Below are 53,419 nucleotides of genomic sequence, written 5' to 3' on the forward strand. Positions count from 1 at the left end.
GTGGTGTTTTTTATCTAAGGAGGATAAGAACGAAGATGAATAAGTTGATTAATGTCCTTTTCTGTTAAACTCCTTATGGAAGTAACGGGGCAGGTTAGCTGAAGACGAAACTCTATTTCAGTTAGATAATCGCTGATTCTTATTTGATATAATTTTGTTATAGGTACACCATTATTACATTACAGGGAGGTTTTTGTCTGAAAAGGTTATTAGAAAAAGCATTAGAATACAATGGTCCAATTGAAGGTTTTAAAAAAAGTGGAATTACCATTATTTATCTTTCAAAAGAGATGAAAGAACGAAAAGAAATTGCATTTCCAGATAATGTAGCTCATGCTATCTTGCCTCCTGTAAGTGATGATTTTATTGCAGAAGTTGAAAAAAAGTACAACATTCAACTTCCAAATAGCTATAAAGATTTAGTGAAGGTCTGTAATGGTTTTGTTCTGGCTAAGGGATTCTTATCCTTTGATGGGTTGCCAACAGGGTTATGGAGAGGCTATTCACAAAAGGAAAAATGGCTTCTTGGTCATGATGTTATTCAACAAAATCAACTAGGTCCTAAAAATATCGTTAGACGATTTTTTCTTATTGGTCAAGATTTTACTACGGGTAATTGGATTGGGATTAAAGACGAAAAGTTCTATTTAATAAATAAGCATGGAAAACAACTACAAGAAATTAAATCTTATGATACTTTTATACCTTTATTAGAAGAGTTAAATAATCAATCAGAAGAAATTATTAAATTTGTAAAGGGTCTATATAACCTCAATGATTAATACATTTATCATTCCTATTAAGAACTTCTTAAACTATCGGGGGCATTGATCAAGGAGGATTAATGCTCTTTTTTGTTGAATTCCTTATTGTAGAAAAGGGGCAGGTTAGCTTAAGAAGGTGTTTTTATCAGTATTGGAGAATATGTAAAAGCCTTGTTAAACGCAGTAACTGGAGGATATCAATATGAACCAAAAAGAATTAGATTCGATAATTAAACAGCCACCAAATATAAGATATGAGTATTTTATTAAAAAGGTCGCTGATTATGAGGAAGTCTGGGGTTTATATGACGATGGTTGGGCAACAGCACAGGATGATGATGGTAATATGTTGATTCCTTTCTTTCCTAGAAAAGAATTTGCAGAATACTGTGCCGTTAATGAGTGGAATAACTTCAAAGCTGAACCAATTGACTTAAATGAGTTTATTGAGAACTGGCTTGTTGGTATGAGGAAAGATAGAGTTAAACCATCCATTTTCCCAATCAATGAAGACTCAGTAATGGTGGAGATCGATGTGTTATTAAGAGATTTAAATAGTGAGTTAGAGAATTATTAAGTAAGGTTTGCGTTTCAATATCAAGGGCTGTGGTTTAGCTCTTTTTTTAGTTATTCCACAAACGGGGCAGGTTTGTTTAATAAGAGTTAAGAATTTTAACAAAGAATAGTATCAGGGGTGATTTTTTGAAAAGAAGTTTAATTCTTTTATTAGGATTGATTGTTATGACCACTATTTTATTAGCTTGTTCTAACGGTTCAACCACTAATAACGGTGAAATAGAAAGCGGATATACGCTTGATGACCAAATTGCAGAAGAAAAAAACATATTATCTAAGGATGATGCGGAAGTTCTTGTATATAACCAATTAAATAATGAAGAAAAGAAGAAACTTACCATTGACTATTATAAAAAAGAGGGAACAAAATATTTCATTAGAGTGTATGAAACGGTAAATGGTAACGAAAAAGTTATAAAAAAATATACAGTTGATTTTAATACAGAAGAAGTCCAGCAAATACAGTAACAACTAAGTTGTAACCAGAAAGAACCTGTTTCGCAGTTGATTTCTTATAATAATTCCAGTCTCTCACCTAAAACAATGTAAAGGTTTGTACTTAAATTAACGGGGGCGTTGATCCAAGGAGGATTAATGCCTTTTTGTGTTGAATTCCTTATGGTAGAAACGGGGCAGGTTAGTCAAATTACTTAAGTGATAGTAAGTTCTTTTTAGAAAGGGAGAATGAAAAATTGAATTCCAAATCTTATTTGTTTACATTGATTTCACTTATATTGGCTTTGGTTACATCTAACTTAGATATTCATACTGATAGTAAATCTGTTATTTATGGTTTATCAGCGTTAGGTTTAATTTTAGGAGGATATTTGAGTATAAGAAAACCAAAAGATTATAAAGAATCATAGAGGATTTTCATTAACAATCGGTGTTTTATCAGAAGATTAAAGCTGTCAAAATGACGGTCTTTTCTTATTAGACTAAAGGGGCAGGTTAGTTGAGCAAGATTCCAAGGGGGTATTTAGGAAATGGATATATATAGTTGGTTAGGTATTGTTTCAATTGTATTCATTATTTTATGTTTTTACTTCACTCTTTCATTTATTGAAAACCTTCATATGGATGATAAACGTATTACAAAACAGTCAAAAACCGCAGCGATAATTTGTCTTGGATTAGCGTTACTTATTCTGTTCTATTTATTCTTGGGGCTCTGATTCTAGAGGGATTATGTTAAATTCCTTATTGTAGAAACGGGGCAGGTTAGCTTAGTAAGAATAATGAAATTTCCATAAAAGTTGCAATTAAGAAGATTAGTGGGAGATATGAAAGTAGATAAAAAGAAGGGATACGAGATGACGTATTACTACTATTTAGCATCAGACAAGGAAATGGAATTTGGCAATGCTTCTATTGATTTTACAAAGTCGGCATTTCAAATAATTCCAGGTTTCGATTATCCAATTCAGTTAGAAATTTATAATGGTATTAGAGAAGAGTGGGAATTGCGAGAGCTACTACAATATATCCATAATCACACCGCCCCTTATAAGGTTTGTGTAGTGCAAGTAGCAAATTTAATAAATTCAAATAGAGTGGAGCTAAAAGTAGAGAAGAAATCAAAAATACTATTGCACGAAATTGTTGATGTTAATCAACTCTTATTGGAAGATGGACATTTATTAACAATAGAAAAAGTACCGACTAAATGGAGAAAAAGGTCTATCAGAGGAAAGAATTCAAGAAAATAGAGGAAAATAGATGATGTTAAAAACGATATTTATTATTGTGAAAGGGAGCTTTGTATGAAGAAGTTAAAGAGGTTAAAGAATTTAGGGATTACTTTATTAATTCTGGTTAGTTTAATTGGTAGTATATTTCTTTATATTAGTTTTAAAAAAAATAGTTTAGAAAATGATGTAATAGAATATTTAATAGAAGAAAAGAACCTTAGTAAAGATGATATTATTTATAGAGAAACATTTATTTCCAATCTTAGTGGGGACAAAAATTTTATGGTTAGTATAAAAATAAAAGATGATAATAAAACTTACTTTTACTACAAAACTGATGGGGAAATTATTTTAGAATCTTATACTGAAAATGGCACAGAACATTGAAAATGTAAAAAGGAGAATCTCCCTTTTTACATACGGTTAATTCCGAACATTTCAGCTAACTACCAGCTGACAAACGGAGCAGTTTAGCGGAATAAAGAAAGTTTCTTATGGAAGTATAGGGGGAGCATTCCTTTACTAAATGGAAGTGTAGTTCTAGTTTGTGAAGAAACGTACTTAAACTAACGTGGGCTTTAGTTTAATAAGAAAAGAAAAACCGTCAAAGTTTCTCTGGCGGTTTTTGTGTCAATTGTATTTCTAATAAGGGTGCTAATTGATATGACAAAAGCTCTGTTACTATACGTTTCCTCCTCCAACTTAGAACCCGTTATTGCCAGACTGGCGGTCTTTTCTTTATACAGCTATCTTCTCATCAGGTTTGGATGAAGATCAATTGAAAATGGAAAATAATAAGTATCACAGGTTGACCATCCGTATATGAATGGAAAATTAGAAAAAGGATTTAAAAAGAAAGACAAGCCGTCAGATGGAGGCACGGCTTGTCTTTCTCTTTGTTTTAAAGATTGTCTGCAGGAGAATTGGCATCATACCTCTTTGCTTGTTCATCAGGCACAAAATCAGCATTGAATTCTTTTTCTGACTTGGAAACTACAACAGTTGCCACGCCGTTGCCAATTAGGTTCGTAATTGCACGTGCTTCAGACATGAAACGATCGACACCGATGGCGTATGTAGGTCGTGCAGTTGTGGCATTGGCATCAGACACCACGGTATCTAAGTTTTCTGGAGACACAGTAATGGTGGCTGAACTAGCGAGAAAATATGACTTTACCGATGTCGACGGAACTCAACCTTTGCCATTTGAACGATAATTACCCTCCTGATGATGGGTAGTAAGAATTGATAATCATATATTTCTTAAACAAACGGGAGCAATGGTTAATAAGGAAAGAGCCACTTATTAGTGTTTTCGTAAGAAATTTAAATTACGGGAAGGGAATGATACCTTGAAGATGGAAATATAATGTAGTAGACAGGCTCGTGATTACTTTTTAAAGGGAATGAAGGGGCGATCAGATGTGAATATGATGGCGAAAGTTAAACTCATATTTTATGCAGTAATCGTATTTTCGATTTATCTGTATGCCATTTTCTATTCTTTTAGTGATCATGATGTCGATTTAAATCAGACGTATACTAAACAAGCCGCTGATTCCTCGGATGAAGGTATCAGTAGAAATGTTCAAATAAAATTTATACTTTTGAATCCATCCGGTCATGCACTTGGAGAGACTGATATTTTGATTAAGAAAAACACTAAGAGTCATGAGAAGAAGCCCTTAAAGGTCCAAACTAATAGTAAAGGTGAATATGAGTTGACAATAGAACCTGGTACATATGATGTCTATTTAGAAAAAAATCGCTCTGTACAAAAACAAGTAACGATTCTTTCTAAGGATGATGGTAAATCAATAGTACTGAAGTTTTAAAGAAGCCTTGAGTATGGCTTTTTTTTGCATTTGTTCATTATAAACACTGTTAACTAACATCAAATAAAACGTTTCTTTGAAATTAAGTTTTTTCTCGTCAAAAATAAGGGAGAATTGAGCTATGCGACAGATTATTGCCTTAGGAGGCGGAGGTTTCTCAATGGAACCGGATAATCCGTTATTGGATCGATATATTTTAAAACAGGCTGCTGTAAGTAGGCCGAAAATATGCTTTGTTCCAACTGCCAGCGGGGATGCGGACGGGTATATACAAAGGTTTTATACCTTTTTTAATGAGCAGGAGTGTGAACCAACTCACTTATCATTATTTAAGCCACCTACCAAAAATTTGCAGGATTACATACTCGAACAGGATATTATCTATGTAGGTGGAGGTAATACGAAGAACTTATTAATTCTCTGGAAAGAGTGGGGATTGGATCGAATACTTAAAACTGCTTATGACCAAGGAATCCTATTGTGCGGTATAAGCGCAGGTGCGATTTGCTGGTATGAGGAAGGATTGACCGATTCATTTGGAGATACTCTTGAACCAATAAAGGCATTGGGGATATTAAAGGGGAGTCATTCCCCTCACTATGACGGTGAAATGAATAGAAGACCGACATATCTACAAATGGTTAAAAATGAATTACTAAATCCAGGTACTGCTGCTGATGATGGGGTAGGGCTTCATTATGTAAATGGAGAACTGATTAAAGCAGTGAGCTCCAGACCGAACGCCGCAGCCTATAGAGTTGAAATTTCAGATAATGGCATTGAGGAAAAAATACTGGAACCTTATTATTTAGGAAAGGAAGACTTATAGAAAGAATACTGCGTTGTGATTATTATGATGTTTACATGTTTTTCAATTGAGGGAAGTAGAAAAGTAAGCAAATTTAGATTAAAAGTCTTTTTGATAGTGGCAAATGAATGGGGTGCGGAGGATGAAGATAGCGATTGCTGGAGGTAGCGGTTTTGTTGGGAAGGAACTTGCTGCATTATTAGTCAGGGAAGGTCACGAGGTTTTTATTTTGACCCGTAATAAAAATAAGCTGACAAAGTCAACTGTTAAACCAGTTAAATGGCTTAATGAATCTAGTAAACCAGAAGAGGAATTGGACGGGGTTGAAGCTATTGTTAATCTAGCTGGCACATCCCTGAATTCTGGTCGTTGGACGGAGAAAAGAAAAAAGCAAATTTTAAATAGCCGTATAAATGCAACAAATGAGATCTATAGGATAATAGAAAAACTTGACCATAAACCTCGCATTTTAATCAATGCAAGTGCTATTGGTTATTATGAGCCATCTCTAGAACAAACCTATCATGAGGACTGGGAGCAAGCAGGTGACAATTTTTTAGCGGAAACCGTTGTTCAGTGGGAACAGGGTGCACAAAAGTTGGCGGATTTTGGGATACGAGTCGTATTTGCCCGTTTTGGCCTCATTCTTGGTGCCAAAGAAGGGGCTTTTCCAAAGTTGAATTTGCCCTATAAGCTATTTGTCGGAGGTAATTTAGGTTCAGGCCGACAATGGTATTCGTGGATTCATGTTGAGGACGTAGCAAATGCAATTTTATTCTGTATCCGAAACAACCAAATAAATGGCCCGGTTAATTTTACTGCTCCGAATCCAATGAGAATGAAGGATTTCGGTAAAACCTTGGGTGAGGTACTTAATAAACCGCATTGGACGACCATTCCATCTATTTTCATGAAGACAGCTCTTGGAGAAATGAGTATGCTAATACTGCAAGGGCAAAAGGTGTTACCCAAAAAATTAACCGAAGCAGGATACTCATTTATCTATCCGGATTTAAAATCTGCTCTAAAGCAATTAGTAAAACAAAGGAAGGACTCTCTGAGGTAAAAGCAGAGTCCTTATTTCTTCTAAATTACTTTTCATCATGAAAATTATGCTCATCATGATCATTGTCTGCCGTATGTTCATGATGAAGTTCTTCATGATCATCATGCTGGTTGTTTTGATGATCATGCTCTTGGTTCCATTGTTGACCGAAAAATAGTGGCCGTCTTCTTTCCGTGTATAGGTTTCTTGAAATGCCAATTATTTTCTTGAAACGAATGGCTATAATACTGGTTTGACCTCTATTAGTAGTCAGCAGCAGCAAAAAGTCGCTCTTTAATGCCTTTAGCTCCCCGTAAAATGAACCTTCAACTGTAATAACCTGGACTTGTTCACCAATCAGATCAGAAGCATAATCAAAAAAATCTTTATCACTTTCTTTACTCAATTGTAGTCTCCCCTCTCTTTATAATTAGTTAATGCACGTTAAGATTTTTTGTGTAGACGTTTTGCTCAGGGAAAAGGGAATAATTATAGTTTGGCAATGGGTATAGAAGTTGCAAAGTGATATGATAAACATATAAACCATACTATTCAACCCAGAATAGTTTTTTTGATAAGGGAGCTGGCAACATGGAGGAATATTTAACAAAGCAACAAGAAACTATTTTGCAGCAATTAAAAGACGTAGCAAAAGAGTTTTCTGTAAGAGCACAAAAATATGACGAGGAACGCACATTCCCAGCTGAGAATATTGCCGATTTGAAAAAAATAAAGTATACAACCTTAACCTTGCCACAGGAATTTGGAGGAGCAGGGGAAGGGTTAACGACTTTTTTGCTTGGCCAGGAGATCATCGCCCAGCATTGCGGTTCAACATCACTTGCAATTGGGTGGCATAATATGGTGATCCTAGAGCTCTTAGAAAATCAAACATGGACAGAAGAAAATAAAAAGAAACTATTTAAAGAAATCGCTGATGGAGCTTTGGTTAACCGTGCCGCTTCCGAACCGGCGACAGGGAGCCCAACAAGGGGAGGCAGGCCAGAGACAATTGCTCTTAGAGACGGAGATAAATGGATCCTTAACGGAAGAAAAACGTACACATCACTGGCTCCGGCTTTGGATATTTTTCTTGTCAGTGCCTGGATTCCTGACGAGGAAACGATTGGTTGGTTTAAAGTATACAAAAACCAGAGCGGTGTAAGTATTGAGGAAACTTGGGATATGATTTCCATGCAGGGGACTGGCAGCCATGATTTACTTATGGAAAATGTAGTGCTTCATGAGGAAGATTTTGTGGAAAGAGCATCTGCTAGAAAAGCATCAGGCTGGCTTTTACATATACCTGCATGTTATATCGGCATTGCACTGGGAGCACGTAACTATGCGATTCAGTTTGCAAAAACGTATTCTCCAAACAGTCTAAAGGGCACAATCTCTGAACTGCCGCATATTCAGGCAAAGATTGGACAAATGGAGCTTGAACTGATGCAGTCAAGGAGCTTTTTATATTCTGTTGCTCAAAGATGGGAGCAATATCCTGAAAAACGTGAACAAATGGGCCCTGAATTGGCAGCTGTTAAAACAGCAATAACCAATCAAGCAATCTCGATTGTCGATACGGCCATGCGAATAGTCGGTGCACAAAGCCTGCAACGGAAAAATCCAATGCAAAGATATTATCGTGATGTTCGAGCTGGTCTGCATAATCCTCCTATGGATGATTCAACGTTGACCTTACTTGCTAAAAGTGCATTGGAGAAACAGGTGTAAAAGAAAGATTGACTGGTATGTAATATAGCTAAAGTAAATAATTAAATGAAATTTCATTCAGGAAGAATCCTCATTAAGGTAATGAGGTTCTTTTTTTTACTCCTTTACTTTAAGTTGATTGGGGGTCACTTTTTCCAAGAATAATTTTTGAAGAAGCAAATGAATATCGGTTTATATCCCTTAAACTCATTAAAGGGATATACAAAAAAAGCAAAAGTGCCATCCATAGTTTAATTTCCAATTCAAGTATATTCAAAAAAAGTAAAGTTAACTTTTTAAATGTAATAAATGTATATTTAGTGAAAAATACCACAATTTTCTTGACTATGAAAATATAAGAAGCTATATTGATAATATGTTATGTGAAATAATTCACATAGTTCACATCTTAGAGGAGTGAGTAATTTGAGAAATCTAAAAAAAGTAGCAATGGTAGGAACTGGTTTGGTTGGCTCAAGTGCAGCCTATAGTTTAATTAATCAAGGAATATGCGATGAATTAATTATGATTGACATTAACCATGAAAGAGCAAAGGGCGAAGTTTGGGATTTATTACACTGCATCGACTTTTTGCCAAGCCGAACGAAAATTACTGCGGGTTCCTACTCTGATTGCGAAGATGCAGATATCGTTATCATAACTGCTGGCCCTCCTCCTAAAAAAGGTCAGACACGACTAGATACATTGGAAATCAGTGCAGGGATTATGAAGTCTATTGTTTCGGAAGTAATGGAAAGTGGGTTTGACGGTATCTTTTTGATAGCATCCAATCCAGTTGATATTATGACCTATATGGTATGGAAATTATCTGGTCTTCCGAGAAATAGAGTAATTGGTACTGGAACTTCATTAGACTCTTCAAGATTGAAAAATTATTTATCTGAAATTTTACATGTTGATCCAAGAAGTATTAATGGTTATACAATGGGTGAACATGGAGACTCTCAATTTGCCGCTTGGTCCCACATGACTGTTGGGGGGAAACCACTTCTACAAATTTTAGAAGAAGGAAAAGAAGAAATTGGGGAAATCGATTTAGGTTTATTATTGCAAAAAGTGAAAAGAGTAGGGTTTGAGATACTAGAAAGAAAAGGAACCACCTACTACGGTATCGGATCAGCTCTGGCATCTATCACTAAAGAAATATTTAATGATTCTCATAAAATTGTCGCACTTTCTACTATTCTTGATGGCGAATATGGATATAAAGATATCTGTACTGGAGTGCCTTCTATCATTACAAGAGAAGGTATTAAAGAAGTAGTTGAGTTAAACCTAACTAGCACAGAAAAAGAAAAATTTGATCAATCGAATGAAATACTACGTGAATACATGAGAAGCATTGGCTTTTAACAACAGGAGGAATGACAGATGAAAAAAGAATATATAATGCCTAGAATATTTAATGCTTCAACTGGTATTGCACAAGGTATTTTCGTTACGCTGGGTATCGGACTATTAATAAAAAATATAGGTTCCATTTTGGATTTGGCATGGATGATTGAAATTGGCTCAATAGCTACAGGGTTAATGGCACCAGCAATCGGGGTAGGTATTGCAATTATGTTAGGTGCGAATGGGTTAGTGGTTTTCTCTGCAGCTATAGCAGCAGCATTGGGAGCAGGCGCTATTAGTATTACCGAGGCGGGTATGTTGATTAAATCAGGAGAACCTATTGGTGCTTTAATAACCGCAACATTAGCAACCTTTATTGGAAAAAGATTGAGCGGCAAAACACCGCTTGATATGATGTTAGTTCCATTTGCAACCATATTAATCTCTGGATTTGTTGGAATACAGCTTTCAACAGTAATAGCACCTATTTTAACATCCGTTGGTGCGTTTATTAAAACATCAACAGCCGGTAGTCCTTTGATCGCTTCAATCGTTTTGGCAGTAGTTTGGGGATTATTCCTAGTATCTCCAGCATCCTCCGTCGCATTAGCTATAGCACTTGAATTGTCAGGTATCGCAGGTGGAGCCGCCCTAGCAGGTTGTGCTGCTCACTTTGTTGGATTTTCTGTTATCTCAGCAAAAGAAAATCAGTTGGGAGGTATACTAGCTCAAGGGATTTGTACGCCAAAAGTACAATTGCCCAATATAACAAAGAATCCATATATCCTGCTACCGACATTATTAGCAAGTGCCGTTGCAGGTCCGGTGTCAGCTTTAGTATTTAGTATAGAAGCTCCCAAAGAAATTGCAGGTATGGGTTTAAGTTCATTTGTGGCTCCTATTCAACTATTAACTACAAATAATCTGGGATATATCATTCCAGCGATGTTGATTACTTATATAATATTACCTGCAGGTATTGCATATGGCACTTATTATCTATTAAAGAAAAAAGGTAAGATTAAAGAAAATGATTTAAGCTTACCAGTATAAGAATAAAGAGGGCAGGGTAAATCTAATGATTTACCTTGTTTTACTTTTATAAAGGTTTTTTGACTGTAAAATAAAATTCAAAGTGATATGTTACCTTCATTAAAGGAATATGTTTCAGAATACTAATGCAGTTTTTTGATATGTTCAATTAAGTATAGTATCTTTTGAAGTAGATAAGTGACAATGTACGTGGGTTATTGGAGGGTAAAAGTCTAATAATTTGCTATTATAAGATATGTATGTTATTCTAAAGAAGAATTATTTTTGTTCGTTTTCAGATTGAGAAGCGATTTTGATTTTCGTCTAAGGTTTTTGAGCAAGGATAGTAATACATTGTGTGGAAACACACTAGGAGGCAACAATTATGGAACAAGGTAAAGTGAAATGGTTTAATGCAGATAAAGGTTTTGGATTTATCGAACGTGAAGGCGGAGAAGACGTATTCGTACATTTCTCAGCAATCCAAAGCGAAGGCTTCAAATCTTTAGACGAAGGTCAAAGTGTTACTTTTGAAGTAGAACAAGGACAACGTGGCCCACAAGCTACAAACGTTCAAAAAGCTTAATAACAGCTAATAGATAGACCCTACACATGTAGGGTCTATTTTTATTTCATCATTAGAAAAAAATAAAGCCCTATTCATGAAATCAATAGAGCCTCTGTAACAAACGTATGAAACTAGTAATTTCAAATGGTAGGGTAAGTATGGGACGGTGGTTGAGTACTCACTAATTTAAATAGGGATTATCTGTTATTTTCCAATGATGAATCGGAATATTATGGTAATATGTTAATGGTAAGATAGTGGGATATCAACAAGGGAAATAGTTACTGGATTACGAAATAAAAGAAGAGTTTACAGTAAAAGTATATGGTGAAGAAACAATCACAGAATACAAGGGATCGTTCAAAGGGTTTTAAATCAAGAACCAAATGCCTTTCAAAAGAAACTGTAGGGAATATTGAAATGATCGTTGATGACTTCTTTGAGGAATTCCAATTTATGCTATGGGGGGAACAGCCTGAACATTTAATTGGAAAGTTCCTAATAAGAGCTAAAAAGAAACTCAGTAGAAATTAAGTAAAGTAGTTAAAGCTGCACGAAAATGAATTTATTCATATGTTTAAAAGTCCAAGAGGAGGTATTGAAATGTCTAATGAATCAACATTTCAGAGAGAAGTAAAAGATTTTTGGTATCCAAAATACAATAAAGATGGTTACCCTCATGTTCAACAAGGAATGGTTTTAAATCCTGAGAGGAATGAGGAATTTTCCCCGTTTATTCTAATGGCTGAAGACTGGTTTAAACGTGGAACCTTCTCCGACCATCCCCACAGAGGCTTTCAAACTATAACGTATGTTATTGATGGAAGGCTTGAACATATAGATAATGCTGGAGGGTATAGTATTTTGGATGCTGGTGATGCCCAATACATGAATGCCGGTTGGGCAGCCAGGCATGCGGAAGAGGCTTTTGACGATGATCTTATTCATACCTTACAGCTGTGGCTGAATCTGCCCAAAAGTTTGAAACATACAGAAACAAGTTATCAAAACATCTATGTAGAAGATGCTCCTGTTGTGAACGTTGAAGGGGGATACATTCGAGTTTACTCAGGTGATATTGCAGGGGTAACAGGACCTATGAATAGTCTGGTTCCTATTACGATGACAGAAATCAGCCTCCGTGAAGGGGCTGAATACACACATGTTTTGCCTGAAAATCATAATGCATTCTTGTATATGTTGGCAGGGGAGATGCAGTACGGAGAAAGTAAGACAAAGATAGCTAAAACAGGGACAGCTACCCTATCCTTTAATGAGGAAGGCTCAGATTCTAACTCAAGTGAATTAAAAATAAAAGCATTATCTCGTTCCAAAGTATTGATTTATTCAGGCGTTCCTATCCGGGAAGAAATAGCTCTTGGTGGACCATTTGTAATGAATACACAGGAAGAAATCAGGGAGGCGTTCCGAGATTTTCAGCGCGGATTATTTGGACCACCTGCAGTAAAAAAATAAATCAAATTAGAGAAATAAAATATATTTTAAACAACACCAGATGGAAAATAAACATCTGGTGTTTATTTGTATAGTTTGTGTTTCTTTACTGGAATCTATTGAATAGTACGGGAGTGAATATTCTTGATTTCCATAAGTGGTTCAAATTTCAATTTCAGCGGCATTTTACTGATTCTTTACATTTATATGCAAATGATTTAATTAAAGTAAAAGACATTGAGGAAGCTAATAATAATATAACAATAAAGCAAATGTATGAAACAATAGAACCAATTGAGATTAAAGATTATGTCCATATTAATCATCAATATGTGTTAGATAGAGGATACGATATGTTAAAAGATAATGTATATAATAAATTTTTCAGGTCGTACCAACTCTTTAGGGAGTATGAAAGATTGTTAACTGCTGTCCATGTATTGAAAGTGAGCTACATCCTCATACCAAATAAAGGTCCAGATGGACTTTACGCCATCTGGACCTTTATTATTGTCTTATTGGTCAATCTGCATATTGTAGCTGAAGACGAATCATATTCCATGACATCTTTGGCAGTACAGCTACTAAAGTGCCGTCATTAATATAGGATTGATCGCTTGTATGAGGTTTTACCTGCTCATTTCTTATTGTATTAATTGCTTTAGGGTTTTCATTCTGGAGCACAACATGTTCAATAAGTTGATAACCTTCAAATGAGCGGATATCCACATCGACGAATAATGGATGGTCCAGATTGCGGTTGACGGCAAAAATAACTAATTCTTCATTTTCTTCGTTGTAAACAACAGACTGGTCCAAATAAGGTACATCTGTAAAGTCCTTGCTATCATACTTTGGAGAATCAACAATCGAATGAAGGGCAACTCCTCGTCCATATACGGAAGTATAATAGTATGGATAGAAGATTGTTTGTTTCCAAATGCCGCCTCCTGTCTCCGTCATGATTGGCGCAATGACATTCACTAATTGTGCCATGCAAGCTATTTTTACTCGATCGGAATGTTTTAGCAACGTATTGAGCATGCTGCCTACAAGCAGTGCATCTTCAAACGTATAGATATCCTCCAATAGTGGAGGAGCCGTGGACCAAGGCTCGACTTGCTTGTCCTGGTCATTGGAGTGAAACCATACATTCCATTCATCAAAACTTAAATACATCGTTTTCTTGGAGCGTTTCTTAGCTTTTATATAATCACACGTTGCGATAACTGTTTTAATAAAATTGTCCATATCCAATGTGCGAGCTAAATAGTTTGCCGTATCATTCTCTCCATTCCCATAATATTGATGGAGAGAAATATAATCAGCATATTCATATGTATGATCAAGCGTTTCAGCTTCCCATTCAGGGAATGTTGCCATGCCTGAACCTGAACTTCCGCAGCTGACTAATTCAATGGAGGGATCGACTAGTTTCATCGCTTTTGCCGTTTCAGCAGCTAGGTGTCCGTATTCAAAGGCGGTCTTCATGCCAATTTGCCAAGGACCATCCATTTCATTTCCTAAACACCATACTTTTATCTGATGTGGATCCTGGAACCCGTGCTCTCTTCTTAGGTCGCTCCAATACGTTCCACCCGGATGGTTGCAATACTCGACTAAATTTCGTGCAGCATCAATCCCTCGTGTTCCAAGATTCACTGCCATCATAACTTCGGCATTGACTTTTTTAGCCCATGTGGCAAATTCATTGGTGCCAACCTCATTCGTCTCCAGGGATCTCCAAGCCAGTTCCAATCGCTTAGGTCTTAAATCTTTAGGGCCGACTCCATCTTCCCAGTTATAGGCTGAAACCATATTGCCGCCAGGATAACGAATAATAGGTACCTGTAATTCTTTCACCAGTTCGATTACATCCTGACGAAACCCATACTCATCAGCCGTGGCATTTGAAGGATCATAAATGCCGCCATACACGGCGCGGCCTAATTGTTCGATAAAAGAGCCGTATATCCTCGGGTCAATCTCGGATATTTTAAATGACTTATCGAGGGTCATTTTGGCTTTTTTCATATTTAAAGTCATTTAGCTCACCTCTCCAGTAATCATTTGGTTATTCATTTTTTTATCATTTTTTTGAAACAAATCCATAGATATCCATATCCATCCAAAAGCTGCAGTACTTATAGTGAAAAAGGGAAGAAAGCCTGGGAATTTTAATGAAATATATAACACGGCAAAAAAGTAAACCATGACAGCAATCGTATAGTGAATGCGCCCAAATCCAATAATGATAGCATTCCTGAAAAAGTGTGTAATTTTCCCATCATAATGAGCTAACTGTGGGAAAGACCATATGACTAGATTGATATAGAAGAAAATTAGCAAATAAAACGCCGCATGGAAAATAATATTGACGTTGCTCATACTTTGAATGGCCAGATAATTAAGGTATAGAATCATCCCTGCCATAGCCAGTATCCAGCCTATTGTGTTAGATTTTGCAAATTCCTTGCGATATTCGTGCTTAAATGTATTCCAAATATGAAAATCTGTATTGCCCAGTCTCCATTTTCTGAAAATCTTTAAAGCCGATAGTGTAGCTGGAAAAATCCCGCAAATTATTAGGCCCTTCAGTGTAAACAAAAACCATAATGCATTAATGGCTGCTAACCTCATAATCCAAGTAAAGATTTTGTCTAGAGAATTTACAATGCGTTGGCCACTCATGATAAGGACACCCCTCGTTCACTAGTACATCCGTTCATCCTTTTACACTCCCAGAAGTTAATCCAGCAACAAAATACCGTTGGAAGAAGATAAAGAGAACAATGATTGGGATAATGGTCATAACAGCACCGGCAATTAATGTATCATAGTTGTTTCCATAAGGAGTTAATAAGGTGGCTAATCCAATTGGCAATGTAAACAAATCATTAGAACGGATCACAAGTAATGGCCACAAGAAATTATTCCAACTGTTTAATCCCTGCAGAATCGCCATAGCAGAGAAGGAGGGCAGCATTAATGGAGCCATGATTTTGAAGAATATCCCATATTCTGTACATCCATCAATTCTAGCAGAGTCCATCAATTCGGCAGGTAGGCCAAGTGCATATTGCCTAAAGAAAAATACGGCAGTCGGTGCTACAATCAGCGGCAGCATGACTCCTGTATACGTATTTATTAAATTTATATCAATCATCAGTTGATATAGCGGTAGCATTAAAACTTCAAACGGAATCATAATGATCACCAGTACAAACAGGAAAAGCACATTTCTTCCTTTAAAGTTATAAACAGCGAGTGCGTAACCAACCATCGATGAAAAGAAAAGAGAGAATACAATGGTCAAGGAAGATATCACCAAACTATTTCCATACCATTTCCAATATGCCGGAGATTCAGTGAAAATATGTGTGTAATTTGCTAGAGAGAGCTGGCTCCAGTTAATTGAAAATGATATCCCGTTTCTCATTAATTCGGAAGAAGGGCGAAAAGATGAGATAATCAGGCTTAATAAAGGGAACAATGCAATAAACGCCACAATGATAAAAAATAAATTTACAATCAATTTAATTAAGGTTCTATTCTTATTCATCCTACTCATCACCTCGTTTAAATGCACCTGTTAACAGCAAGTAGAAGATACTTACAACAAAGATGAGAAGCAATAGTATGACGCCAATTGCAGCACCAAAGCCCATGTCATTTTGTTGTATGCCTTGCTGATACAATAATCCAACAAGAGTCAGCCCAATATTACCGGGTGAATTTCCTTGCCAAATAACATAACTTTCTTCAAACACTCGGAAACCTCCGATTATACTTATGGTGGTCACAAAAATAATGATAGGCTTTAGGAATGGTAGAGTAACATGTCTAAATTTCTGATACATATTAGCTCCATCTATTTCAGCAGATTCATATAATTCCTTAGGGATATTCTGCAGTCCAGCCAAAAAGTATAATACATTGACTCCCATCCATCGCCAAGAAGCCATCATCACCATTAAAAACATTCCTGACCAGGCAGTAAATTGCCATTGAACAGGTTCAAAACCAAAGAACCCTATAATTTGGTTCGCAATCGCTTGCTCTGATTCTGAAAAAACTAGCCTGAAAATGACACCCGCCACTATGATGGAGGTTAATGCAGGAATAAAGAGTGCTGAACGGAAGAAGGTTTTAAATCTAACTAACTTAGAATCTAATAATAACGCCAAAAGAATGGGTATCGTAATTAAAATTAACACTGTCAGGAGCATATAAATGGTGGAATTAATTAAAGCCTTGTAAAATGTATCATTAAAGATTCTTGAATAGTTTTGCAATCCTATAAATTCAATATTTCCCGGCAATATTCTCTGAAAGCTCATAGTAATGGCTTGGATTGTTGGGTAAAGGGTAAGGATTGTAAAGGAAACAATGAATGGAAAGACAAAAACATATGGTACGACTTTTTTTGAATTAAAAAATTTCAAAAGCCCGTTTCCTTTTTTTGGAGTCATCAAATGAGCAGGATTGTCTCTCTTTTTCATATTTATATCAAACATATTATGCCCTCCCTACTTATGGAGATAAGAGATGATGGACTGGTTTACCACGTTCATCATCTCGTGTATTTTAATCTTTACTTCCTATTTTCTGCCTGATTGTATCAGCTGACTGTTTTAACGCTTCTTCTGGGGTTTGAGATTTTTCCCTTAGTACTTTATGCATAATATTAGAATCGATTTCTGTTAAAACGTCGGGTGTATACTCAGAAAGCTGAATGCCTGCTACATTATCTTTGACACTTAATAAGACATCAAAAATATCTTTGTGGAAATATTGATAATAAACATTGTCTTCTCTCATTGCAGGATCTTCCCATACATCCCAACGAGGAGGGTCGAATCCTAATTCTTTCCAAAGTTGAATATTTCCTTCTTTGGATAGCTTAGCAAAATATAAAAATTCTTTTGCCAATTCGATATGTTTGGATTGACTGGTAACAGCAGTGCCTGTTCCTCCCATTGTGACGGATTGATAGTCTGAATCAGACCATTTTGGCATAGGACGGATTTGAATTTTACCTTTAAGATCAGGCATGTATGTTGTAAAATCCTTCATATAATACATTGGAATGACTAAGGATGCCTGCCCTCCATCATTCATGAAGCCATAGAATTCCTCGGTGTGGTACTGGCCGCCAGGAGCAAGTTCGGCAATTTTATGTTTGTTAACGAGGTCATTGATAAATTCTAATGTTTCCACATTTTTTTTGTTATCTAATGTTAACTTTCCTTTTTCGTCAAAAAAGTCAGAGCCTTTTTGAGCAACAAAAGGCCATATTCCGTACCAATTGTCTGCGATTGTTGTCATCGGCTTACCAGTCTTTTCTACCACTGTTTTCCCAACTTCTACATAATCATCCCAAGTCTTGATAGAATCAATATCCACGCCAGCCTTATCCATGATTTCTGTATTATAGTAAACGACTGATGCGCCTAAGTGGGTTGGAGCTCCATAAAATTTTCCGTCTTTCGCATAAATATTAACCCTTTCTTCCATAAAACTATCTAACTCAGGTTCAATCAGATCATTAAGAGGCTCTAATTGAACATCGCCTTTTAGGAAATTAGGGAATTTAGCAAGTTCGATATCAGCTATGTCTGGTGCGCCGGAACCTGATTGCAACGCCATCAATAAATTATTATGCATCTGGTCAAATGGATAATTTTCAACAGTTAATTTGATAGCTTTATCAGGGTTTTGTTCATTCCATCTTTCGGCAGCATTGGCATAAAAGGTAGCATGTGTTCCTGCAAAGGTCCAAAAAGTTAACTCGGTGGCATCTTTGATATCAGCACCAGCAGTTTTTACATCGTCAGTATTCGCTGGTGCAGTTTTGTCATCGCCGCTGCATGCTGTCAAAAAAAATACAGAAAACAATAGTAGAGCACTAAAAATTGAGAATAATTTTTTATTCAATTTCTTTTCCCACCTTTACTTTATTCGTCTAATGAACAAACTAAGTATACAGAAATCGGTTAATAGTTATTAATAATCACCCCCTTTTTTTTAATAACCTTCAGAAATTACACTGAAAGCGTATACATTACTTATTTAAGTATAAAAACCCTTTACGTTCATGTCAATGTGAATCGTAGGTTAAAAGGTGAAAACATTATTACAATTAAATAAATTCATTATATACGTACAATAGGAGAGAAGTATAATCTATGAATCAAGCAGGGACGATTAAGATTTCTAAATAAAAAAATTGACAATTGCCGTCTTAAAAAGAAAGGATTCATGGCTTGTCACTTTAACATCTAATTAGGGAGTTGGATATTCTTTTTAGGCCATTTAGCCTAATTCAGATTGGGATGCCTTTTGATAATAAGTTTCACCTCTGATACATTAACAAAAAATGAATCAACAAATCTGTTAATGGAACAGGTATATAAATCCTTTTGTCTCAGCACATCTAATGATCTCATAGTAAGTTCATCGTTATAATGATCTCCCAAAGAGATAGCTAGTACATGGTAAATTTGAATAATAGATAAGTTTTATCAGTATAGTAAAATAATTCTAAAAATTATTTGCATATTAATCTGGTACTCTCATATAATAGAAGATAATAAATTACATAAAATGTGATTTATGATAATTATTTTCAAAGGTAATAAATGATTGGTCGAAGGGTTTTATATCTGATTGAAAATGGAGGGATACGAATGTTTGAAAAACTGCAACGTTTAGGAAAAGCTTTTATGATTCCTATTGCTGTTTTGCCAATAGCCGGGATCATGCTTGGTATTGGGGCAGCTTTTACAAATCCCCTTATGGTAGAAACCTATGGGTTGGAAGGAATCCTAGGAGAAGGGACGATCTTGTTTTATATTTTAAGCACCATGTCTGCAATTGGTAATATTGTTTTTGCCAACTTACCTTTGATATTTGCTGTCGGGATTGCTTCAGGGTTAGCATTACAGGAAAAAGGCGCAGCGGGTTTATCGGCAGCAATCGCTTTTCTTGTCATGCATGTTATCGTTGGTACCATTCTAGGTTTCATGGGCCATACACCAGAGATGACAACGGTAGACTATTTCTTATCACAGGGTCTAGATCCAGTTGAAGCAGCAAAGCAGGCAAACGTATATGGATACGAGCTTGGTATTTTTACAGTTAGAATCGGCGTACTTGGTGGAATTATTGTTGGTATATTAGTAGCCTTTTTAGCGAATAGATATTACAACAAGCAGCTTCCAGAAGCACTTTCGTTTTTCTCTGGAGTAAGATTTATACCGATTATTTCAGTATTTGCAATCAGTGTAGTAGGGGTGATTATTCCATTTATTTGGCCATATGTTCACATTGGAATTTCCACCTTCTCAGAATTCTTTGGACGAACAGGACCAATCGGAATGTTCTTCTATGGATCCCTGATGAGACTTCTCAATATCTTTGGACTTCATCATGCGATTTATCCATTATTCTGGTACACCTCACTTGGTGGAGAATTAGAGGTTGCAGGGAAAATCGTACAAGGTGGACAAAGTATTTTCTTCGCACAATTGGCTGATCCGACTGTTACGAAATTCTCGGCTGAAGCAACGAAGTATTTCACGGGTGGATACTTACCAATGATGTTCGGTCTTCCAGCAGCCGCTCTTGCTATGTATCATACAGCTAACAGTAAAAACAAGAAAATTGTGGGTGGTATTCTATTTTCAGCTGCCTTAACATCCTTCTTAACAGGGATTACTGAACCAATCGAATTTACATTCCTTTTTGTAGCACCATTACTTTATGGTATTCATGCCATTCTAGAGGGAATTTCCTATGCTGCTTTATATACTTTAGATGTATCGGTAGGGGTTACTTTCTCAAGGGGTATCATTGATTTTACATTATTCGGTCTATTACAGGGTAATGATAAAACGAATTACATTTGGATTCTCATTCTCGGAATTCCAACAGCACTCATCTACTACTTTGTATTTAAAACACTTATTCTAAAATTGAATTTAAAAACTCCAGGTCGTGGGGAGGAATCTGAGAATAAGTTATATACGAAGAAAGATGCTTTGCTAAAAGACATTGATATCGAGGATGTAATCACAGCCTTAGGTGGAAGAGAAAATCTAGTGGATGTCGATGCATGTATAACTAGATTAAGAGTAACCGTCAAGGATATCGATAAGGTTGCAGAAGACTCCGTTTGGAAAGATGAACTGAAGGCAAAGGGAATCTTTAAGAAAGGCAAGGGTGTTCAAGTCGTTTATGGAGCCCTCGCAGAGATCTTAAAGAATGAGATAAACAACGTTAAATAATCCTAAAAGGTTAATAGGTGGAGCCGTAGCGGTATTATGTTTTTTCGTTCCGCTAATGCTAAGCTACCTCCACTATCTAAGTTTCGTTAAATGTATTTGCTCCATGAGAATCGTGTTCAGATTATAAATCATCAAGGTAGAAAAACAGAAATAGTAGGTGAATAAAAAATGTTAGAACAAATTAAAAAGGGTCTTGTTGTTTCATGTCAGGCCCAAGAGAGTGAGCCTCTTCATAGCTCATTTATCATGTCAAAACTTGCTCTGGCTGCCAAGCAAGGTGGAGCGGCGGGTATTCGGGCAGAATCGAAGCCAGATATTATTGCCATTAAAAAAGAAGTAGATTTACCTGTCGTAGGAATTGTAAAACGAAATTATCCAAATAGTGAAGTCTTTATCACAGCAACAAAACAAGAAGTCGATGAACTAATTGAGACAGGCTGTGAAATGATTGCGATGGACGCAACACTAAGAGAACGTCCAAATAGAGAAACATTAGCTGATCTAGTTTCATATGTAAAAGAGCATTATCCAGTGGTTCAGTTGATGGCAGATATCTCCTCGTTGGAAGATGCGATGAATGCGGAACGATTGGGCTTTGATTGTGTATCCACAACCCTTTATGGCTATACAAATGAGACAAAAGGATGTAAATTATATGAGAATGATTTTGAATTTATCAAAACAGTCTTAAAAAATGTCTCAATCCCTGTAATAGCTGAAGGAAATGTTATCACTCCTGAAATGGCGGGAAGGGTACTTGACCTGGGGGCTTACTCCGTTGTAGTCGGAGGAGCAATTACTCGGCCGCAGCAAATAACAAGTCGCTTTGTTGAAAAAATAAAGAGGGGTTGCTGATCAAAATAAAGGCGGAAGGAGTCATCTATGGTTACGCTCTTGAAGGAAATTCAGTCGAAATATTCTTCATTCTCCGATAAAGAAAAAGGCTTAGCTGATTATTTGCTTTCTTCGCCATCAGAAGCTTCCAAGTGCACGATTAAAGAAATAGCAGAAAAAACGAATGTATCCGTTGCTACGATTACACGATTCTGTAGAAAAGTATCCTGTAAAAATTTCGTGGAATTAAAAATGAACTTAGCAAGAGAAACGCACCATGAAGAAGCAGAAGATATGGATTCCAAAATTAGAAGTCAGTATATGGATGTAATCCGCGATATACAGGGTCTTAACAGTCGCAAATCGATAATGAAAGCACTTAAATTAGTTACAAATGCTAAGCGAATCTTTATCTATGGTCTAGGAAGTTCGGGACTTGCCGCACAGGAATTAAATTACCGATTGAGTAGGATGGGTTTTGCCAGTGAAGCTGTAACTGACCCACACTTAATGATTATTAGAAGTACCTTATTAAAAAAAGGGGATTTGTTATTAGCCATTTCACGTTCTGGACAAACCTGGGAGTTAATTTCATCCGTTAATGAAGCAAAGAAAAAAGATGTTAAATTAATTTCTCTGACAGCTTATGACAATACATATCTAACAAAATTATCGGATGAAGTGCTATGGACCGTCCATCCCGTTCGAAATGCCTATCTATCGACCGGACTTGATTTAAGCGCGCTTTACCTCATCGATTTAATTAGTATGCATTTCCTGGAAGATCCAACTAGGAAAAAAATCTATCAAGAGACTATATCCGCAGTATCATCTCAGATTCATATAAATAGTTGAAATTGAGAAGTTTAATATACTCCTCCTAAGAGAGTTGATTTGTTTAAAATCAGCCTACCTTAGGAGGAGTATTTTTTTGTAAAAAGATATTCCTATTATTGATCTGTCTTTTCAAAACGTTAAGTATGTACAATATATTAAGTACGGTCGTGATATCGAGCTAATATTTCATGTTCCTAAAAATATTGAAGATGCTAATTGTAAATATTAGGATACTCGTGCTTAGGTTTATATTGGTGAGTTCATTCAACAAATTATAAATTAAGAATACCATGGAAAGGTAATAGGTCATTCATTGGCATTCTAGAGTGTAATAATTGAAGATAAAAAATACATACTATATTACCTCTGTATGATGAATATTAGAGAAAGGAGGTAGAATACGTTACTCGGAAAACCGAGTATTTATCTAACATTAAAATGTACATTAAGGTAAGGTTATTACAACATATCAATAATATCAGGTTCGTCATCATTATATGATTTAGGCTCTTGAATAAACATCTTCTTGGCTAAGTTACCTATTGTATTGGTTGCAAAAGCATCTACAGTTCCTCCAATAATTCCACCTGCTACAGGAACCATTTTACTTAAATTAATGACTCCTTTTTCTCCAAACTTTGTTAGTAAACGAAATCCTACAGCTTGATTAATTTTTTTAATAACCTCAAAAGGTATTTTTTTTATACCCGTTACTGCAAGCTTCCTACCAATTTGAATACCCGTATTTTTAAGAATGTCTTTAGCTCCGTTTCCTGCTAAACATACATAAACAAAAGTTTTAACCTGATCATCTTTTAGATCATATCCACCCATATGTGCAATAGCTGCTACCATTCTCATTTGTACGAATATAACACTAGTTATATTTGCAGGGACAGCAACTGGCAAAGTAATAAGTCCTCCTACTCCTGTTAAGAAGCCACTTGTGGCACTTTTAGTATTTTGCCAATTAATTAAACTTTGAACTTTTTGATCAAGTGTGCCACTTTTTTGTAAATAACTTTCAGCTAACTCTATGGCTGTATCCATTCCAGCTATTCCGCCATTAATTGCTTTATCATAAGACCAATCTAAGGCATTCATTATAGCATCGTGGGTTAATCTTTTTTTCTCGTCCACTATATATTCACCTTACCTCTCAGTATTATACTAATATTATAAGTTATTTATCTGACTGTGCTAATTGTTTAATCGATATTATTGTTATCAAAACTAGTTTTTTCAGCACTTGCGGATAACCGTCCATATTTCTAATAGAATCCTTTAATAATTCTGTGGCTTCATACCATTTTCTTTACTATTGGAAGCGAAGTAATCTGTCCAGCTTTCATATTCGGAAATTTTGTACAACCTACTAATAATTTCTTCATTTAAATACCTCCGTTGATAAAAATAATTATATAAAAGTACTTCTCTATTTTTGTCTCTTCTTGTGTGGAGTATATAAAGATAAATTCGGTCGAGGATCTAGATAATCTATCTTTAACAACAGATTAGTACTGGAAATAATACAGAACTCAGAAAAACGCTTTTTAAGAGTATATAGACCCTCGGCTGCATAAGATGTACAAGCACTCTTTCTAATTTAGACTGAAAAAGGTGAGAGGAAACAGTCCTTGTACTTAACCATTACATCCCAACCACCTTTCCCAAGAATTTTAGATGTTTTTATAGGTTTGTAGGATATTTCAATCAGTAGGTAAGCGTTATAATGAATTTTGTAAGCGCTTTAATTTATATGATAAAGGGGGAAAAGACGATGAAAAAATTAGGTTTAGTCCTAATGGGGTTACTGACGGTGCTAGCTTTAGCTGCGTGTAGCGATGATGATGAAAAAGCAGGTCAATCCACGAAGGACGGGGCAATTGAGCTTACGCTTTGGACTGACTGGACTGAGGATCGGCCGGAAAATACTCTTTACAAAGACATTATTTCTAAATTCAATAAAGAACACGATGATATTCAGGTTAAGGTAGAGGCCATACCACATGACCAATATGAAACTAAATTAAGAACACAAGCAGCTGGAAACCAATTACCTGACATGATGCGTGTATGGCCCGGGGCGAGAACAGAGCCTCTAGCTGAAGGCGGAGCGATTCTTCCATTAAACCCAATCGTTGAGAACTGGGATGGAGTCATTCCTGATGCCATTCTACAAGACTATGCGTTAGATGATAATTATTACGCAATCCCTTCAAACATCAGTATTACAGGATTAATTTACTATCATAAGGATATTCTTCAAGATGCAGGGTTTGATGAGTTTCCAAAAACATATGAGGATTTAAAAAAACTTGTAAAAGCACTTAATGATAAAGGAACGACTCCAATCTCTTTAGGTAACAAAGCAATTTGGCCATTGCAATCTGTTTACATCTCTACAATTGCTGATCGCTTTACTGGGAGTGATTTCTTAGAGAATACATTAAACGGAGATGGCAGCTTTGAGGATCCTCAATTTATCAATGCCTTATCTGTGATCGACGAATTAACAAAATTAAAGGCATTTAATGAGGATATGAATACTCTTGATGAAGCTCAATCGCGAAATGAATTCATTAAAGGAACTGCAGCGCTCCACTTTGCTGGTTCATGGGCACTTGGGCCAATCTTAGACAGTGTAGAAAATATTGATAACATTGGTGTAGCTCCATTCCCTACATTTGAAGGTGGTAAAGGGGATCCTGCCAAGATTGCTGGTGCTGCTGGCGGGGGGATTGCCGTTAACAGCAAGTTAAGTAAAGAAGAGCAAGAGGCTGCTTTCACATTCTTAAAATACTACTATGGTGATGAATTATACCAAGGCTTAATCAAAGCGAATATTATCGTTCCGGCTACTGTTGAAATGGATGACAGCATTCCACAAATATTCCAGGATGCTAATAGCTTTGCTCAAGGTGGATTAGTGCCAGTATATGATGCAACCTTAACTCCTGAACTTACAGATATTATTAACAATGGCTTGCAATCTATTACCTTAGGTGACAAAACACCTGAACAATTAGCGGAAGAGATGCAGAAAGAAAATAAAAGTAAATAATCGTCTATAAGTTCTTTCACAGGTTACTTCATGCAAGTAACCTGTGAATGTTTAGGGGGGAAGAAAATGAAATTAACTAATAAGACTAAAGGGGCGTTTATTCTAGGTATAATGCCTGCTTTCTTACTATATATTGTTTTTGCCATTTATCCGATTCTCCAATCCTTCTATTATTCACTCATGGATTGGAACGGATTCAATGAAATGACCTTCGTAGGGTTAGATAATTTTAAAAAGCTATTTGCGGATTCTCTATTTTGGAACTCTGTCAAAAATAATATATACGTAGTCTTAGTCTCTGTGCTGGGTCAAGTTCCACTTGCTTTATTTTTTGCCCTTTTATTAAACCGTAAACTGAAGGGTGCAAAATTATTTAGAACAATTGGGTTTCTGCCAGTTGTTTTATCAACCGTTGTAATCTCCTTAACCTGGAGTTTGATTTTCAATTCCCGTAATGGATTAATCAATGAATTTTTACGATCAATTGGGTTAGATTCACTCGCACAAAATTGGCTGGGAGATACAAAGTGGGCAATGGCATCTGTCTTAGTAGTTGTTGTTTGGCAGTTTGTTGGTCTATACTTAATTATTTTTCTGGCCGCATTACAAAATATACCTACTGAAGTATTAGAAGCCGCTAAAATGGATGGTGCATCGGAATGGGCAACAACCTGGAAGATTACGATTCCAATGATTTGGGAGACCATTCTAGTGGCGATTACGCTTTGTATTGCAGGCAGTTTGAAAACATTTGATTTAATCTATGTCATGACACATGGTGGTCCAGCACATTCAACGGATGTTATGGCGCTCTATATGTTTAATGAAACATTTTCGAAATTACAGTATGGTTATGGTAGTGCAGTATCCGTATTTATTTTCTTCTTTAGTCTAATTTTAATTGCGATTGTAAACAAAGTATTAGGAAAGAAAATGATTTAGGAGGTGGGTATAGATGGCGAAAACAAACGAAATACCTAAGAAAAGAAGCTTTAAAAAACTAAGCATCTATATAGCATTAATCATATTTGCAATCATTAATGCATATCCAATTATTTGGATGGCAATCAACTCCTTTAAATCTGAAAAGGAGTTTGCAACAAACCAATTTGGGTTTCCTAAGAAATTTATAGTAGAAAACTATACGGCTGCTTGGGACATTGCTAACTTGGGTGTCCTGTTTAAGAATAGTATTTTTATTACTGTAACAGCGACTGTATTAACCGTTTTTATCGGGGCGTTAGCATCTTATTTCTTATCTCGATTTGATTTCAAGATGAGCAAGTGGTTATATGGATTTTTCATCTTTGGATTATTAATACCAATCCATGCCACATTAGTACCCATGTTTATTCTAATGAAAAATTTAGGACTATTGAATACACCCATCACCTTACTCTTTCCGTATATCGCTTTTCATTTACCCATTACGATCTTTATTCTCACAAGCTTTATGAAGGGATTTCCTAAGGATATCGAAGAATCTGCCATCATGGACGGATGCGGCGTTTTTAGAATATTCTGGTCCATCATTCTCCCTATGTCACGTCCGGCAATCGCTACAACGGTGATTCTTAATTTCATCTACAACTGGAATGAATTTTCATTTGCGTTAGTTTTAATTAATGACCCAGAGCTTCAAACATTGCCGCTTGGTTTAGCAAACTTTGCAGGTCAATTTACAACCGACTATGGTGCACAAATGGCTGGTTTAACGATGTCTTTGATTCCAATTGTCATTTTTTACATGATTTTTGAAAAGAATATTGTTAAAGGTATGACAGCTGGTGCGGTAAAAGGGTAGATGAAAATGATTCGAAATTGGGGCTTAAAAAAGAAGTTTATGATTATATTCCTTGTTTTCATAACACTTCCAACAGTATGCTATGGAATACTCATTTACTACCAAACAACGGAAGTACTTAAAAGTAAGTTGGAAGAGGATATCATAGAAATGCTGGAAAAAGATGAACAAAGCCTTTTGTCCATTATGCGCGATGTTGAAAGTATGTCTTCCTATATGATTTACAGCGAGGACTTCCGAGCATTTTTTAAAAATACGGATGAAATTCCTCTTGCGGATAAAAGTAGTATGGACGGGATAAAAGGCTATTTTACTTTTCAATTGATGTCAAATGAGTATATATCCTCCATCTTGTTAAAAGGAGGAAATGGCGAGGAGCTGGCATTTGGTGAACCTGTTTTCGGAAACGAGGATAAGTTAGATCAGGCTGCTATAGATGGAAAAGGATCTTCAATTTGGAGTGATACCTATGGGGTTACCAGTGGATGGGACGGAAAAAAATATGTTATCAGCCTTTCTAGAGTCATTAACGACTTAAATAAGATTAATCAACCAATTGGCATCGTAAGAATCCGTCTCGATCAGGAAAAAATCAAGAAAAATTTAGAAGTGAAACAAGGAAATTACCTGGTCATGTCAAAGTCAGGTGAAGTTATTCTTCATTCTAATCAAGAGTTACTAGGAAAAAAATACAATGATCCTGCCTTTATCGATTGGGTCAATCATAGTGAAAACCTAGCTTATGATTTTACAAAAAACAATCATACCTACAAAGCTGTTAAAAAAAAGCTGAGTGGGACAAATTGGACATCTATCGTGATTGTAAATGAGGAGCACCTGGTCAAGGAACTATATACCGTTCGAAATTCGATTCGTAATATGATTTTTCTTCTTCTCGTATGTGGAATCATCGCTTTTTATGGATTTTATCGCTCTAATATAAAAAGAGTAATTGAATTAACTGGCCAAACACACCAGCTTGAGAAAGGGGACTTCTCTGCGAATGTGGGCGTTTCAACAAATGATGAAATTGGTCAACTGGGGAAGCAATTTAATAAAATGGTCAAAACAATCCAAAGACATATTGATACAGAATACAAACTGACTATTAAACAAAAGGAATCTGAATTAAAGTCACTCCAGAATCAAATTGATCCACATTTTCTTTACAATACATTGGACATGATTCGATGGACCGCACGCCTTGAAAATGCGATGGAAACAGGTCAGCAAATTGAACAGCTTTCAAAAGTGTTCCGTATGAATTTAAATAATGGTAAAATGTGGGTTACAATAGAGGAGGAAATAGCCTATATTGAATCCTATTTAGAAATACAGAAAAGCCGCTTAGGAGAACGTCTGTCTTTTTACATTTTTATTGATGAACAAATCAAACGCTCTTACATAATGAAGCAATTAATGCAGCCACTAGTTGAAAATTGCATCCAGCACGGTTTTAAAGAATTACCCAGACAAGGAATCATTACCATTCGCTGTTATCAGGCGGAAAATCAGTTATGGATAGATGTGATTGATAATGGTAGGGGGTTCGAAGAAGGTACGCAAGATACAGGTTATGCAATGAAAAACCTAAAGGAACGTTTAGAGATTGCGTTTGGAGAACCTTATGGTTTGCTGGTGTTAGAAGCTGAATCCGGAGCATTGGTAAGGCTAATCCTGCCACTACTTTGGCAGCCCATAAACGTGGAGAAATCAGGTGAACACTCGTGACTTTTAAAATGTTAATAGTGGATGATGAACCTATTATTTCCCGTGGTCTGCGTTTAACGATTCCCTGGGAGACCATCGACGTCGAAGTAGTAGACACAGCACATGATGGTGAAGATGCCATCGAGAAGGTCATACAATATGGCGAAATTGATATTGTTATTACAGATATAAGGATGCCAAAAATGGATGGTTTGCAGCTGGCGCGTTTTCTGTATGAAAATTACCCTCAGATTCGGACGATTATTCTTAGTGGATTTGAAGAATTTGAGTATGCCCAGCAAGCTATAAAATTGGGTGTAGATAATTATTTTCTTAAACCGGTTGATATTAATGAGCTCATGGAAAATGTTAAAGAGATAACGAACGAAATGAATCAAAAGCGGCAGCAAAAAAAAGAACGGGACAAAATAGGATTGAAAAATGCAATTCTCCAACAAGTAACAAATTTACAGAGGTCTGCACCTGCTAAATCAGACCATTACAACAGCTTCATGATTTATCCATTTATTAGTATGCATAAAAATTATATGCGAAAAATGTATAGTTTTTCAGAAGGTGAATATGAAGCGTTTTTAGGTGGATGGGAGAAAAGCATTGAGAGGAAACTGCGAGAATATGGACTTACCTCTTATTCGTTCTTTACGGAAAAAAATATATTAGTCACCTGTGTTCATAATGAAGATGGTCGGAAAGTGACGTCGGATATCCGGCAAAGCTTGATTCGAACTGATGGATTTACTCTACAATTTGTTTGGAATGATGAGTGGATTCCTGTTGAAGATTTCAAGGATGTACTAACAGAACTACTAAATAAAGGAAGTTATTTGGCTTTCACAGAGAGTAATAGCCTCGTAGTTTCAGATCAATTGAGACGGGATACCGTTCAATCGTATCCTACTAAACTTGAAGAGCAATTAATAGATGCTATTATCCAGATGAAGGATTTGGACCTACATACTTTTACAAATGAATTATTCGGATACTTTACAACACATGAATTTTTCCTGGATGAAGCTGTTCAGGTTTGCAGAGAGCTAATTAATAAAATTTTGGATCACTATAAGTCTCTGAGTGGGAAACAGGTAAGGAAATGGGATCTTTATTACAGCGACAGCATAAATGTTCATGAATATAACTCATACGAATTATTGAAAGAACTTTTTTATCTGGACCTTTCCTCCATTCGTAAATATCAATCTGAACTGAAGAATTTTGACAAACAGGATTTGTTAATCAATCACGCGAAGGAATACATACATGAATACTACAGAACGAATATTAGAGTTCATGAAGTAGCGGAGGTCCTTAATATAACCCCCAATTATTTCAGTTCTCTATTCAAGCAGAAAACAAGCGTTAATTTCAATGAATACGTTAACCAATTAAGAGTGGATGAAGCAAAGATCTTACTTGCGGAGACTCCTTTTAAGGTAAACGAAATATCCGAACAAGTAGGATTCCATGAATATAAGTATTTCGTGGGAGTGTTTAAAAAACTGACAGGAATGACTGCGACGGACTATCGGAAATTTAGAAACCTGCAAGATAGAAAAACTGGGGAGAGATAATAATAGATGGAAAAAATAACGTTGAAGCTACCAAAGGACTTTATTTTAGGAGCATCATCTTCTGCATGGCAAACTGAAGGCTGGACCGACAAAAAAGAGTTTCAGGATTCATACTTAGACCTATGGTATAAAAAGAATAAGAATGTTTGGCATAACGGATATGGACCTGCTTCTGCAACTGATTTCTACAATCGCTATAAAGAAGATATCAGTTATATGAAGGAAATTGGTCTTACCCATTTTAGAACATCAATCAATTGGTCTCGTTTTTTAGTGGATTATGAGAATGCTGTTGTGGATGAAGAATACGCAAGCTTTGTCGGAAACGTTATTGATGAATTAATTAGAAATGGCGTAGAGCCAATGATCTGTCTGGAGCACTATGAATTGCCTGCTTATTTATTTGAAAAATACGGCGGCTGGGGTTCAAAGCATGTGGTTGAATTATTTGTAAAGTATGCGGAGAAGGTATTTGAACGTTATGGGAATCGTGTGAAACACTGGTTCGTATTTAATGAGCCAGTTGTAGTCCAAACACGCATATACTTAGATGCGATTCGGTGGCCATATGAACAGAACACAAAAAAATGGATGCAGTGGAACTATAATAAAGGGCTTGCTACTGCTAAAGTAGTGAAGTTATTTAAGGAAATGGGATTAAAGAATCAAACAGGAGCCAAAATTGGGACCATCCTTAACCCAGAAGTTACCTATGCTCGTTCATCCTCTGAACACGACCAAAAAGCAGCTAGAATGTATGACCTGTTCTTCAATCGTGTATTCTTAGATCCAGCCATTAAGGGTGAGTATCCACAGGAATTATTTGAGTTAATGGAAAAACATAATATTACTTTTGAACACACCTCTGAAGAGTTGCAGCTCATTAAGGAAAATACGATTGATTATGTAGGTATTAATCTATATTTCCCACACCGTGTCAAAGCACGCACAACTGCATGGAATGCAGAAACACCTTTCCACCCTGAATACTATTATGAAAAACACGAGCTAGTAGGTAAGAAAATGAACCCGTATCGAGGCTGGGAAATCTACCCGCAAATTATGTTTGATATGGCGGTCAGATTAAAAGAAGAGTACGGAAACATTGAATGGTTTATTGCTGAAAATGGAATGGGTGTAGAAAATGAAGGCAGATTTAAGAATGAAGAACAAATCATTCAGGATGATTACCGAATTGAGTTTATAAGCGAGCACTTAAAATGGCTCTTAAAGGCAATCGAAGAAGGAGCCAACTGTAAAGGCTATATGCTATGGGCATTCACCGACAATGTATCACCAATGAACGCATTCAAAAACCGCTATGGTTTAGTTGAAATTAATTTAGACGATAACCGAAATCGAGCACTTAAGAAATCCGCTTACTGGTATAAACAAGTAATTGAAACAAAAGAATTTGAAGCGGAGAATGATGATTTTTATAGGTGAGTTGGGATGAGTATTTCAGAATGTAACTAACCTCCAAGCCTGTGAAATCAAATTGATTCAGTAGGATTAATGGATACTCAGATGATAGCCAGCTATATGGACAGTCTTATTTTAAGCTGCTAAAAAGGCTATATTTTTAAAAAATATATAAAATAAGTCTGTGAAAGATACATTTAGATGATATATATATGGTAATGTATTATCTTGTTTTGAGCATAATAGGGAAATAGACTATGGTGTAAAGTATACGTTATATTAATTGAAAAATTTAATTAAGGAACGGTGAAGATTTTTTTGGACAGCATTTGGACCTCAATTGTAATTTTGTTAATACTTATCGTGGCAAATGGTATATTTGCTATGACCGAAATTTCAATTGTTACATCTAAGAAGAATAGACTAGAAAAATTGCGTGATGAAGGAAATTCCAGTGCTAGTTATGCTTTGAAATTAGCGGATGACCCAAATCAATTATTGTCGACTATTCAAATCGGAATCACTTTAATTGGGGTAATTACAGGTGCATTTGGTGGTGCAACCATTGCAAGCCAGCTAGCTGTTTATATTGAACAAATTGATGTTCTTGCTTCTTTCAGTAATGAGCTAAGTCTTATCGTTGTTGTAGGACTTTCGACTTACTTATCATTAATTATTGGTGAGTTAGTTCCAAAACGAATTGGTATGGGAAATCCAGAAAAAGTAGCATGTGCAGTAGCAAAACCAATGTATTATTTTTCAAAAGTTGGACGCCCAATTATTTGGTTTTTAAGCAAGTCTACTGATTTTGCATTAAAATTATTAAGAATAAAACCCACAAACCAACCGAATGTAACCGAAGAAGAAATAACCCAATTAATTGAACAAGGTGTTCATAGTGGGATTGTTGAAGAAATAGAACAGGATATGGTAGAACAAATTTTCTATTTAGGGGACAAACGACTGAGTGATATTTTAACACCTCGTACGCAGCTTGTTTATATTGATTTAGATGATTCGTTTGAAGAGAATATGAAAAAAATTAATGAAAGTCATTACTCCAAATTTCCCGTTGGCAATGGAAGTTTAGATGATTTTCAAGGAATCATTCATAAAAAAGATCTTTTATCAAGAATTGTGGCAGGAGAGAATTTTTCTTTAGCGGATTCTGTCAAGGATACCCTCGTCCTGCCAGAACAAATGAAAGTATTTCGGGCATTGGAAACATTGAAAAAATCCGGCCAGCATGAAGCCGTTATTATTGATGAGTATGGCGGAATTGAGGGCTTTGTCACTCTACATGATATTATGGAAAATATTATTGGAGAAATGCCTGAAAAGGATAATGAAGAAGAGCCGCAAATTATAGAGAGAGATGGAAACTCATGGTTGGCAGATGGTCTTGTTTCGATTGATACGTTTATTAGGTATTTTGATTTGGAAGACTTTACGATTCTTAACCAAAGTAAAAACTTCCACACGTTAGGTGGATTTATTATAAATAAAATTGGATATATACCAAAAATCAAAGACACCATTCAAGTAGATGACTTACAACTTGAAGTAGTGGACATGGATCGTGCCCGAGTAGATAAAGTGTTAATCACAAGACTAGAAAGAGACTCAACAGAAGAATGATATAAGATGACCTAATTAATGGTCATCTTTTTTATGTGGAATATGTATTAATCAAACTCTCATAAATTGAAGGAGTTAAATCTAAAGAAACGTTAAAAGTCCTAGGAATCATTTTCGATTCTCTAAGGCTTTTTTAATTTTGTGTAATTTTATTGGCAATGAAACAAAGAAAAGGTGAAGGAGCTAAAAATGGTTCCTATTTAGATGATACACGATCCGATAAGAACCTGTGAGCTGCCTTATCTCTTTTATGTGACAATCTAAAAGGCTTTCTACAAGGGATCACTGAAACTTATTTTTGTGAAATTCGTAAATATATATAGAGTAAAGTAATAAAAAGTGTCGCATGGAGGGGATAGAAATGGCAGAGAAATATATATCCGTTGTAGGTGTTTGTCATTATTTTGGAGCGGATATTTTCAAGGTTGGTCAGAAGATAATCTTAAGAAAAGACTTTGATAATAAGCATGATGATGAAGCAATTCAAGCCGAGCTCGATACAATTGGCAAGGTTGGTTATGTGGCTAATAGTTATCAGACAGTTGCAAAAGGAACCCGCAGTGCCGGCAGAATCTATGATACATTCGAGGACGTATGCATGGGACAAGTGGCTTTCATTGTAAAGGATACAATCATCGTAGAGTGCTTAAATCAGATCTGCCTGAAAGAATGGCATTAATTTTGAAGTGTTAAACGTAAGTGAAGTAGAGATACGCCGTCCTTAAAGTGAAAGTCTTATTTTAGTAGAGGCTGTGGGTGGCTCTCGCAAGATTTTGATTAAGTTGGAAGTAGAAACTAAAACGGAAAAGGCAGGATATTCATATGGAGTTGCTGACTTTATGTGAAATAATTGTTATAATTTAACAAAAAACCACCGTAGGCGGAGAAAGCTATGGAGACTGGAGTCTATACTTGTGAAGAATTTTTTTCTATCTACTTCTTTACTTATGACGGTAGTTTTAGTCTTGTTTCTACCTCTCATGGTTATTTATGCTTTGATTATTCATTTTACAGGCCAGTATTATGAGAATTTAATCTATTTAATTCTGTTTCTTTTTCTGTTGTGTCTTATAGATATGGGAGTGGGGACTATTATTGATAGCTTTCTTCACGCCGTAACGGACATTTATAAGGATATCTTTGTCAATAAGTTGATTGCGAGTATCTTAACTTTCGCTGGTAGTTATATAGTTATTAGCGCACTTGATTACTTTTTTACAGTCATCAATCTTTCTACAACTGTGAAAATAATTATCATAGCTATTCATCTTGTTGCTTCGCTGCTGTTTGATAAAATTGACCAAAGTGTGGATGGAAAGAATGAAACGGATGAAACCGATAGTGATATTTATCAAATAGATCCAATGATAGAAAACGAAATCGCTTCTTTGTTAAAATCTGAAATCAATTGGGTTGAATGTGTCAAGATAATCAAGGACAAGCATCCGGATGTTCCTAAAGAAAGAATTGTAGCTGTAACCCGAAAGTTACATATGGATAATAAAAATTCTTCTTTTTAAAAGTAAAGAAGTAGAAGAGCTGCCCTTAGTGGGCGGCTTTTTTAGTAGAGACACTTTTAACAATATTTTCAGTTTATCTGCTCTAGTATGCTATTAAATCACCTTTTAAAGTGGATTAGGAGGGTTTATCTTTAATAACATTTGTTCGTTACCAGTAATTTTTATTACACCAATCTCTTCTAATTGGATTAGATTAATGATTGCTATAGCTATTACTGGGGTTACGGTATTATGGTTATATTTAAAGAGTACTCTAGTGAATCTGCAAAAAGAGGTGTAGATAGAAAAATGTATTGTTTTAGGTGCCTATATGCAATATACTACCTTTGTGAATTAACATACAAATGAAAAAAACAATGCACATGATCATTAGCCAATCACAGGCTGATGATTGGTTAAGAGTTTGTTGAATAGGCATTGTTTCGCTTAAAGATTTGTCATTCACAAAAGTATAACGGTAAGTAAGATAGGTGACTATTATGAGCAGAAGTGTAAGACAATATATTGGAATTATTGCGGCTATTATCATTTACTATATCATCCATGAGGGAGCGCACCTCCTAGTAGCTTTTTATTACGGGGTTTTTAAGCAAATCAATTTCATGGGGCTCGGGGTTCAGGTGGATGTATATCATACCCTGATGACAGATATTCAGATGGGAATTTTCTGTCTGGCGGGTGCGATTGCAACTCTTGTTTTCAGTTGGCTTCTTATTATATTTTGTAAACCAATCTGTTCAGTAAAATCAAAGGTTTTCCGGACCATCGCATGGTATACCTCACTAGTCATGCTACTGCTTGATCCGCTATATTTGAGCGTACTTTGTGGATTTTTTGGTGGGGGCGATATGAATGGTATCTCACTGTTTTGGCAGGAATGGTTTGTGAGGGCTCTTTTTGCAGGAATTGGGATTGTCCATGCGTTGGTGATATTCCGGTACTTGCTACCTAAGTATACAAAGTCCTTTTCTGATTAAGATTATTAGCAATTGCAAAGGAACTAAACAAGATACAGGTGGAAAGCCTTGTGTATACCGTGAATATGTTTTGATTAGCAAGAAATTTAATAAAATGATATGAACCAAACGACTTATTTGATGCTGAGCCGAAGAACTTGTGGGAAATTCACTCTTTCTCTTTATTCGGAAGTAGAAATGCAAGCAATGAAATGATAAAAAGGAGAATGGCAAAAGATGCTGTTTCTCCTTTTATTTTTGTAAATGAACAAATAGGTTGGGAAATGTTTGGAGCAACAAGAAATCCAGTTTTAAAATAAAATGTAGCAGAATTAAAAAGGCTTATCAACGGGCAGTTGACAAAGAAACTGATTAATTAAAGCATACTCTAATTATTAAAAAGTCGGCAAAATTGAATGGAGTATTTGATAATTCTACAATTTTAGGTATACCTTAAGATAACCCAGAGATTACTCCTAAAGAGGAATATCGTTATGAAGTTTGCGTTGTTAAAAATAAAGATTTTAATGTGGTAAAACCAGCTCATGTTGGTAAATTTCCTGGTGGGAAATACGCTGTTTTCTCGCTTGATCATACAAAAGAGGCAGTCAGTTAATTTTTGGGGCAATATTTTTTCGGAGATAGAAAGAAATAATCTATCCATTAGAGAACAACTAATTATAGAAAGATATACTTCACAAATGATTGATAATCATTTGTGTGAAATATTAGTTCCTTTACGGTAACGGAGCAGGAGCAGGGACATTTCCTGAATTGCAGAATTCCAAACCTTATCTGATTTGTGATAAGATAAACATCATTTATTTGGGTTTTTCTACACGATAATCCAATATTCAAAGTAATATAATGAAAAATGAGCTATTGACTAAATATAAAATACAGCCTAGCTTCATTGTAGGGTGCAGGATTTTTGTTGCTCAAGAATGAACAATTGAAAAGCTCGTTAAGGGGTGATCACTATGCAAAACGCAAAAATATTAATCATTGAGGATGCAGAGACGCTTCGTAGAGAATTAACCGCATTTTTAAAAAATTATGGTTATGAAGTGGAAGCACCGGATGATTTTCAAAATGTCATGAACTATGCAAGTCAGGATGATGTTCATTTAATTTTATTGGATATTAATTTGCCTGTGTACGACGGTTATTATATTTGTCGCGAAATCCGTAAATACTCTCAGGTACCCATTATTATTGTGACAAGTAGAGACACGGAAGTTGACGAATTGATGAGCATGAATATAGGCGCAGATGATTTCATTACGAAGCCGTATAACACGCAAATTTTGTTGGCACGCATTGAAAATATTTTAAGAAGGACATATGCAAAACAAGAAAGTGCTGTAATGACTTACAAGGATTTGAAGCTGCATTTGGCTAATGGGACAATTTCCTATCAAGGCAAGAAAGAGGAACTAACAAAAAATGAATTAAAAATCTTACATTGTTTAATGAAAAATAATGGAATTATTGTTTCTAGAGAACAGCTGATGGAGGATCTATGGTCATCTGATTTATTTGTGGATGACAATACGCTATCTGTTAACATTACTCGACTTCGTAAAAAGATAGAAGCAATCGGTATGGAAAACCCGATTGAAACGAGACGAGGATTGGGGTATATCATGTCATGACATTGTGGGCATTTTTAAAGGAAAGAGTCGTTTTTATTACGGTTAATGTTTTTCTTTTTATGACGGTAGCATTATTTTTAGCTTTTATTTCTATACAAAAGGGTGTTATTGCTATAGTCGGGTTAGGCTGGTTTGGTCCGCTGCTTACATCTTATTTTCTTGAATTTATGAAGAAAAAACCTTTTTATGATGGGGTAATAGAAAATGTTGAAAATCTTGATCAAAAATATTTGCTATCTGAAATTATGGATGAGCCTGATTTTTTAGAAGGAAAGATTTTATATGACATTTTACGGACGAGTGACAAGCAGGTGCATGAATATGTCAACCACTACAAGACTATGCAATCGGAATACCAAGAGTATGTTGAAGCGTGGGTCCATGAAATTAAGACACCGATTGCATCTAGTAAGCTAATAATTGAGAATTATCAAGGTGGTCCGATTGTTGGCTTAACTGAGGAATTAACGAAGATTGAGGATTATATTGAACAGGCCTTGTATTATGCGAGAAGCAGCAGTGCCAGCAAGGATTATATTGTGAAGGAATTTCGTTTAAAAGAATGTGTTTCCAAAGTAATTAAGCGAAATGCAAAAGCGTTTATTCATAAAAAGATTCAGCTTAAGTTATCAGAGATAGATGATGTGGTCTATAGTGACGAAAAGTGGGTTGAGTTCATAGTGAATCAAGTAATCATTAACAGTATTAATTATTGTTATAAAGAAAATAGTTTCATCTCTATTTATACGACTAATCATGAGCATAATCTTATACTTCATATTGTTGATAATGGCATTGGTATTGATGAAAAGGATGTCGGAAGAGTATTTGAAAAAGGATTTACAGGAGAAAATGGACGCATATACAGAAAGTCAACAGGCATTGGTCTATATCTTTGCAAAATGTTGGTAGATAAGCTGCATTTAGGGATTACGATCAAATCACAGAAGGATGTAGGAACCGAGGTAAATATCATTTTCCCGAAAAGTAAATTGGTTTTATTAGAGTCTTGAGAGAAAGGCTCTTTTTTATTACGAAAATAAGATTATTACTGATTTGTGGTATGAATTTGTATGGTGGTTTTAGCCATCAATCTCCAGTGCAAGTTGACATGTAATTCGCCACTCTCACCGAAAAGTTAAGATCAATTATCTCCATCCGTCGTTTTCCTTTCCATAGACGAAGGATTCAAATCTACACGGTACTAAACTGGTAGCTTTCAAAAATGTAAGGTTTATGCAACCAACTTCAATATTTGTATTGCTGTAGGGGGGATATACTAAAAGCATAAAAGAGAGGAGAAGGTTGTTATGAATACAGTTTTGGAAGTAAAAGATATAGAGAAATACTATGGTAATAAAGGAAATGTGTCAAAAGCCATTAATCATATAAGTTTTGATGTAAAACAAGGGGAATTTGTTGGGATTATGGGTCCTTCAGGCAGCGGGAAAACGACACTGTTGAATTGCATTTCTACAATTGATCATGTAACAACGGGTCATATTCATATAAATGGTCAGGATATTACGACATTAAAGGCTGGAAAGCTTGAGAAGTTCCGCCGGGATGAGCTAGGATTTATCTTTCAGGATTTTAATTTGCTCGATACATTAACAGCGTTTGAAAATATCGCTATCGCTTTAACCATACAAGGTCGTAAGCCGGCTGATATTACAAAGCTAGTAAATGAAGTTGCCGATAAATTAGAGATTACGGCGGTATTAAATAAGTTCCCATATCAACTGTCGGGTGGACAAAAACAACGTGTTGCTTCAGCCCGAGCAATTGTAACGAACCCGTCATTAATTCTCGCTGATGAGCCGACAGGAGCACTTGACTCAAAATCTGCCCGATTACTGCTAGATTTATTTGAGAAATTAAATAAGGAGTTGCAGGCTACAATTTTAATGGTCACACATGATGCGTTTACAGCAAGCTATGCACATCGAATCTTGTTTATTAAAGATGGGGAGATTTTTAATGAACTGGTGAGAGGTGATGATACGAGGAAAGAATTTTTCGGCCGTATCATTGAGGTGGTAACACTTCTCGGAGGTGACACGAATAATGTTATTTAAATTATCTGCTCGCAATGTGAAGAGAAGCTTCAAGGATTATGCAATTTATTTCTTAACATTAACATTTGCAGTTTGTATATTTTATAGCTTTAATTCGATTTCAGCTTCGGCTGCTATGTCTAGTTTAAGTGCCAGTCAGTCGGAAATGATTCAATCGATAACACAATTAATTTCAATAGTATCTGTTTTTGTTTCGATTGTGTTAGGGTTTCTGATTTTATTCGCAAACAATTTCTTAATCAGACGACGAAAAAAAGAGCTCGGAATTTATATGACGCTAGGTATGAGTAAATATAGTATATCGTTAATAGTTGTAATGGAAACACTTTTTATAGGTGTTTTATCGTTAATGGCCGGATTACTACTGGGAATATTTATATCTCAAGGATTGTCCGTTCTAGTGGTTTCGTTATTTAAGGCAGATATGACAAAGTTCGAAGTTGTCTTTTCCAGTGAAGCGATGTTTAAAACAATGAGCTATTTTGGGATTATCTTTCTGTTCGTTATGATCTTTAATAGTTTAGTGATTTCGAAGTATAAGCTCATCGACTTACTAACAGCCGCTAGAAAAAATGAAAGTCTGAAAATCCGAAAAATATCAACATCAATCGCGTTCTTTGTTTTATCCTTCATTACTCTTGGGATCGCTTATACTGTTATTTTAAAATATGGTTTAACAGAAAGTTTGACTGTCACGTGGACCTGCGTTGGACTGGGGTCACTTGGAACGTTTTTGTTTTTTATGTCTCTTTCTGGATTTGTTCTTAATATGCTGCAAAGAAATAAAACTATATATTTTAAAGGCTTAAATATGTTTGTTCTACGCCAAATAAGCAGCAAGGTAAATACAACCTTTGTATCCATGACTATCATTTGCTTAATGCTCTTTTTCACAATTGGTGTTTTATCAACAGGATTTAGCATAAAGGCGGCGGGAGAAAAACAGCTTGTAAATCAAGTGCCGTATGATGCAACATTCTACCTGTATGGAAAAGAAGATACGCAAATAAAGAATATAGATCAAGCGATTGAAATATTGGGTATGGACTTGGATGAGATGGGTGAAAATAGTTCCTTTGAATTATATGAAGCGGATTCTACGTATAACGAATTATTGCGTCCTTTTGCAAATGCAGAGTTAGAACAATACTTTGATATGGCAATCTCTCGTAAAAAAATCTTATTGATGAAAGAATCTGATTATGTAAAGCTTTTGCAAATGCAAGACGTTGAACCGAAAACGTTTAATAAAGGAGAAGTACTCCTCATATCAGATGATGAGACTTATTTTGATGCAGTGAATGCCTATATTAAAGAAAATCAGTCCATTCAATTGAACGGTATGGATTATACAATTGTTAATCGTCAAGTAGAGTATGTACAATATATAAATGATTATCCAGGAAGAGTTGCATTTACCGTGATTGTTCCAGATCAAGCTATTGAAGGTATGACACCTAATATGTCACTGTCTAATGTTAATTACAGTAGTAATAGTCAAGTGAATGAAGACGAGCTTTATCATTTAACTCAAAATGAAGAAGTTTATTCTAAATATGGTTTTTATGTCAACGTAATGACTAAGCAGATGTTGTATGACCAAAGTATTGGATCGTCTACAATGATTGTCTTTATGGGTATTTATCTTGGGATTGTGTTCCTCATTTCAAGTGCAGCTGTACTGGCGCTTCAGCAGTTATCTGAAGCGAGTGATAATATGGAGCGCTATAGCATGCTAAGAAAAATAGGTGTAACAAGTAAGGAAATTAACAAGGCGATATTCGGTCAGGTATTTATTTACTTCATGATGCCATTGTCTTTAGCAATCATCCATTCGATTTTCGGAATTAAAGTGGTCAATCAGGAACTTCTGATGATGGGTCAACCTTCCGTTTTCATACCGGCTTTGTTTACGGCGTTAATTATGATTATTGTATATGGCGGTTATTTCATAGCAACATATTCAGGGTACAAGCGCATTGTGAAAAATTAAAAGAGAAGCTGTGTCAAAAAAGAGTTGTTTTGGCACAGCTTTTTTACTGTTTAAATTAGGGCTTGTAGGTGTTTTTAAATGCAAAATTTACTGTTTCAGAACGAATATCTGAATTTATGGGGAATCATACTAGTAAAAGGAATAATGGTTCGAGAATATTAGTAGTGTAATTGAATAAGTGAAAAACATCTGTGAAGCATCTTAGGAAATGGGAATATAGAAGAATGATTCTTATCAAGTAATCGATGAAAAAATCCGAGAATGAGCGATATACTCTATGGTAGGATTAGTGGTTTATTTACATTTTGTATCACTTTTGAAGTGGATACATAATTAGTGGTTTACTATGTTTTGTTCATTGACTTGGTGATACCACACACTAGATTATGTATCACGCAACACTTTGATCCAATCATTAACTATGAAGTTTGTCCATGAGGTTGAAAATGGTAAAGCTATCTTAAACGGACATTATGGAAACCTGATTCCACATTTTTGTTGGGTATTAACTAACCCTTATTTATTCAACTGAATAATAGGGATAAAATTTACTTTGCTTCAGTGTTTGTGGTAATACCGTTCCATTTTAGAGAACTAATTAAATGATAGAAAGTGATTGTAAAATATTCTCAAATTAATTATACTATCAATATACAAAATATTGTATATTGTATTATTTTGAGGTGTTGTAAATGTGGGAAAAATTATATTCTAAAAATGGCTTGGCAGCGAAAATAATCGCGCAAGAGTTGATACAGCTTGAATCAGGTAAAAAGATACCGCGTGTAACTGACTATAGTGAGAAATTGCAATTTGGAAGGGGAACAGTCCAGAGTGCACTTAGTTTATTAGAAGAAATGAAAGCGATTAAGCTAGAGGCGAGGGGGCATCTAGGTACCTATTTAATCCAAAAAGATCAAGATTTATTGAGTGAAATTGCAGGGATTTCTCCTTTGATTGGTTCCATGCCCTTGCCGTATTCAAGAAAATATGAAGGGTTGGCAACTGGTATTGTTGAGACCTTTAAATCAGAGGGAAAAAAACTATTTTTGACGTATATGCGCGGGGGAGAAAACCGTATTGAGAAAGTTCGTACAAAACGCAGTGATTTTGCCATTGTTTCCAATATGACGGCTGAAAAAGTTCTTTCAGAATATCCTGCCCTTAAAATATTTAAAAAATTAGGAAAAAACAGCTATGTGTCTTCGCATAAGGTATTCCTAGCCGATTCATCAGAGGAAACTGTGCGGGAAGGAATGAAGATAGGCGTAGATTTGGATTCAGTTGACCAGAAAATTCTTACATTCGCTGAATTTGAAGGGAAAAGAGTCGAATACGTTTATATCAATTATATGCAATTGTTTGACATGCTGCTTTCAAAACAAATTGATGCGGCTGTATGGAATATGGATGACAGAAGAATGAGCCAATCCTTTAAAATGATTGATTTTCAATCTTCTGAAGCTAAAAAAATATCAGAGGAAACCTCTGAAGCAGTAATCATCATTGAAGGTGACAGGGAGGAAGAGATTTCTGCTAAATGGAATCAGGTAGAAATCAAAATAATATTGGACATTCAGCAAAGTGTGGAATCAGGGAAACGGTTGCCAAATTATTGATTAGATATAGATGAAGGAATTAGATTAACGGTCAATGAAACACACAGGAAAATTAAAGGAAAGAATGTGAATGCTATGTTAGAAAACGGTATAACGTATATGCATGAACATACAACCATTGATCTATCCGAATTAAAATGTAACGAAGACTGCCAATTGGATGTCTTTTCAGAAACAGTTAAGGAATATAGGAAGTTATATGAAAAAGGAGTTCGAAATATAGTAGATGTAACAAACTTCGGAATGGGCAGAAATATACCGTTTGTTCAGAAGGTGTCTGAGGAATCGGGGATCAACATTATTTATTCAACAGGTTTTTATCAAGAAAAATTTTACCCTATCCAAGTGTTCAGAGAAACAAAGGAACAGCTGGCTGAGAGGATGTTCAAAGAAATAAAGGAAGGGATTAAAGGAACCGGGGTCAAAGCAGCCATAATCGGAGAAATCGGAACAAGCTATAACCAATGGACTGAGGCCGAACGGAAAGTATTTGAAGCCGTAGTTATTGTACATAAAGAAACGAATAAACCAATTACAACCCACACTTCGTTGGGAACTTTAGGACATGAACAGGTTTCTTTTTTTAAGGAGCGAGGAGTGGATTTGAACCGTGTTATTATCGGACATGTCGATTTGACGGGGGATTTTGACTATATTTTTAAAATCGTTAAAGAAGGCGCCTATATTGAATTCGATACGATTGGAAAAGAAAATTATATGCCTGACCAAGTCCGCGCAGACATTCTGAAAAAAATCCAGGATCGCGGCTATATTGATAGAGTGTTATTGTCCATGGATATTACACGGAAATCACATCTTGAATATAAGGGCGGTTTAGGGTATGCATTCCTGCTTGATGATTTTGTTCCTCGATTGAAGAAAAGCGGTTTAACTGATGAATCGATTGAAAAAATGCTGATAAAGAATCCACAGACGTTCATGAAAGGATGAGCCAGGACATGCAAACATATCCTTTAAGCAGTATCTCATTGGAAGAAGCTCAGCAATTACAGTTCCGATTGGTTGATACTATTACTAAACATTTTCAGGGTGAAGAGTTATTGTCCCTCGGCGATTTAGGTGTAGTGAAGGAAATCAATAAACCGCGATACACCAAAAAGGTAGAAGAGACATTGGCGGAGTTTTTTGGGGTGGAAAAGGCCATGCTGGTGCGTGGAGCTGGGACAGGTGCACTGCGCTATGGTTTTATGAGTTTTTTGAAACCCGGTGATCAAATTCTCGTCCATGACGCACCTATTTATCCAACAAGCAAAACAACAATGGAATTTATGGGTGTAAGGCCCTTGTTTGTTGATTTCCATAATCATGCACAAATACAGGGAGCTATCCATTTAAATCCAAATTTAAAGGGTGTACTTATCCAGCATACTCGGCAACAGGTGGATGACCGGTATGATTTGTCGGACGTGATAGAAACTATACGTTTAATCGATCCAGGCTTAACGATTATTACAGATGATAACTACGCGGCGATGAAGGTGGAAAGGATAGGGGTTCAAGCCGGAGCAGACTTATCTACCTTCTCATTGTTTAAGCTTTTGGGTCCTGAAGGTGTAGGTTTAATCCTGGGAAAAGCTGATTTAATTAGTAAGATTGAGAGATTTAATTATTCTGGGGGAAGCCAAGTACAGGGATATGAAGCGATGGAAGCCATGCGAGGTCTGATCTATGCACCTGTCATGCTTGCGGTACAAGCAAACGTTAATGAACAGCTAATCAACAGATTAAATAATGGCGAGGTAGCTGGTGTAAAAAAGGCATACTTGGCCAGTGCGCAATCGAAGGTATTATTGGTGGAATTCTCAGAAGGGATTGCCGCGAATGTGTTGGAACATGCGAATGAATTAGGAGCGGCACCCAATCCTGTTGGCGCTGAATCAAAATATGAATTTGCACCGATGTTTTACCGTGTATCAGGAACCTTCCTGGAAAAAGATTTATCTCTTTCTAAAAAAATGATACGTATAAATCCTATGAGAAGTGGCCCTGAAACGATTATCAGGATACTGGAAACATCCATACAGCGAGCAAATGGGAATCGCTAAGGCTTCACTTTTAGGGGGATAAGTAAATGGAACGTAGAGTGATCATATTAATACTGGATAGTCTCGGAGTTGGATATATGGATGATACTAGGAGCTATCATCCGCAGGACGTCGGTGCCAATACCTTTTATCATATACTGGATGAGGTACCGTCACTTCAGATTCCAACCTTTGAGAAACTAGGAATAAATCAAATTTTGCATCATCCAAATTTAAAAGATATCGAACCCATTGCTAGTTTCGGTGTTTGTAATTTGAAGCATCAAGGGGCCGATAGTTTTGAGGGACATAATGAAATCATGGGCACCAAACCGAAGAAAACGTATCTCGCCCCTTTCATCGAGAATATCGAGGAAGTGAAGCAAGCATTGGAAAAAGAGGGGTATAAGGTGAAAATCCCTGTCCCTGAAATGCCTTACTTATTAGTGAATGATTTGGTGATTGTTGCAGATAACATTGAAACTGATTACGGACAAATCTATAACGTTAGTGCGCCACTAGATTATATTCCTTTTGATGAAGTACTGAAAATTGGTCTTTGCGTAAGAAATAATGTGAAGGTGAATCGTGTCATTGCATTGGGAGGAGAGAATGTATCTCTGGAGCATTTGCAGAGTTCTGTAGAAAGAAGAGAAGATGGATTGGTTGGAGTTAATTCTCCAAAGTCTAATGTCTATAAACAAGGATACCAGGTCCGTCACTTAGGATACGGAATTTCTCCTGAATTCCAATTGCCTACACTTGCCATAATGGCAGGTCTGAATGTTTCATTGGTAGGGAAAATGCAGGATGTTATTTATTGTGAGGGAGCAAGGAAGTATCCCGGAGTTGATACAGATCAGGTCATGAAGAATATACTGCAGGAAATGGATGATGTCCCTAATGGGGTGATTGCGGCAACTGTACAGGAGACGGACTTGGCCGGACATGCGCAAAACGCGGTTAGATATGCTGATCGAATCGGAGTAGTAGAAGCCTATTTACCAGCATTGTTAAATAAGATGAATAATCAAGACTTATTAATTATGAGTGCTGATCACGGGAATGATCCTACGATTGGACATAATCAGCATACGAGAGAAAAGACCTATTTATTGGCTTATCACAAAGGGCTGAAGCCAGCCAGGCTTGGGGAGAGACAAACATTATCTGATATAGCTGCGACTGCCGCAGATTATCTTGGTTTATCCGCTACTGAAAATGGAACATCTTTTCTCCCACTGATGGAGCAAGGAAGAAGGAGTGAGTAAGAATGTTCTTGGAAGCAACACAGAAATACAATCCACAGTTGTTAGATGCTGCATTAGAACTTCATCAAAAAGGCTGTATATCACCGAATACATATGTATTGGATCTTGATATGGTAAATAAAAATAGCCGAATTTTATCCTCGGAAGCAAAAAAACAGAATATTGAACTATTTTTTATGACCAAACAGTTCGGACGGAATCCATTGATAGCCAAGACAATTGTAAATGCCGGCATCAAAAAGGCTGTTGCTGTCGACCCTTGGGAGGCCATCGCACTGAGTAAGCAAGGGATTGATATTGGTCATGTAGGGCATCTCGTGCAAATTCCTAAAAACATGATTCCTCAAATTTTGAAGATTAATCCCGACTTTATTACCGTATTCAGTTATGACAATGCAAAAAACATTAGCGATGCAGCAAAGAAAATGAATAAGCTGCAAAATATATTTATACGTATTGCGGACAACGATGATTATATATATAAAGGTCAAGAAGGCGGCTTCTCGTTAGAAGAACTGCAGATGCAGGTTGAAATGCTCGAAGATTTAAAAGGTATAAAAATTGCGGGACTAACCAGTTTTCCGTGCATACTGATTCACCATGATCAAGCGATTACAACACAGAATGTACAATCGATGCATAAAGCGAAATCTTTCTTATTGGAAAGGGGCTATGCAGACCTTGAAATGAATATGCCAAGTGCTACATCAACCGAGACATTGCCGTTGTTGAAAAGTCAGGGAGCTACTCAAGGGGAACCAGGTCACGCCTTAACCGGTACCACACCGCTTCACGCTAGGAAAGATTTACCAGAGAAGCCAGCAATGGTATATGTTTCTGAAGTATCCCATCTATGTGAGGATAATGCGTGTGTCTTTGGTGGAGGCTTTTATCCTCGTTCACGAATGGAAAATGCTCTGGTTGGAACTAGAGTGGACAATCTTAAAAAAGTCCCGGTTATCCAAAACGATCCGACAAATATTGATTATTATGGAAAACTCGACACCAAAGAAGTGAATGTAGGAGATACAGTCCTATATTCATTCCGTACTCAAGTTTTTGTTACCAATGCCCAGGTAGCGGTAATAAGGAATCTAACAACAAATCCTGAACTAGTAGGAATTTATGATTCTATGGGAAAAGTAATTAGCAACGATTGAAAGAGAGTTCCTTTTCAAGGCACCGCTGATAAGAAAGCGCTTTATTATCAGTATGCTTAACCATTAGCTGAAAAACTATAGAAAAAGATACGGGTGTTTTGGAACGCTAATTTATAAAGAGTTAGATTTCAGTGTTTTGAGTGACGGTTTAAAAAGCTATTAAAGGGAGAGTGGATATATGGACTTGCATCAATATACTGATAGATTAAAAATTCTTTTGGAACATAATGTTATTACTACAGAATCTATGTATGCTGGACTTGCCGCATTTGAAGGAATGCTTAAACTATTGAACACAACAGAAATAGAACAAGGGGAGCTGCTGTTTACCCATTTACCAATGGCCTTGTCCAGGATTGCGAAGGGAGAAGAGGTAGAAGGACCGGATCAAGAAATAATGGAGGAAGTCAAGGGTTCACATCAATATCCGACAGCAAAGGAGCAGGTAAAATTAATTGAATATCGATGGGGAAGCCGGTTACCCGAAGGAGAAAAAGATTATCTTTATATGCATTATGCAGCTGTACTAAATCTTAATGGAAACGGAGTGGAGTAGGATGAAAATAGTAATAGGTGGACAAGTTGAAAAGAAACAGATTGAAGGATTGATCAAGAAAATTGATCCTTCTATAGAAACCGTCGTGAAATCTGACCTAGAAGCAGCAATGCTGATGAAAACCGACCAGGTAGATTACTATTTTGGCGCATGCCACACAGGAGGAGGTGGTGCATTAGCAATGGCCATCGCATTGGTTGGTAGGGATAAATGTGAAACGGTATCCATGCCCGGCAAGAAACCAAATGAAGACCATATCATTGAAGCAGTTAAAAATGGGAAGAAGGCGTTCGGCTTTACCGGTGACCATGTGGAGACAGCAGTACCAATGATTTTAAAAGCAATTTTATCAAACTAATAAGATAATAGGGGGAAAAGGGATGGAAACGTTATTCGTTGTCCTGATTGGTGCTGTAGCAGCCGTCTTATCGAATAGAAATATTGCGGTATTCAATGACGGTTTGCGTCCGATTGTGTCTGAGCATATTGAAGGAAGATTAAAACGCAGGGAGTTAGGATTAACGGCGTTTGCAATGAGCTTTGGTTTGGTTATTGGATTCGGTATCCCTTTTACTATATCAGCCAGTATCATATTGATACATAGTATTTTACTGGGTACAGATATTATTGGTCTAATGACCCCGAAAAATAAGTGGGGTACCCCGGTGGCAGCGGCGATTGGCGCTGTTTACGGATGGGCGTTGCTTGCCGGACTTGAAGGGTTTGTGAAACTGTTCAATCATTTACCGGTCAATTTCTTGGAACCGCTTGGGGAAGTGGGCACACCTGTGGTAGTAACATTTATGGCTTTCCCCGCGCTTGCAGTTGCAATGCAGTTTGGTATGAAAAAAGGTATTTTAACATTTATCGTATCTGCTTTAGTTAGACAATTGGCAGTTTGGATAAATACCAGCGGTTTCCTTAAAATTGGTGATAATGTAGTGACACTAAACCAAGAAGGAATGGCTCTTATTGCGGGAATGATTTTCTTATTCACATATGCAATCAAGGAAAAATCAGAAGACGGTTTCTCTATTGATCTAGCATCTATCTTCAGTGATAAAGTGAAATCCATAAAGAAAAACGTAGTTTTCTTCATGGTGATTGGAGGCTTAATTGCAGGTGCTACAAATCTATTATTAATGGCTGGTGACCCAATTTCATTAAATCTACTGGCAGAAGGCAAACAAACAGATGCAGGAATAGCCGCAGCAGCAAGGGCAATAGGGTTTATCCCATTGGTGGCAAGTACAGCCATAGCAACAGGTGTATATAGCCCGGTTGGATTCACGCTCATCTTTGTTGTAGGTTTATTCTCGCCGAATGTATGGCTGGCAGTTATTATCGGGGCAGCTGTCATTTTTGGTGAAGTGATGCTGCTTAGCTATATTGCGAGATTCCTGGATAAATACCCTGGCGTAAGAAATTCCGGTGAAAATATCCGGAATTCCATGACGAAGTTGCTTGAAGTTGCCTTATTAATCGGTGGTGCAAATGCAGCCAATACGATTGCTCCTGGATTTGGCTTCTACTTTATTGCCGGCTTCTATCTATTGAACGAAGTTGCCGGAAGACCTATCGTCCGTATGGCTGTCGGTCCGTTAGGAGCAATTGCAGTCGGTATTATTGCTAATATTTTGGTAGCTTTGGGGATTATGACTGTTGGTTAAGGAATGGTAAATAAATATTGAAGTTGGTAAGTTTATTGTCCGTTTTTTGATTGATTAAAAGTTGTATGAACCGAACTAGTAAAGAGTTTTTGGGGAGGCTTTTCATAAGTTCACTGACTTGTGGGATGCTTCTTTTTTCATTTCTGGGACGTGGAGATATACATTTTTCGTGAACTGGTCTTCGGTATGTCCTAATCGTCCCCAGTTTAATATGTGATTGAACCCATAGTTAATCAATGGCGTATGGGGAGGGTGTTTATAATTTACACTGATCAACGAAGTAAATTACTTTGTATGTATGATTTTAAAAAATTCTAGGACAAATCGACTCTCGCTTTTATTTAGAATACACAGAAAAACTAGCACTTGAGAGGCGTAGTTACCTCAATGATACATAAAAGTTTAAAATAGCCCGCCCGTGACACGGGTGGGCTATTACAGTATCAGATGTGTTAAAAGAAACCTCGGCCTTATCTTTGATATTGATTCAGCCATTTTAATGTTTCTTCTATTATTTCATCCTGCTGTTCTTTTGCTGAAATCGTGGATTTTCCGTCTCCATCTTGCGTTCCATACATTCCGAATTGGGCATGGTTTCCGCCTTTAACCTCATATAAAGTTGCCTCAGACGAAAGCAAATGTTTTGTATCAGCTATTTTATCAGTTGTCGTTAACCCATCAAACTCGGCATACAGGGAGAGGATGGGAAGGTCAGTTTCTGAAAAATTATTGGAATCGCTCGGATAGGAACCCAATAAGATTAAACCTCTTACATCTTCGAGATGATCGTATGCATAAGATGCTGCGGCTACGCCGCCAAGTGAATGCCCGCCTACATACCAATTCGTTATATCGCTGAACTCATCTATAATTAAATCCGCCTGATTAATATCGAGTAGGGCAAAGTTCAAGTTGACTTTTGGGACAATTATCAAATAACCTTTATCCGCTAAACCCTGGGCATAGTAGCTATATGCTTCAGGCTCTACTTTTGCACCAGGATAAAGAATGATCCCGCTTTTTGGTTTTTCTATTGGTTCGAACACAAGCCAGTTTTCTTCCGTCTGATTGCCATTTAGATTTACGTATGATGTAACTTCTTCTGATGCTTTGTACGTTTGTTGGGACCAAAAATAGAATCCGGTAAGACCCAACACAAAAATAATCAATAGTATACTTAAGCTAATTGTAATAATTTTCTTCATAAAATGCCTTCTTCTCTTTCATAAATGATATACAATTTCAATTTTAGCATAAAGAGCTTCCGTACTATGTATAAATTCTTTCCAAACCATAAAGTAGGTAATTCGGTTTCTTAATTAAGTAAGAATTGAAATCTACACCGTTCGCTGAATCGACGCGCAAGGTAAACGCTAGTTTTTTACCAATTTTGAAGACGTGCCGGAGCAAGCAATCACTAAGTTGTTCAACACCATCATGGTAAACAGGGGGATGCGCTTGTTTTTGTAGAAAAGAAGTTACCATAGTTAAAACAGCTATATGAAGGTGAAATATTTGAGGCCTTCCCGCTTTGGTTTTGAAGGAGCATCCGAATGTCATTGCCATCGCCGAGAAGCTACGCTTGGAGGAACTACCATGATTTAGTAGAATGAAAGAAAATAAACCGGGTGGGGTAATGTTGCCGACGGTCTCTTTTGGAGGGGAATGACATGGTTGAAGTAAAAACAGTGAATCTTGATGGAGAGGACGTCCATATTTTCAATAGTGCGATTTATATATTGGAAACTTCATCGGGATTTTCATTGGAGCTCGACATCATCGTGAGCGAGGTAGCCTTAAAGAAATATAGCAACCGCGAGAGCATTATCGCTAAAATCGAGCTGAGCGATAACCGAGTAATCAGCTCATTTATGTACATAAAATCAATTCCTGGTCGTCTCCCACAGTTGAACTTGAATTGCGTGATTGATGATCCCTTTGAGTACCGGTGCATTGACCATTTCGATGAGAACCAGATTGATTTTCCGGACATTGAGAAGGGGATTTCACTTGCCGACATCAGGAAAATCGAGATGCCTGATGAAAAGATCACCCTTAAGCTCACGTTGCCAATTGACCAGGTCGAATGGCTTCGTGGAAAAACATCAAAAGAGCTCAAACAGATATTTAAAGCTATTATCTATGACCAGATGAATTAAATATATCTACATATTTTAAAGAAAATACACGGAAACTTTTTGGTTTTTGATATCAGAATCATTAAAGGTATTGTTAAGTAGGTAAAAGTTAATTGGAAAAGCAAGTAAAAATCTCTAAATGCTAAAATTCAATTCATGAGATCTTCAAAAGTTATATGGAGAAGATAGGAGATTTTTTATACTAGAATTGGTATGTATATTTCTAATGGTGCTAGGAATATCACTCTTTCCGTTTCAAACAGTAAAATGATAATTATGTCTTTCTAAGATAAAATGAAAATAAAAGGGATTTAAGGATCTTGAGTTGTTTATATAGCTATAAGCAAGGGATCTAACACCATATGAGGAACCTTTATTCCTTTGTATGATAGATTTATTCATGGAAGTTTAATGTTTTTTATATAGGAAGAAAAATAAATTAATATTACCATATATTACTTATTGAAATATAGATAAATACATAATAGAATAATAAAGCAGTCAACGAGAGGGTTTGAAATTAGTCAATTAGAAGCTCGAGGATTGCAGGTACGGGTCTTTCGTGTCTTACCATCTATAAACATGCGGGTGTGGCGGAATTGGCAGACGCACCAGACTTAGGATCTGGCGCCTTACGGCGTGGGGGTTCGACTCCCTTCACCCGCACTTATATGCGGAAGTAGTTCAGTGGTAGAACACCACCTTGCCAAGGTGGGGGTCGCGGGTTCG

51 protein-coding genes, 1 tRNA gene and 2 pseudogenes are annotated in these 53,419 nt (G+C 36.3%); 45 read left to right on the forward strand and 9 right to left on the reverse strand.

The features are described 5' to 3' along the window. Nucleotides 1–290: 290 nt before the first annotated feature. From AC4D4B_RS17205 to AC4D4B_RS17230, 6 genes are all read left to right on the forward strand, one after another. Nucleotides 291–782 (forward strand): SMI1/KNR4 family protein, encoded by a 492-nt coding sequence (locus tag AC4D4B_RS17205; RefSeq protein ID WP_491000605.1) that lies wholly within the window; start codon nt 291–293, stop codon nt 780–782. 184 nt (nt 783–966) lie between these two features. After that, on the forward strand, nt 967–1,341 hold the full coding sequence (locus tag AC4D4B_RS17210; protein ID WP_491000606.1) for a DUF2750 domain-containing protein: 375 nt from the start codon (nt 967–969) through the stop codon (nt 1,339–1,341). 125 nt (nt 1,342–1,466) lie between these two features. Continuing rightward, on the forward strand, nt 1,467–1,808 hold the full coding sequence (locus AC4D4B_RS17215; protein ID WP_491000607.1) for a hypothetical protein: 342 nt from the start codon (nt 1,467–1,469) through the stop codon (nt 1,806–1,808). 518 nt (nt 1,809–2,326) lie between these two features. Continuing rightward, a complete protein-coding gene (locus AC4D4B_RS17220) occupies nt 2,327–2,515 on the forward strand; it encodes a hypothetical protein (protein WP_491000608.1) in 189 nt (62 codons plus the stop codon). An 81-nt stretch (nt 2,516–2,596) separates the two neighbouring features. Continuing rightward, complete coding sequence (locus AC4D4B_RS17225) at nt 2,597–3,049, forward strand: hypothetical protein (protein WP_491000609.1); 453 nt, start codon at nt 2,597–2,599, stop codon at nt 3,047–3,049. Nucleotides 3,050–3,103: 54 nt separating this feature from the next. Further along, nucleotides 3,104–3,418, forward strand: coding sequence for a hypothetical protein (locus AC4D4B_RS17230; RefSeq protein WP_491000610.1), 315 nt, complete (start codon nt 3,104–3,106; stop codon nt 3,416–3,418). Between the two features lie 514 nt (nt 3,419–3,932). On the opposite strand, the pseudogene AC4D4B_RS17235 reads toward AC4D4B_RS17230, so the two are convergent. Then, nucleotides 3,933–4,100, reverse strand: a pseudogene (locus tag AC4D4B_RS17235) (glutamate/aspartate:proton symporter GltP); the annotation flags it as partial. Here AC4D4B_RS17235 and AC4D4B_RS17240 point away from each other — a divergent pair. The 4 genes from AC4D4B_RS17240 to AC4D4B_RS17255 all read left to right on the forward strand — a co-directional run bounded on the left by AC4D4B_RS17240 (nt 4,081) and on the right by AC4D4B_RS17255 (nt 6,740). After that, a complete protein-coding gene (locus AC4D4B_RS17240; RefSeq protein WP_490994769.1) occupies nt 4,081–4,248 on the forward strand; it encodes a hypothetical protein in 168 nt (55 codons plus the stop codon). The pseudogene AC4D4B_RS17235 and the gene AC4D4B_RS17240 overlap by 20 nt on opposite strands. 189 nt (nt 4,249–4,437) lie before the next feature. Next, the gene (locus tag AC4D4B_RS17245; protein WP_491000611.1) at nt 4,438–4,866 is read left to right on the forward strand and encodes a hypothetical protein; all 429 of its coding nucleotides are present in this window, start codon (nt 4,438–4,440) and stop codon (nt 4,864–4,866) included. A 121-nt stretch (nt 4,867–4,987) separates the two neighbouring features. Further along, complete coding sequence (locus tag AC4D4B_RS17250; RefSeq protein ID WP_490994678.1) at nt 4,988–5,695, forward strand: Type 1 glutamine amidotransferase-like domain-containing protein; 708 nt, start codon at nt 4,988–4,990, stop codon at nt 5,693–5,695. Between the two features lie 121 nt (nt 5,696–5,816). Then, the gene (locus AC4D4B_RS17255; RefSeq protein ID WP_490994677.1) at nt 5,817–6,740 is read left to right on the forward strand and encodes a TIGR01777 family oxidoreductase; all 924 of its coding nucleotides are present in this window, start codon (nt 5,817–5,819) and stop codon (nt 6,738–6,740) included. Between the two features lie 25 nt (nt 6,741–6,765). Here the strand turns inward: AC4D4B_RS17255 and AC4D4B_RS17260 are convergent, their stop codons facing one another. Then, a complete protein-coding gene (locus AC4D4B_RS17260) occupies nt 6,766–7,125 on the reverse strand; it encodes a hypothetical protein (RefSeq protein WP_491000612.1) in 360 nt (119 codons plus the stop codon). A 185-nt stretch (nt 7,126–7,310) separates the two neighbouring features. Between AC4D4B_RS17260 and AC4D4B_RS17265 the strand changes: the two genes are divergently transcribed. The 7 genes from AC4D4B_RS17265 (at nt 7,311) to AC4D4B_RS17295 (ending at nt 13,445) form a co-directional block, all read left to right on the forward strand. After that, nucleotides 7,311–8,453, forward strand: coding sequence for an acyl-CoA dehydrogenase family protein (locus AC4D4B_RS17265; protein WP_490994675.1), 1,143 nt, complete (start codon nt 7,311–7,313; stop codon nt 8,451–8,453). 405 nt (nt 8,454–8,858) lie between these two features. Beyond that, nucleotides 8,859–9,806: an L-lactate dehydrogenase gene (locus tag AC4D4B_RS17270; protein WP_491000613.1), complete on the forward strand. Its 948-nt coding sequence runs from the start codon at nt 8,859–8,861 to the stop codon at nt 9,804–9,806. Nucleotides 9,807–9,824: 18 nt separating this feature from the next. Next, complete coding sequence (locus tag AC4D4B_RS17275; protein ID WP_140461383.1) at nt 9,825–10,841, forward strand: PTS sugar transporter subunit IIC; 1,017 nt, start codon at nt 9,825–9,827, stop codon at nt 10,839–10,841. A 364-nt stretch (nt 10,842–11,205) separates the two neighbouring features. Further along, entirely contained in the window at nt 11,206–11,406 is a 201-nt protein-coding gene (locus tag AC4D4B_RS17280; protein WP_050614125.1) for a cold-shock protein, read from the forward strand. Between the two features lie 309 nt (nt 11,407–11,715). Further along, nucleotides 11,716–11,922, forward strand: coding sequence for a hypothetical protein (locus AC4D4B_RS17285; RefSeq protein WP_491000614.1), 207 nt, complete (start codon nt 11,716–11,718; stop codon nt 11,920–11,922). A 69-nt stretch (nt 11,923–11,991) separates the two neighbouring features. Continuing rightward, entirely contained in the window at nt 11,992–12,864 is an 873-nt protein-coding gene (locus AC4D4B_RS17290; protein WP_491000615.1) for a pirin family protein, read from the forward strand. Between the two features lie 77 nt (nt 12,865–12,941). Next, nucleotides 12,942–13,445, forward strand: a complete 504-nt coding sequence (locus AC4D4B_RS17295) for a hypothetical protein (protein WP_491000616.1) — start codon at nt 12,942–12,944, stop codon at nt 13,443–13,445. Here AC4D4B_RS17295 and arfA read toward each other — a convergent pair. The 5 genes from arfA to AC4D4B_RS17320 all read right to left on the reverse strand — a co-directional run bounded on the left by arfA (nt 13,366) and on the right by AC4D4B_RS17320 (nt 18,780). After that, nucleotides 13,366–14,889 (reverse strand): arabinosylfuranosidase ArfA, encoded by a 1,524-nt coding sequence (gene arfA / locus AC4D4B_RS17300; protein ID WP_491000617.1) that lies wholly within the window; start codon nt 14,887–14,889, stop codon nt 13,366–13,368. The two genes, AC4D4B_RS17295 and arfA, sit on opposite strands and share 80 nt — an antisense overlap. After that, nucleotides 14,890–15,534: a YesL family protein gene (locus AC4D4B_RS17305; protein WP_491000618.1), complete on the reverse strand. Its 645-nt coding sequence runs from the start codon at nt 15,532–15,534 to the stop codon at nt 14,890–14,892. Nucleotides 15,535–15,568: 34 nt separating this feature from the next. After that, the gene (locus AC4D4B_RS17310; RefSeq protein ID WP_490994670.1) at nt 15,569–16,414 is read right to left on the reverse strand and encodes a carbohydrate ABC transporter permease; all 846 of its coding nucleotides are present in this window, start codon (nt 16,412–16,414) and stop codon (nt 15,569–15,571) included. Next, entirely contained in the window at nt 16,407–17,360 is a 954-nt protein-coding gene (locus AC4D4B_RS17315; RefSeq protein WP_490994669.1) for a carbohydrate ABC transporter permease, read from the reverse strand. The genes AC4D4B_RS17310 and AC4D4B_RS17315 overlap by 8 nt, the downstream gene beginning before the upstream one ends. 70 nt (nt 17,361–17,430) lie before the next feature. Beyond that, nucleotides 17,431–18,780, reverse strand: coding sequence for an ABC transporter substrate-binding protein (locus AC4D4B_RS17320; protein ID WP_490994668.1), 1,350 nt, complete (start codon nt 18,778–18,780; stop codon nt 17,431–17,433). Nucleotides 18,781–19,532: 752 nt separating this feature from the next. Between AC4D4B_RS17320 and AC4D4B_RS17325 the strand changes: the two genes are divergently transcribed. The 3 genes from AC4D4B_RS17325 (at nt 19,533) to AC4D4B_RS17335 (ending at nt 22,820) form a co-directional block, all read left to right on the forward strand. Further along, nucleotides 19,533–21,131 (forward strand): PTS transporter subunit EIIC, encoded by a 1,599-nt coding sequence (locus tag AC4D4B_RS17325; protein ID WP_491000619.1) that lies wholly within the window; start codon nt 19,533–19,535, stop codon nt 21,129–21,131. Between the two features lie 168 nt (nt 21,132–21,299). Beyond that, nucleotides 21,300–21,986, forward strand: a complete 687-nt coding sequence (locus AC4D4B_RS17330; protein ID WP_491000620.1) for an N-acetylmannosamine-6-phosphate 2-epimerase — start codon at nt 21,300–21,302, stop codon at nt 21,984–21,986. Between the two features lie 39 nt (nt 21,987–22,025). Further along, nucleotides 22,026–22,820 carry a MurR/RpiR family transcriptional regulator gene (locus tag AC4D4B_RS17335; protein WP_491000621.1) on the forward strand — a complete coding sequence of 265 codons (795 nt, stop codon included), beginning with the start codon at nt 22,026–22,028 and terminating at the stop codon, nt 22,818–22,820. A gap of 441 nt (nt 22,821–23,261) precedes the next feature. Here AC4D4B_RS17335 and AC4D4B_RS17340 read toward each other — a convergent pair whose 3' ends face one another. After that, a complete protein-coding gene (locus AC4D4B_RS17340) occupies nt 23,262–23,942 on the reverse strand; it encodes an EcsC family protein (protein WP_491000622.1) in 681 nt (226 codons plus the stop codon). A 640-nt stretch (nt 23,943–24,582) separates the two neighbouring features. On the opposite strand from AC4D4B_RS17340, the gene AC4D4B_RS17345 reads away from it, so the two are divergent. From AC4D4B_RS17345 to AC4D4B_RS17455, 23 genes and pseudogenes are all read left to right on the forward strand, one after another. Further along, on the forward strand, nt 24,583–25,866 hold the full coding sequence (locus tag AC4D4B_RS17345) for an extracellular solute-binding protein (protein WP_491000623.1): 1,284 nt from the start codon (nt 24,583–24,585) through the stop codon (nt 25,864–25,866). Nucleotides 25,867–25,932: 66 nt separating this feature from the next. Beyond that, nucleotides 25,933–26,808 (forward strand): carbohydrate ABC transporter permease, encoded by an 876-nt coding sequence (locus AC4D4B_RS17350; RefSeq protein ID WP_491000624.1) that lies wholly within the window; start codon nt 25,933–25,935, stop codon nt 26,806–26,808. Nucleotides 26,809–26,821: 13 nt separating this feature from the next. Next, nucleotides 26,822–27,670 carry a carbohydrate ABC transporter permease gene (locus tag AC4D4B_RS17355; RefSeq protein ID WP_491000625.1) on the forward strand — a complete coding sequence of 283 codons (849 nt, stop codon included), beginning with the start codon at nt 26,822–26,824 and terminating at the stop codon, nt 27,668–27,670. A 6-nt stretch (nt 27,671–27,676) separates the two neighbouring features. After that, nucleotides 27,677–29,401 (forward strand): cache domain-containing sensor histidine kinase, encoded by a 1,725-nt coding sequence (locus AC4D4B_RS17360; RefSeq protein ID WP_491000626.1) that lies wholly within the window; start codon nt 27,677–27,679, stop codon nt 29,399–29,401. After that, complete coding sequence (locus tag AC4D4B_RS17365) at nt 29,398–30,969, forward strand: response regulator transcription factor (RefSeq protein WP_491000627.1); 1,572 nt, start codon at nt 29,398–29,400, stop codon at nt 30,967–30,969. Before AC4D4B_RS17360 ends, AC4D4B_RS17365 begins: the two co-directional genes overlap by 4 nt. Before the next feature lie 6 nt (nt 30,970–30,975). Continuing rightward, nucleotides 30,976–32,415: a glycoside hydrolase family 1 protein gene (locus tag AC4D4B_RS17370; protein WP_491000628.1), complete on the forward strand. Its 1,440-nt coding sequence runs from the start codon at nt 30,976–30,978 to the stop codon at nt 32,413–32,415. A gap of 294 nt (nt 32,416–32,709) precedes the next feature. After that, on the forward strand, nt 32,710–34,029 hold the full coding sequence (locus tag AC4D4B_RS17375) for a hemolysin family protein (protein ID WP_491000629.1): 1,320 nt from the start codon (nt 32,710–32,712) through the stop codon (nt 34,027–34,029). A 361-nt stretch (nt 34,030–34,390) separates the two neighbouring features. Continuing rightward, nucleotides 34,391–34,708 (forward strand): HIRAN domain-containing protein, encoded by a 318-nt coding sequence (locus AC4D4B_RS17380; protein ID WP_491000630.1) that lies wholly within the window; start codon nt 34,391–34,393, stop codon nt 34,706–34,708. A 268-nt stretch (nt 34,709–34,976) separates the two neighbouring features. After that, nucleotides 34,977–35,549, forward strand: a complete 573-nt coding sequence (locus AC4D4B_RS17385) for a hypothetical protein (protein WP_491000631.1) — start codon at nt 34,977–34,979, stop codon at nt 35,547–35,549. Between the two features lie 479 nt (nt 35,550–36,028). Continuing rightward, nucleotides 36,029–36,526, forward strand: a complete 498-nt coding sequence (locus AC4D4B_RS17390; RefSeq protein WP_148629657.1) for a hypothetical protein — start codon at nt 36,029–36,031, stop codon at nt 36,524–36,526. A gap of 376 nt (nt 36,527–36,902) precedes the next feature. After that, nucleotides 36,903–37,251 (forward strand): annotated as a pseudogene (locus AC4D4B_RS17395) (GyrI-like domain-containing protein); the annotation flags it as partial. Between the two features lie 234 nt (nt 37,252–37,485). Continuing rightward, entirely contained in the window at nt 37,486–38,160 is a 675-nt protein-coding gene (locus AC4D4B_RS17400) for a response regulator transcription factor (protein WP_066104114.1), read from the forward strand. 59 nt (nt 38,161–38,219) lie between these two features. Further along, nucleotides 38,220–39,173, forward strand: coding sequence for a sensor histidine kinase (locus tag AC4D4B_RS17405; RefSeq protein ID WP_262365961.1), 954 nt, complete (start codon nt 38,220–38,222; stop codon nt 39,171–39,173). Between the two features lie 297 nt (nt 39,174–39,470). Then, nucleotides 39,471–40,238: an ABC transporter ATP-binding protein gene (locus tag AC4D4B_RS17410; RefSeq protein ID WP_148629658.1), complete on the forward strand. Its 768-nt coding sequence runs from the start codon at nt 39,471–39,473 to the stop codon at nt 40,236–40,238. After that, a complete protein-coding gene (locus AC4D4B_RS17415; protein WP_491000632.1) occupies nt 40,228–42,231 on the forward strand; it encodes an FtsX-like permease family protein in 2,004 nt (667 codons plus the stop codon). The genes AC4D4B_RS17410 and AC4D4B_RS17415 overlap by 11 nt, the downstream gene beginning before the upstream one ends. A gap of 692 nt (nt 42,232–42,923) precedes the next feature. Then, a complete protein-coding gene (yhfZ, locus tag AC4D4B_RS17420) occupies nt 42,924–43,850 on the forward strand; it encodes a GntR family transcriptional regulator YhfZ (RefSeq protein ID WP_491000633.1) in 927 nt (308 codons plus the stop codon). A gap of 75 nt (nt 43,851–43,925) precedes the next feature. Further along, nucleotides 43,926–44,801 (forward strand): phosphotriesterase family protein, encoded by an 876-nt coding sequence (locus AC4D4B_RS17425; protein ID WP_491000642.1) that lies wholly within the window; start codon nt 43,926–43,928, stop codon nt 44,799–44,801. A gap of 8 nt (nt 44,802–44,809) precedes the next feature. After that, nucleotides 44,810–45,916: an aminotransferase class V-fold PLP-dependent enzyme gene (locus tag AC4D4B_RS17430; protein ID WP_491000634.1), complete on the forward strand. Its 1,107-nt coding sequence runs from the start codon at nt 44,810–44,812 to the stop codon at nt 45,914–45,916. A 26-nt stretch (nt 45,917–45,942) separates the two neighbouring features. Next, entirely contained in the window at nt 45,943–47,166 is a 1,224-nt protein-coding gene (locus AC4D4B_RS17435; protein ID WP_491000635.1) for a phosphopentomutase, read from the forward strand. A gap of 2 nt (nt 47,167–47,168) precedes the next feature. After that, a complete protein-coding gene (locus AC4D4B_RS17440; RefSeq protein ID WP_491000636.1) occupies nt 47,169–48,326 on the forward strand; it encodes a YhfX family PLP-dependent enzyme in 1,158 nt (385 codons plus the stop codon). A 178-nt stretch (nt 48,327–48,504) separates the two neighbouring features. Further along, on the forward strand, nt 48,505–48,882 hold the full coding sequence (locus AC4D4B_RS17445) for a PRD domain-containing protein (protein WP_491000637.1): 378 nt from the start codon (nt 48,505–48,507) through the stop codon (nt 48,880–48,882). A 1-nt stretch (nt 48,883) separates the two neighbouring features. Further along, nucleotides 48,884–49,240, forward strand: a complete 357-nt coding sequence (locus AC4D4B_RS17450) for a DUF2620 domain-containing protein (RefSeq protein ID WP_491000638.1) — start codon at nt 48,884–48,886, stop codon at nt 49,238–49,240. 22 nt (nt 49,241–49,262) lie between these two features. Next, nucleotides 49,263–50,552, forward strand: coding sequence for a YhfT family protein (locus tag AC4D4B_RS17455; protein WP_491000639.1), 1,290 nt, complete (start codon nt 49,263–49,265; stop codon nt 50,550–50,552). Nucleotides 50,553–51,022: 470 nt separating this feature from the next. On the opposite strand, the gene AC4D4B_RS17460 is transcribed toward AC4D4B_RS17455, so the two are convergent. Next, nucleotides 51,023–51,757, reverse strand: a complete 735-nt coding sequence (locus AC4D4B_RS17460) for an alpha/beta fold hydrolase (RefSeq protein WP_491000640.1) — start codon at nt 51,755–51,757, stop codon at nt 51,023–51,025. 450 nt (nt 51,758–52,207) lie between these two features. Here AC4D4B_RS17460 and AC4D4B_RS17465 point away from each other — a divergent pair, with 450 nt between their 5' ends. Next, nucleotides 52,208–52,711 carry a hypothetical protein gene (locus tag AC4D4B_RS17465; protein WP_491000641.1) on the forward strand — a complete coding sequence of 168 codons (504 nt, stop codon included), beginning with the start codon at nt 52,208–52,210 and terminating at the stop codon, nt 52,709–52,711. A gap of 563 nt (nt 52,712–53,274) precedes the next feature. Further along, nucleotides 53,275–53,356, forward strand: a tRNA-Leu gene (locus AC4D4B_RS17470). Nucleotides 53,357–53,419 lie beyond the last annotated feature (63 nt).

It is taken from the genome of Pradoshia sp. Z6_59, from assembly GCF_058267515.1.

Excerpts from the sequence above, each read along its gene's own strand:
- AC4D4B_RS17405 (WP_262365961.1), top strand. The coding sequence starts at position 38,220 with ATGACGGTAGCATTATTTTTAGCTTTTATTTCTATACAAAAGGGTGTT.
- AC4D4B_RS17370 (WP_491000628.1), top strand. The coding sequence starts at position 30,976 with ATGGAAAAAATAACGTTGAAGCTACCAAAGGACTTTATTTTAGGAGCA.
- AC4D4B_RS17250 (WP_490994678.1), top strand. The coding sequence starts at position 4,988 with ATGCGACAGATTATTGCCTTAGGAGGCGGAGGTTTCTCAATGGAACCG.
- AC4D4B_RS17435 (WP_491000635.1), top strand. The coding sequence starts at position 45,943 with ATGGAACGTAGAGTGATCATATTAATACTGGATAGTCTCGGAGTTGGA.
- AC4D4B_RS17290 (WP_491000615.1), top strand. The coding sequence starts at position 11,992 with ATGTCTAATGAATCAACATTTCAGAGAGAAGTAAAAGATTTTTGGTAT.
- AC4D4B_RS17325 (WP_491000619.1), top strand. The coding sequence starts at position 19,533 with ATGTTTGAAAAACTGCAACGTTTAGGAAAAGCTTTTATGATTCCTATT.
- AC4D4B_RS17350 (WP_491000624.1), top strand. The coding sequence starts at position 25,933 with ATGAAATTAACTAATAAGACTAAAGGGGCGTTTATTCTAGGTATAATG.
- AC4D4B_RS17205 (WP_491000605.1), top strand. The coding sequence starts at position 291 with ATGAAAGAACGAAAAGAAATTGCATTTCCAGATAATGTAGCTCATGCT.
- AC4D4B_RS17355 (WP_491000625.1), top strand. The coding sequence starts at position 26,822 with ATGGCGAAAACAAACGAAATACCTAAGAAAAGAAGCTTTAAAAAACTA.
- AC4D4B_RS17450 (WP_491000638.1), top strand. The coding sequence starts at position 48,884 with ATGAAAATAGTAATAGGTGGACAAGTTGAAAAGAAACAGATTGAAGGA.
- AC4D4B_RS17310 (WP_490994670.1), bottom strand. The coding sequence starts at position 16,414 with ATGAGTAGGATGAATAAGAATAGAACCTTAATTAAATTGATTGTAAAT.
- AC4D4B_RS17345 (WP_491000623.1), top strand. The coding sequence starts at position 24,583 with ATGAAAAAATTAGGTTTAGTCCTAATGGGGTTACTGACGGTGCTAGCT.
- AC4D4B_RS17210 (WP_491000606.1), top strand. The coding sequence starts at position 967 with ATGAACCAAAAAGAATTAGATTCGATAATTAAACAGCCACCAAATATA.
- AC4D4B_RS17255 (WP_490994677.1), top strand. The coding sequence starts at position 5,817 with ATGAAGATAGCGATTGCTGGAGGTAGCGGTTTTGTTGGGAAGGAACTT.
- yhfZ (WP_491000633.1), top strand. The coding sequence starts at position 42,924 with ATGTGGGAAAAATTATATTCTAAAAATGGCTTGGCAGCGAAAATAATC.
- AC4D4B_RS17445 (WP_491000637.1), top strand. The coding sequence starts at position 48,505 with ATGGACTTGCATCAATATACTGATAGATTAAAAATTCTTTTGGAACAT.
- AC4D4B_RS17315 (WP_490994669.1), bottom strand. The coding sequence starts at position 17,360 with ATGTTTGATATAAATATGAAAAAGAGAGACAATCCTGCTCATTTGATG.
- AC4D4B_RS17400 (WP_066104114.1), top strand. The coding sequence starts at position 37,486 with ATGCAAAACGCAAAAATATTAATCATTGAGGATGCAGAGACGCTTCGT.
- AC4D4B_RS17430 (WP_491000634.1), top strand. The coding sequence starts at position 44,810 with ATGCAAACATATCCTTTAAGCAGTATCTCATTGGAAGAAGCTCAGCAA.
- arfA (WP_491000617.1), bottom strand. The coding sequence starts at position 14,889 with ATGACTTTAAATATGAAAAAAGCCAAAATGACCCTCGATAAGTCATTT.
- AC4D4B_RS17440 (WP_491000636.1), top strand. The coding sequence starts at position 47,169 with ATGTTCTTGGAAGCAACACAGAAATACAATCCACAGTTGTTAGATGCT.
- AC4D4B_RS17415 (WP_491000632.1), top strand. The coding sequence starts at position 40,228 with ATGTTATTTAAATTATCTGCTCGCAATGTGAAGAGAAGCTTCAAGGAT.
- AC4D4B_RS17460 (WP_491000640.1), bottom strand. The coding sequence starts at position 51,757 with ATGAAGAAAATTATTACAATTAGCTTAAGTATACTATTGATTATTTTT.
- AC4D4B_RS17265 (WP_490994675.1), top strand. The coding sequence starts at position 7,311 with ATGGAGGAATATTTAACAAAGCAACAAGAAACTATTTTGCAGCAATTA.
- AC4D4B_RS17455 (WP_491000639.1), top strand. The coding sequence starts at position 49,263 with ATGGAAACGTTATTCGTTGTCCTGATTGGTGCTGTAGCAGCCGTCTTA.
- AC4D4B_RS17275 (WP_140461383.1), top strand. The coding sequence starts at position 9,825 with ATGAAAAAAGAATATATAATGCCTAGAATATTTAATGCTTCAACTGGT.
- AC4D4B_RS17245 (WP_491000611.1), top strand. The coding sequence starts at position 4,438 with ATGAAGGGGCGATCAGATGTGAATATGATGGCGAAAGTTAAACTCATA.
- AC4D4B_RS17380 (WP_491000630.1), top strand. The coding sequence starts at position 34,391 with ATGGCAGAGAAATATATATCCGTTGTAGGTGTTTGTCATTATTTTGGA.
- AC4D4B_RS17305 (WP_491000618.1), bottom strand. The coding sequence starts at position 15,534 with ATGAGTGGCCAACGCATTGTAAATTCTCTAGACAAAATCTTTACTTGG.
- AC4D4B_RS17280 (WP_050614125.1), top strand. The coding sequence starts at position 11,206 with ATGGAACAAGGTAAAGTGAAATGGTTTAATGCAGATAAAGGTTTTGGA.
- AC4D4B_RS17360 (WP_491000626.1), top strand. The coding sequence starts at position 27,677 with ATGATTCGAAATTGGGGCTTAAAAAAGAAGTTTATGATTATATTCCTT.
- AC4D4B_RS17425 (WP_491000642.1), top strand. The coding sequence starts at position 43,926 with ATGTTAGAAAACGGTATAACGTATATGCATGAACATACAACCATTGAT.
- AC4D4B_RS17330 (WP_491000620.1), top strand. The coding sequence starts at position 21,300 with ATGTTAGAACAAATTAAAAAGGGTCTTGTTGTTTCATGTCAGGCCCAA.
- AC4D4B_RS17390 (WP_148629657.1), top strand. The coding sequence starts at position 36,029 with ATGAGCAGAAGTGTAAGACAATATATTGGAATTATTGCGGCTATTATC.
- AC4D4B_RS17230 (WP_491000610.1), top strand. The coding sequence starts at position 3,104 with ATGAAGAAGTTAAAGAGGTTAAAGAATTTAGGGATTACTTTATTAATT.
- AC4D4B_RS17385 (WP_491000631.1), top strand. The coding sequence starts at position 34,977 with ATGACGGTAGTTTTAGTCTTGTTTCTACCTCTCATGGTTATTTATGCT.
- AC4D4B_RS17240 (WP_490994769.1), top strand. The coding sequence starts at position 4,081 with ATGAAACGATCGACACCGATGGCGTATGTAGGTCGTGCAGTTGTGGCA.
- AC4D4B_RS17410 (WP_148629658.1), top strand. The coding sequence starts at position 39,471 with ATGAATACAGTTTTGGAAGTAAAAGATATAGAGAAATACTATGGTAAT.
- AC4D4B_RS17220 (WP_491000608.1), top strand. The coding sequence starts at position 2,327 with ATGGATATATATAGTTGGTTAGGTATTGTTTCAATTGTATTCATTATT.